Annotated in this window: 50 protein-coding genes (1 of these 50 only partly in view); 34 read left to right on the top strand and 16 right to left on the bottom strand. The window is 72.7% G+C overall.

Features of this window, described 5'->3' with window-relative positions; all coding sequences use genetic code 11:
- Positions 1-518 precede the first annotated feature (518 nt).
- The 3 genes from KBX06_RS01030 to prfA all read left to right on the top strand — a co-directional run bounded on the left by KBX06_RS01030 (position 519) and on the right by prfA (position 5870).
- Entirely contained in the window at positions 519-4016 is a 3498-nt protein-coding gene (locus tag KBX06_RS01030; protein WP_210832266.1) for a phosphodiester glycosidase family protein, read from the top strand.
- 443 nt (positions 4017-4459) lie between these two features.
- Positions 4460-4684: a 50S ribosomal protein L31 gene (gene rpmE, locus KBX06_RS01025; protein ID WP_088998650.1), complete on the top strand. Its 225-nt coding sequence runs from the start codon at positions 4460-4462 to the stop codon at positions 4682-4684.
- A gap of 97 nt (positions 4685-4781) precedes the next feature.
- The gene (prfA, locus tag KBX06_RS01020; RefSeq protein ID WP_210832265.1) at positions 4782-5870 is read left to right on the top strand and encodes a peptide chain release factor 1; all 1089 of its coding nucleotides are present in this window, start codon (positions 4782-4784) and stop codon (positions 5868-5870) included.
- 169 nt (positions 5871-6039) lie between these two features.
- On the opposite strand, the gene KBX06_RS01015 is transcribed toward prfA, so the two are convergent.
- Entirely contained in the window at positions 6040-7590 is a 1551-nt protein-coding gene (locus KBX06_RS01015; RefSeq protein WP_210832264.1) for a GGDEF domain-containing protein, read from the bottom strand.
- An 81-nt stretch (positions 7591-7671) separates the two neighbouring features.
- On the opposite strand from KBX06_RS01015, the gene prmC reads away from it, so the two are divergent.
- The 4 genes from prmC (at position 7672) to KBX06_RS00995 (ending at position 12097) form a co-directional block, all read left to right on the top strand.
- Positions 7672-8610: a peptide chain release factor N(5)-glutamine methyltransferase gene (gene prmC, locus KBX06_RS01010; RefSeq protein ID WP_374225566.1), complete on the top strand. Its 939-nt coding sequence runs from the start codon at positions 7672-7674 to the stop codon at positions 8608-8610.
- Positions 8610-9254, top strand: coding sequence for an L-threonylcarbamoyladenylate synthase (locus KBX06_RS01005; protein ID WP_210832917.1), 645 nt, complete (start codon positions 8610-8612; stop codon positions 9252-9254). The genes prmC and KBX06_RS01005 overlap by 1 nt, the downstream gene beginning before the upstream one ends.
- Positions 9255-9866 (top strand): phosphotyrosine protein phosphatase, encoded by a 612-nt coding sequence (locus KBX06_RS01000; RefSeq protein WP_210832262.1) that lies wholly within the window; start codon positions 9255-9257, stop codon positions 9864-9866.
- A gap of 116 nt (positions 9867-9982) precedes the next feature.
- The gene (locus tag KBX06_RS00995) at positions 9983-12097 is read left to right on the top strand and encodes a transglycosylase domain-containing protein (RefSeq protein ID WP_210832261.1); all 2115 of its coding nucleotides are present in this window, start codon (positions 9983-9985) and stop codon (positions 12095-12097) included.
- 80 nt (positions 12098-12177) lie between these two features.
- Here the strand turns inward: KBX06_RS00995 and KBX06_RS00990 are convergent, their stop codons facing one another.
- A complete protein-coding gene (locus KBX06_RS00990) occupies positions 12178-13671 on the bottom strand; it encodes an SDR family oxidoreductase (protein WP_210832260.1) in 1494 nt (497 codons plus the stop codon).
- 35 nt (positions 13672-13706) lie between these two features.
- On the opposite strand from KBX06_RS00990, the gene glyA reads away from it, so the two are divergent.
- The 13 genes from glyA (at position 13707) to KBX06_RS00925 (ending at position 24653) form a co-directional block, all read left to right on the top strand.
- Positions 13707-14993, top strand: a complete 1287-nt coding sequence (gene glyA, locus KBX06_RS00985) for a serine hydroxymethyltransferase (protein WP_307854370.1) — start codon at positions 13707-13709, stop codon at positions 14991-14993.
- Positions 14990-15421: a hypothetical protein gene (locus KBX06_RS00980; protein ID WP_210832259.1), complete on the top strand. Its 432-nt coding sequence runs from the start codon at positions 14990-14992 to the stop codon at positions 15419-15421. The genes glyA and KBX06_RS00980 overlap by 4 nt, the downstream gene beginning before the upstream one ends.
- A 164-nt stretch (positions 15422-15585) precedes the next feature.
- Positions 15586-15807 (top strand): hypothetical protein, encoded by a 222-nt coding sequence (locus tag KBX06_RS00975; protein WP_210832915.1) that lies wholly within the window; start codon positions 15586-15588, stop codon positions 15805-15807.
- A complete protein-coding gene (atpB, locus tag KBX06_RS00970; protein WP_210832258.1) occupies positions 15808-16629 on the top strand; it encodes a F0F1 ATP synthase subunit A in 822 nt (273 codons plus the stop codon).
- Between the two features lie 91 nt (positions 16630-16720).
- Positions 16721-16948, top strand: a complete 228-nt coding sequence (atpE, locus tag KBX06_RS00965) for an ATP synthase F0 subunit C (RefSeq protein ID WP_210832257.1) — start codon at positions 16721-16723, stop codon at positions 16946-16948.
- A 31-nt stretch (positions 16949-16979) separates the two neighbouring features.
- Entirely contained in the window at positions 16980-17510 is a 531-nt protein-coding gene (locus tag KBX06_RS00960) for a F0F1 ATP synthase subunit B (RefSeq protein ID WP_210832256.1), read from the top strand.
- The gene (locus tag KBX06_RS00955; RefSeq protein WP_210832255.1) at positions 17510-18331 is read left to right on the top strand and encodes a F0F1 ATP synthase subunit delta; all 822 of its coding nucleotides are present in this window, start codon (positions 17510-17512) and stop codon (positions 18329-18331) included. The genes KBX06_RS00960 and KBX06_RS00955 overlap by 1 nt, the downstream gene beginning before the upstream one ends.
- 93 nt (positions 18332-18424) lie before the next feature.
- Entirely contained in the window at positions 18425-20080 is a 1656-nt protein-coding gene (gene atpA / locus KBX06_RS00950; RefSeq protein WP_210832254.1) for a F0F1 ATP synthase subunit alpha, read from the top strand.
- Positions 20081-20090: 10 nt separating this feature from the next.
- Entirely contained in the window at positions 20091-21020 is a 930-nt protein-coding gene (locus KBX06_RS00945; RefSeq protein WP_210832253.1) for a F0F1 ATP synthase subunit gamma, read from the top strand.
- Positions 21020-22456 (top strand): F0F1 ATP synthase subunit beta, encoded by a 1437-nt coding sequence (gene atpD / locus KBX06_RS00940; RefSeq protein WP_088998665.1) that lies wholly within the window; start codon positions 21020-21022, stop codon positions 22454-22456. Before KBX06_RS00945 ends, atpD begins: the two co-directional genes overlap by 1 nt.
- Positions 22457-22668: 212 nt before the next feature.
- Complete coding sequence (locus KBX06_RS00935) at positions 22669-23811, top strand: LCP family protein (protein ID WP_210832252.1); 1143 nt, start codon at positions 22669-22671, stop codon at positions 23809-23811.
- Between the two features lie 89 nt (positions 23812-23900).
- A complete protein-coding gene (locus tag KBX06_RS00930; RefSeq protein WP_121399587.1) occupies positions 23901-24185 on the top strand; it encodes a F0F1 ATP synthase subunit epsilon in 285 nt (94 codons plus the stop codon).
- Positions 24186-24197: 12 nt separating this feature from the next.
- Entirely contained in the window at positions 24198-24653 is a 456-nt protein-coding gene (locus KBX06_RS00925; RefSeq protein ID WP_210832251.1) for a DUF2550 domain-containing protein, read from the top strand.
- A 109-nt stretch (positions 24654-24762) separates the two neighbouring features.
- Here the strand turns inward: KBX06_RS00925 and KBX06_RS00920 are convergent, their stop codons facing one another.
- The gene (locus KBX06_RS00920) at positions 24763-25335 is read right to left on the bottom strand and encodes a cob(I)yrinic acid a,c-diamide adenosyltransferase (protein WP_210832250.1); all 573 of its coding nucleotides are present in this window, start codon (positions 25333-25335) and stop codon (positions 24763-24765) included.
- On the opposite strand from KBX06_RS00920, the gene murA reads away from it, so the two are divergent.
- Together murA and KBX06_RS00910 are read left to right on the top strand one after the other, a co-directional pair.
- Positions 25334-26776 (top strand): UDP-N-acetylglucosamine 1-carboxyvinyltransferase, encoded by a 1443-nt coding sequence (gene murA, locus KBX06_RS00915; RefSeq protein WP_210832249.1) that lies wholly within the window; start codon positions 25334-25336, stop codon positions 26774-26776. The genes KBX06_RS00920 and murA overlap by 2 nt on opposite strands.
- Before the next feature lie 141 nt (positions 26777-26917).
- Entirely contained in the window at positions 26918-27766 is an 849-nt protein-coding gene (locus KBX06_RS00910; protein ID WP_210832248.1) for a 3-hydroxyacyl-CoA dehydrogenase family protein, read from the top strand.
- A gap of 42 nt (positions 27767-27808) precedes the next feature.
- Here KBX06_RS00910 and KBX06_RS00905 read toward each other — a convergent pair whose 3' ends face one another.
- Both KBX06_RS00905 and KBX06_RS00900 read right to left on the bottom strand, forming a co-directional pair.
- Complete coding sequence (locus KBX06_RS00905) at positions 27809-28654, bottom strand: ABC transporter permease (protein WP_210832247.1); 846 nt, start codon at positions 28652-28654, stop codon at positions 27809-27811.
- Positions 28651-29499, bottom strand: coding sequence for an ABC transporter ATP-binding protein (locus KBX06_RS00900; RefSeq protein ID WP_210832246.1), 849 nt, complete (start codon positions 29497-29499; stop codon positions 28651-28653). Before KBX06_RS00900 ends, KBX06_RS00905 begins: the two co-directional genes overlap by 4 nt.
- 150 nt (positions 29500-29649) lie before the next feature.
- On the opposite strand from KBX06_RS00900, the gene KBX06_RS00895 reads away from it, so the two are divergent.
- Entirely contained in the window at positions 29650-31656 is a 2007-nt protein-coding gene (locus tag KBX06_RS00895) for a protein meaA (RefSeq protein WP_210832245.1), read from the top strand.
- A gap of 125 nt (positions 31657-31781) precedes the next feature.
- On the opposite strand, the gene KBX06_RS00890 is transcribed toward KBX06_RS00895, so the two are convergent.
- The 3 genes from KBX06_RS00890 to KBX06_RS00880 form a co-directional block, all read right to left on the bottom strand.
- Entirely contained in the window at positions 31782-32084 is a 303-nt protein-coding gene (locus KBX06_RS00890) for a DUF1540 domain-containing protein (RefSeq protein ID WP_210832244.1), read from the bottom strand.
- A gap of 61 nt (positions 32085-32145) precedes the next feature.
- Positions 32146-33105, bottom strand: coding sequence for a polysaccharide deacetylase family protein (locus KBX06_RS00885; RefSeq protein ID WP_307854368.1), 960 nt, complete (start codon positions 33103-33105; stop codon positions 32146-32148).
- A 215-nt stretch (positions 33106-33320) separates the two neighbouring features.
- Complete coding sequence (locus KBX06_RS00880; RefSeq protein WP_210832913.1) at positions 33321-33938, bottom strand: DUF4126 domain-containing protein; 618 nt, start codon at positions 33936-33938, stop codon at positions 33321-33323.
- Positions 33939-34009: 71 nt separating this feature from the next.
- Between KBX06_RS00880 and nucS the strand changes: the two genes are divergently transcribed.
- Positions 34010-34669, top strand: a complete 660-nt coding sequence (nucS, locus tag KBX06_RS00875; RefSeq protein ID WP_121399575.1) for an endonuclease NucS — start codon at positions 34010-34012, stop codon at positions 34667-34669.
- Positions 34670-34709: 40 nt separating this feature from the next.
- On the opposite strand, the gene KBX06_RS00870 is transcribed toward nucS, so the two are convergent.
- Entirely contained in the window at positions 34710-35387 is a 678-nt protein-coding gene (locus KBX06_RS00870; RefSeq protein ID WP_210832243.1) for a methyltransferase domain-containing protein, read from the bottom strand.
- A 68-nt stretch (positions 35388-35455) separates the two neighbouring features.
- Positions 35456-36952 (bottom strand): aldehyde dehydrogenase family protein, encoded by a 1497-nt coding sequence (locus KBX06_RS00865; protein WP_210832242.1) that lies wholly within the window; start codon positions 36950-36952, stop codon positions 35456-35458.
- A 261-nt stretch (positions 36953-37213) separates the two neighbouring features.
- On the opposite strand from KBX06_RS00865, the gene KBX06_RS00860 reads away from it, so the two are divergent.
- The 5 genes from KBX06_RS00860 (at position 37214) to KBX06_RS00840 (ending at position 42241) form a co-directional block, all read left to right on the top strand.
- Positions 37214-37699 (top strand): FHA domain-containing protein, encoded by a 486-nt coding sequence (locus tag KBX06_RS00860; RefSeq protein WP_210832241.1) that lies wholly within the window; start codon positions 37214-37216, stop codon positions 37697-37699.
- 89 nt (positions 37700-37788) lie between these two features.
- Entirely contained in the window at positions 37789-38847 is a 1059-nt protein-coding gene (locus tag KBX06_RS00855; protein WP_210832240.1) for an alpha/beta fold hydrolase, read from the top strand.
- A gap of 275 nt (positions 38848-39122) precedes the next feature.
- Positions 39123-40913: a 3-hydroxyacyl-CoA dehydrogenase family protein gene (locus tag KBX06_RS00850; protein WP_210832239.1), complete on the top strand. Its 1791-nt coding sequence runs from the start codon at positions 39123-39125 to the stop codon at positions 40911-40913.
- Positions 40914-41038: 125 nt separating this feature from the next.
- Complete coding sequence (locus tag KBX06_RS00845; RefSeq protein ID WP_210832238.1) at positions 41039-41365, top strand: hypothetical protein; 327 nt, start codon at positions 41039-41041, stop codon at positions 41363-41365.
- A gap of 66 nt (positions 41366-41431) precedes the next feature.
- A complete protein-coding gene (locus KBX06_RS00840) occupies positions 41432-42241 on the top strand; it encodes an alpha/beta hydrolase (protein ID WP_210832237.1) in 810 nt (269 codons plus the stop codon).
- A gap of 62 nt (positions 42242-42303) precedes the next feature.
- Here KBX06_RS00840 and KBX06_RS00835 read toward each other — a convergent pair whose 3' ends face one another.
- The 5 genes from KBX06_RS00835 to mce all read right to left on the bottom strand — a co-directional run bounded on the left by KBX06_RS00835 (position 42304) and on the right by mce (position 49947).
- On the bottom strand, positions 42304-43623 hold the full coding sequence (locus KBX06_RS00835; RefSeq protein ID WP_247684965.1) for an AI-2E family transporter: 1320 nt from the start codon (positions 43621-43623) through the stop codon (positions 42304-42306).
- A 227-nt stretch (positions 43624-43850) separates the two neighbouring features.
- Positions 43851-46115 carry a hypothetical protein gene (locus tag KBX06_RS00830; protein WP_210832236.1) on the bottom strand — a complete coding sequence of 755 codons (2265 nt, stop codon included), beginning with the start codon at positions 46113-46115 and terminating at the stop codon, positions 43851-43853.
- A 175-nt stretch (positions 46116-46290) separates the two neighbouring features.
- Positions 46291-47541: a cell division protein DivIVA gene (locus KBX06_RS00825; RefSeq protein WP_210832235.1), complete on the bottom strand. Its 1251-nt coding sequence runs from the start codon at positions 47539-47541 to the stop codon at positions 46291-46293.
- 290 nt (positions 47542-47831) lie between these two features.
- Positions 47832-49187, bottom strand: a complete 1356-nt coding sequence (gene ccrA / locus KBX06_RS00820; RefSeq protein WP_210832234.1) for a crotonyl-CoA carboxylase/reductase — start codon at positions 49185-49187, stop codon at positions 47832-47834.
- Between the two features lie 286 nt (positions 49188-49473).
- Positions 49474-49947 carry a methylmalonyl-CoA epimerase gene (mce, locus tag KBX06_RS00815; RefSeq protein WP_210832233.1) on the bottom strand — a complete coding sequence of 158 codons (474 nt, stop codon included), beginning with the start codon at positions 49945-49947 and terminating at the stop codon, positions 49474-49476.
- 60 nt (positions 49948-50007) lie between these two features.
- Here mce and KBX06_RS00810 point away from each other — a divergent pair, with 60 nt between their 5' ends.
- The 5 genes from KBX06_RS00810 to KBX06_RS27550 all read left to right on the top strand — a co-directional run bounded on the left by KBX06_RS00810 (position 50008) and on the right by KBX06_RS27550 (position 56751).
- Positions 50008-51207, top strand: coding sequence for an acetyl-CoA C-acetyltransferase (locus tag KBX06_RS00810; protein WP_210832232.1), 1200 nt, complete (start codon positions 50008-50010; stop codon positions 51205-51207).
- A 101-nt stretch (positions 51208-51308) separates the two neighbouring features.
- Positions 51309-52244 carry a methylmalonyl Co-A mutase-associated GTPase MeaB gene (gene meaB / locus KBX06_RS00805; protein ID WP_247685045.1) on the top strand — a complete coding sequence of 312 codons (936 nt, stop codon included), beginning with the start codon at positions 51309-51311 and terminating at the stop codon, positions 52242-52244.
- Between the two features lie 155 nt (positions 52245-52399).
- On the top strand, positions 52400-54088 hold the full coding sequence (locus KBX06_RS00800) for a methylmalonyl-CoA mutase (RefSeq protein ID WP_210832230.1): 1689 nt from the start codon (positions 52400-52402) through the stop codon (positions 54086-54088).
- 234 nt (positions 54089-54322) lie between these two features.
- Positions 54323-55243 (top strand): tetratricopeptide repeat protein, encoded by a 921-nt coding sequence (locus KBX06_RS00795; protein WP_210832229.1) that lies wholly within the window; start codon positions 54323-54325, stop codon positions 55241-55243.
- A gap of 86 nt (positions 55244-55329) precedes the next feature.
- Positions 55330-56751: an arginase family protein gene (locus KBX06_RS27550; RefSeq protein WP_247684964.1), complete on the top strand. Its 1422-nt coding sequence runs from the start codon at positions 55330-55332 to the stop codon at positions 56749-56751.
- A gap of 654 nt (positions 56752-57405) precedes the next feature.
- On the opposite strand, the gene KBX06_RS00785 is transcribed toward KBX06_RS27550, so the two are convergent.
- Positions 57406-57671, bottom strand: the 3' end of a protein-coding gene (locus tag KBX06_RS00785; RefSeq protein WP_210832228.1) for a penicillin-binding transpeptidase domain-containing protein. The gene runs 1696 nt beyond the window's last position; the window shows 266 of its 1962 coding nt (coding positions 1697-1962); its start codon lies beyond the right edge, outside the window; the stop codon is at positions 57406-57408.

Below are 57671 nucleotides of genomic sequence, written 5' to 3'. Positions count from 1 at the left end.
AGCCCCGTCGCGCCTACGATCTCACTCAGAGTGAGGGGTTCCGCGCCCCTGTTGAGGCTTCTGCCTGAGCTGCCCTTGCCGATGCTCGCTGACCAGGCCTTTCGTCGGGCGGTGCGATCCCGCCACACCATCCTCCACGTCCCCTTTGCTCTGCAGCCATATGCGCACCGCTTACGGTGCGTGCGTGGTGCCGATATGGCTGCAGAGCAAAGGGGACGGAGCAGGGATGGGGAAGAGTCAGGACCGCCCACTCTCCGTGACTGGATGAGGGTGCGGGGGCCGCGCGCGGCGGCGGGCCCGCGCAGGACAGCGCGCCCGGCGCAACGTGCGCGGGGCGGACCCGCTCCCGGCGGCGTCGCGGCTGGCGGCGTTGCCGGGTGGCGGCGAAGGGGCGGTGGCGTTGAAGGGGCGGTGGCGTTGGAGGGGTGGCGGCGGAGGCAACCGGACGGGCGGAGTTTTCCTTCGGTTTGGCCGGGAGGTATTGAAACTTCTATTCACCGTCCGGTTGACTGTCGCCCATGCGTACCCGCAGACGATCCGCCCGGCTCGCAGGCGTCCTGCTGCTGACGCCGCTGCTCACCCTGGCCGGCACCGTGCCGGCGACCGCCGGTGCGCCCGCCCCGGCCACCGATCCCTCCGGCACCGCGGCCGAGGACGCGCCGCGTGCCTCCTCGTACTCCACCGGCTCCGTGACGCTCGCCGGCGATCCCGCCGCGAGCACGTCGGCCGCCGCCGCCCCGACCGGCGTGGAGCCGGCCGGCGGGCTGGAGACCGCGAAGACCACCCGCCCGGTCGCCCCGGGTCTGGCCCTGACCTCCTTCGACCGGTACGACGCCGACGGCTGGCTGCGCGCGGACGCGCTCACCGCCGACCTGACCGGCGGCCTCACCGTGAACTACGTCAACTCCGGCGCGGTCAGCCGAACCGAGCCACTGCGGGGCGCCGTCGACGCGGCCCGGGCGGTTGCCGCCGTCAACGGTGACTTCTTCGACATCAACAACTCTGGCGCCGCGCAGGGCGTCGGCGTCCGCGACGGCCAACTGGTCCAGTCCGCGGTCAACGGGCACCGCAACGCCGTCGCGATCACCACCGAGGGGCTCGGCCGGGTCATCGAGGTGAACTTCGACGGCAGCGCGACGCTGCCCACCGGAGCGGTGGCGTTGACCCAGTTCAACAACATGGTCCAGGCGAACGGGATCGGCGCGTTCACCTCCCTCTGGGGGTCGTACACCCGGCAACGTGCGGTCGCCGGCGCCGCCCGCGTGACGGAGGTCACGGTGGTCGACGGCCGCGTCGCCACCGTCGGCACCACGGCCGGCAGCGGGGCGATCCCGGCCGGCACCACGGTGCTGCTCGGCCGCGACGCCGGCGCGGACGCCCTCGCCGGGCTGCGCCCCGGCGATCCGGTGACGGTCGCCTACCAGCCCAAGCCCGCCGACGGCAGCAACCTGCACGCGGCGGTCGGCGGCGGCAACGTGCTGGTCCGCGACGGGGTGGTGCAGAGCATCGCCGACACGTCGCTGGCCCCGCGTACGTCCGTCGGCTTCTCCGCCGACGGCCGACGCATGATCATGCTGACGGTGGACGGCCGGCAGGTCGACAGCCGCGGCGTCACCCAGACCGAGATGGGTCGCATGATGGCCGAGCTCGGCGCGCACCACGCGCTGAACCTCGACGGCGGCGGCTCCTCGACCCTGCTCGCCCGGGAGCCGGGTGCCGCGGCCGTGCAGGTGGAGAACAGCCCCTCCGACGGCACCGAGCGTGCCGTGCCCAACGGCCTGGCCATCTACGCGCCCGAGGGCAGCGGCCGGCTCACCGGGTACTGGCTGGAGACCGCCAGCGACCCGACCACCGCCCCCGGCGTCGCGCCGGTGCGCGGCGGCCGGCCCGACCGCGTCTTCCCCGGCCTGACCCGGCGGCTCACCGCCGCCGGCCACGACGAGACGTACGGCCCGGCGGCCGGCGCGCCGACGTGGCGGGCCAACCCGGCGATGCACGGCGTCGTCGACGACAAGGGCCGCTTCCGGGCCGGCCTGCCGGGGCGTACCACGGTCACCGCCTCGCGGGGCTCGGCCCGTGGCACCCTCGACCTGACCGTGCTCGGGCCGCTGGCCCGGATCGACTCCACGGTGGACCGCGTCGGGCTGACCGGCGCGCAGGGCAGCGCGCTGTTCGGCGTCGTCGGCTACGACGCCGAGGGCAACACCGCCCCGATCGAGCCGGCCGACCTGCGACTCGACTACGACAAGGATCTGCTGAGGATCGCCCCCACCGCCGACGGCAACCTCGCCGTCACCGCCCTGCGGGACACCGGCTCGGCACTGGTCACCGTCCACGTCGGCCGGAGCAGCACCGTCCTGCCGGTAACCGTCGGGCTCACCGACGTGCCGGTGGCCGGCTTCGACGACGCGGCGGCCTGGAAGTTCAGCCAGGCCCGGGCCAGCGGCGCCGTCGCGCCCGCGCCGGGCCGCACCGGCACGGGCCTGAAGATGACGTACGACTTCAGCCAGTCCACCGGCACCCGGGCCGCGTACGCGGACCCGCCGGCCTGGATCGAGGTGGCCGGCCAGCCGCAGGCGTTCGGCATGTGGATCCACGGCAACGGCACGGGGGAGTGGCCCAGCCTGCACCTGCACGACGCGCAGGACACCCAGCACGTGCTGCGCGGCCCGCTGATCACCTGGACGGGCTGGAAGTACGTCGAGTTCGCCGTGCCCACCGGCGTGCAGTACCCGGTGCGGGTGCGCCGGTTCTACGTGGCGGAGACCAACGCCGCCGCGCAGTACCGCAGCGAGGTCGTCATCGACGACCTGGTGGCGAAGGTGCCGCCGACGGTCGACGCGCCGGCGGAGAAGCCGCGTACCGACCGGGTGGTGCTGCGCGACGGCACGGTGGACGGGGCGCCCTGGCGCTTCGCCGTCCTGTCCGACGCGCAGTTCGTCGCGGCGAACCCGGACAGCGACCTGGTCGCCCAGGCCCGCCGTACGCTGCGCGAGGTCAAGGCCGCGAAGCCGGACTTCCTGGTGATCAACGGCGACTTCGTGGACACCGCCTACCCGGCGGACTTCGCGCTGGCCAAGCGGCTGCTGGACGAGGAGCTCGGCGGCGAGGTGCCTTACCACTACGTGCCCGGCAACCACGAGATCATGGGCGCCCCGATCGCCAACTTCCGGGCCGCCTTCGGCGACACCGAGCGGACCTTCGAGCACAAGGGCACCCGGTTCGTCACGCTGAACTCGGCTACCGGCTCCCTGCGCGGCGGCGGCTTCGACCAGGTGCGGATGCTGCGCGAGGCGCTCGACTCGGCGGCCGGTGACGCGGGCGTCGGCTCGGTCGTCGTGCTGCACCACCACCCGCCGCGCGATCCCAGCCCGGCCAAGGCCAGCCAGCTCGGCGACCGGAAGGAGGCGGCGCTGCTGGAGCAGTGGCTCGCCGACTTCCAGCACCGCACCGGCAAGGGGGCCGCGTTCGTCGGCGGGCACGTCGGCACCTTCCACGCCGATCGGGTCGACGGGGTGCCGTACCTGATCAACGGCAACGCGGGCAAGGGCCCCTCCGCCCCGGCCGACCAGGGCGGCTTCACCGGGTGGACGGAGTTCGGGGTGGACCCGGTGAGCCCGGCCGAGGCCGAGCGGGCCCGGCGCAACCCCCTCGTCGAGGGCCCGCGCTGGGTTGCCGCCGAGTTCCACGCGCACGTCGACGCGCTCGCGCTGGCCGCCCCGGCCAGCGTCACGGTCGGCGCCCCGGCGCCGGTCACCGCCACGGTGACCCAGCCCGGCGGGCGTACGGTGCCGGTGGCGGCGCCGGTGAGCGCGGACTGGTCCGCCTCGCCGAACGTGCACGTCGGCTCGGTCCTCGGGTTGCGGCCCTGGCACGTGGCCCGCTTCGACCCGACCACCGGCAAGCTCACCGCCCTGCGCTCCGGCGCCCAGGTCAAGCTGGCCGTCGCGGTCAACGGCGCGCACGCCGAAACCACGATCACCCTGACGGCCGCAGCCCAGGCCCCGGCCGCCTGAGGTGTAAGGAAGGGCACCTTCCTAACGCCTGGTGCCTAGGAAGGGCCCCTTCCTAACACCGCCCCGAGGCCCGCACCGATTCCGGGTGTGGGCCTCGGGGCGGTGACGGGCGTTAACAGGGGACCCCTGCTCTACCGGACACGTTAGGAAGGGGCCCTTCCTTTCGCTCAGGCTGCCGGGTCGTATCCCGCGCCGTGCCGCGGGCGGGGCACGGCGGACGGCGGCCGTGCCGGGGTGAATGCCCGGCGACCCGGCGGGAATGCGCAGGGTACGGCGGGCGTTGTCGATGCCGGACCAGCCGTGCGGCCCGATTACCGGGCCGGCGCACGACCATGGCAGACTGGTCAGTCGGCCACCGGTTCCGGTTCACGCCCGAGCCCGTCGCGTGCCGCGACGGACACCGACGGCGACCCGGCGACCACCCACGAGAGGACCGAGGCGAGATGAAGTCCAACATCCACCCGGAGTACGTGACCACCGAGGTCAGCTGCTCCTGTGGCAACACGTTCACCACCCGCAGCACCGCCAAGGGCGGCTCGATCCACGTCGAGACCTGCAGCGCCTGCCACCCGTTCTACACCGGCAAGCAGCGCGTCCTGGATACCGCGGGCCGGGTGGCGAAGTTCCAGCAGAAGTACGCCAAGGTTCAGGCCAAGAAGGCCAAGTAGCTCCTCGTTCGGCGCCCGCGTCCGGTCTCGTGCCGGGCGCGGGCGCCGTCCGTATTCCCCCTGGTCACACCCTCGTCGTCGAAGGAGCCTCCCCCGCATGAGCAGCGAGCGTCTGGCCGCCCTACTCGACGAGTACGCCGAGCTGGAGAAGCGGCTGGCGGACCCGGCGATCCACGCCGACCAGGGCGCCGCCCGCCGGATCGGCCGCCGGTACGCCGAGCTGGTGCCGCTGCACAAGGCGGCCGGGGAGCTGGAGCAGGCCCGCGCCGACCTCGCCGCCGCCCGCGAGCTGGTCGCCGAGGACGCGTCCTTCGCCGCCGAGGCGGAGTCGATCGCGGCGAGCCTGCCGGTGCTGGAGCAGCGGCTGGCGGAGCTGCTGATCCCACGTGACCCGCACGACGCCAAGGACGTGATCGTCGAGATCAAGGCGGGTGAGGGCGGCGAGGAGTCCGCCCTGTTCGCCGGCGACCTGCTGCGGATGTACACCCGCTACGCCGAGCGGCGTGGCTGGCTCACCGAGGTGCTCGACGCCCAGGACTCGGACCTGGGCGGGGTGAAGGACGTCTCGCTGGCGATCAAGACCAAGGGCGTGCCCGAGGGCGGCAACGGCGTCTGGTCGCGGCTCAAGTGGGAGGGCGGCGTGCACCGGGTGCAGCGCGTACCGGTCACCGAGTCGCAGGGCCGCATCCACACGAGCGCTGCCGGCGTGCTGGTGCTGCCGGAGGCCGAGGACGTCGACGTCACCATCGACCCGAACGAGCTGCGGATCGACGTGTTCCGCTCGTCGGGGCCCGGTGGGCAGTCGGTGAACACCACCGACTCGGCGGTCCGGATCACGCACGTCCCGACCGGCATCGTGGTCTCCTGCCAGAACGAGAAGTCCCAGTTGCAGAACCGGGAGCAGGCGATGCGGATCCTGCGCGCCCGGCTGCTGGCGGCGGCCCAGGAGCAGGCCGACGCGGCCGCCTCGGACGCCCGCAGGGCGCAGGTGCGCACCGTGGACCGCTCCGAGCGCATCCGCACCTACAACTTCCCGCAGAACCGGATCACCGACCACCGGATCGGCTACACCGCGTACAACCTGGACCTGGCGCTCGCGGGTGACCTGGACGGGGTGCTCGACGCCCTCGCCGAGGCCGACCGCGCCGCCCGCCTGGCCGGCGACACCGAGCTGACCCGCCGCTGACCCCGCCGTTCCACGCCGCCGTTCCACCGCGCCGCTGACCCCGCCGTTCCACGCCGCCGTTCCACCGCGCCGCTGACCCCGGCGGCCAACGCCGCCGTTCCACCGCGCCGCTGACGCCGCTGGTCCACGCCGCCGGTCCATGCCGCCGGCGGAGTGCCGGCGGGCGAGGTCAGGAGGCGCGGGGGCGGGTCTTCGCGCGGAGCATCTCGCGGTCGGCGGCCTCGAACGCGGTGCCGAGGGCGTCGCGCAGGCCCGGGCCGGTGGCGCCCACCTCGGCGAAGCCGACGCTGACCCCGACCGGAGTGCCGGGCACCAGCGACTCCCAGTCCTCCGTGCGCACCGCGGCGTCGATCCGACGGCCGACCTCGGCCGCCTCGGTCATCCCGGCGCCGGGCAGCACCACCACGAACTCGTCCCCGCCGTAGCGGGCCACGAAGTCGCCCCGGCGCATCACCCGGTTGATCACCCCGGCGACGCGCTGGAGCACCAGGTCGCCGGAGTGGTGCCCGTGCCGGGTGTTGACGGCCTTGAAGCCGTCCAGGTCGCAGACGCCGATCACCACCCGGTCGCCCTGGGAGACCACGGTGGCGATGTAGCGCTCCAGCCGTCGCCGGTTGGGCAGCCCGGTCAGCGGGTCGGTCAGCGCCTCGCCCTCGAAGCGGGCCGCCTCGCGGCGCATCTCCTCGTGGTCGATGCGGGCGGCGATGCCGTCGATGTAGACGTCCCGCAGCCGGTCGTTGCGCTGGGCGGCCAGCCGGAACGCCAGCCGGTCGGCCCGGTGGGCCCCGGCGTGGTCGCCGGCGCGGGCCAGGGCGATGCTGCGCAGCCGGGCCGGTTCGGCCGCGCCCAGCGTCTCGATGGAGACCCGGACGGTGTCGAGCCGGGCGACGGCCTCGATCGGCCGCCCCTCGGCGACGGCCAGGCAGACCTGGCCGAGCTGGCGCATGTCGCGGGCCCGGGCGCTGTCGCCGCCGTGGCCGAGCAGCCGGACGGGGGCGGCGTCCGTGTCGGCGTCCAGCCGGTCGCCCAGGGCCGCCCCTCGGGCGGCGGCGTAGCCGTACGCGGCCAGGCTGCTCGGGCGCAGGTTCCCGCCCCGCCCGCCGCTCAGGAACCGGTCGAGGTCGGCGGCGACGTCCCGCAGCACCCGCAGGCAGCCGTCACTGTCGCCGTTGTGGTCCAGCGCCACGGCGTTGCGCAGCCGGATGCCGGGGGCGGCGAAGGTCTCCTCGGGGATCTCGGCGGCGCCGCCGAGCTGCCGGGCGCGTTCGATCGCACCGAGGGCGTAGCCGTGGAAGCTGAGGTAGGAGTAGGCCATCGCCAGGTCGTGCCAGCCCCACGCGGTGTCCCGGTCGGGGTCCGCCACCGCGCCCAGCGCCCGGGCGGCCTTGACGAGGTGGGTGACGCAGCGGTCCGGGGCGCCCTGGTGGTGTGCGGCGAGGGCGGCCAGCGCGTTGAGGTGCCCGAGCAGGTAGGGCTCGGCGAGGTCGCGGACGGCGGTGGAGGCCTCCTCGACGGCCCGTGTGTACTCCGCCGTCCGCCCCAGGTTGATCACCGCGGACAGGCGTTGCACCAGGGCGTCGGCCCGCGCGTACGGGTCGGTGGTGGTGGTGATGACCCGGTCGAGGATCGCGTACGCCTCGGCGGAGCGGCTGGACTCCTGGAGGGCCCGCGCCCGCGTCAGGGCGTCAACCTGGTCGGTGACCCGGTCGAGCCAACCCACCGCGACCTCCTGTCGGTGTGCGTCCGGACGCACCCGCTCGTGATGTCCAGCGCGACGCCCCATGATTATCTCGTGACCACCGTGCCGCAACACCCGTCCGAAGGGACGAGACGGCAGCGTCCTTCCGTGGCGTTGGCCCGCGCGTCCCGGGCCCTCGCCGACGCCGGGATCGCCTCCGCCCGGGCCGAGGCGGAGCAGTTGGCCGCGTACGTGCTCGGGGTGCCTCGGGGTCGGCTGGCGCTGGCCGACGACTTCACGGCCGAACAGCTCGACCGGTTCGACGGGCTGGTCGCGCGGCGGGCCGGTCGGGAACCGTTGCAGCACCTCACGGGCAGCGCCGGCTTCCGGCACCTGGAACTGGCCGTCGGGCCGGGCGTCTTCGTGCCCCGGCCCGAGACCGAGCTGCTCGCCGGCTGGGGGATCGCGCAGGGCCGGCGCCTGGATGCCGGGCTGGTCGTGGACCTGTGCAGCGGCTCGGGGGCGATCGCCCTCTCGGTCGCCCAGGAGCTGCCGGCGGCCCGGGTGGTGGCGGTCGAACGGTCGGCGGCGGCGCTGCCCTGGTTGCGGCGCAACGCGGCGGCCCGGGTCGCCGCCGGGGACCGGCCGATCGAGGTGGTGGCGGCGGACGCCACCGCCGCCGACCTGCTCGCCGACCTGGTGGGCCGGGTCGACGTGCTGCTGTGCAACCCGCCGTACGTGCCGTCGGACGTCGCCGTACCCGTGGAGGTGGGCCGGCACGACCCGGCGAACGCGGTCTTCGGCGGCGCGGACGGTCTGGCGGTGATCCGCCCGGTGATCGCCCGGGCGGCGGCGCTGCTGCGCCCGGGCGGGGTGCTCGGCGTGGAGCACGACGACACGCACGGCACGGCGGTGCCCGACCTGCTCGTCGCGGACGGCCGGTTCGAGGCGGTCACCGACCATCCGGACCTGACCGGGCGGCCCCGTTTCGCCACCGCGTCCCGCCGGGCGGACGGCCGGCACGCCGCCGCCGGGGCGACGTGGCAGACTGACTCCTCGTGATGCTCTACGACTGCCGGTCGCCCGCCGACCGGGACCGCGGCATCGCCGCTGCCGTCGAGGCGGTCAAGAACGGCGAGCTGGTCGTCCTGCCGACCGACACGGTCTACGGGATCGGCGCGGACGCGTTCACCCCGTACGCGGTCAAGGCCCTGCTGGACGCCAAGGGCGGCCGTCAGGTGCCGCCGCCGGTGCTGATCGGTTCCCGGCACACCCTCGACGGTCTGGTCTACTCGCTGCCCCAGGCGGCGCGGGACCTCGTCGAGGCGTTCTGGCCCGGGGCGCTGACGATCATCGTGGCGCACTCGCCCAGCCTGCGCTGGGACCTCGGCGACTCCTCCGGGACGGTGGCGGTGCGCATGCCGCTGCATCCGGTGGCGCTGGAGGTGCTGCGCGAGACCGGCCCGATGGCGGTCGCCTCGGCCAACAGGACGGGCCAGCCGGCGGCCCTCACCGCGGAGGAGGCCCGCGACCAGCTCGCCTACTCGGTGCGGGCCTACCTGGAGGCCGGGCCCTGTCCGGACCCGGTGCCGAGCACGATCGTGGACCTCACCGGCGAGGTGCCGCAGGTGTTGCGCCAGGGCGCCGTCGGGCTGGAGAAGCTCCGCGACGTGGTGCCCGAGATCCTCGTGAACCAGGGGGTCTGAGTGCCTCCGTTCACCGTGCTGCACGTTTGCATGGGCAACATCTGCCGGTCCCCGATGGCCGAGCGGCTGCTGGCCCTCGCCGTGCGGGAACGGCTGGCCCGCCGCGAGGCCGATCCGGAGCGCGCCGACGAGCTGCTGCACAGCCACAGCGCCGGCACGGGTGGCTGGCACGCCGGCGAGGAGATGAATCCGCCGGCGTCGCGCCTGGTGACCGCCCGGGGTGGCAGCGTCGCCGGCTTCGCCGCGCGCAAGCTGCGGTCCGACCACATCGACGCCGCCGATCTCGTCCTCACGGCCACCGCCGACCAGCAGGACTACGTGGTGGCGCTGCGGCCCGACGCCGCGTCGCGCACGTTCGTGCTGGGCGAGTTCGGCCGGCTGCTCGCCGGGGTGGACGCCGCCGGGCTGCCGGCGGCCGAGGCGACCCCCGAGGGGGTGTACGCGCGCGGTGTGGCCCTGGTGGAGGCCGCCAACGCCGCCCGCCTGGGCAACACGTCGCTGCCGACCGACGATCTCGACGATCCGTGGGGGCGGGGCGACCAGTGCTTCAGCCGGGTGGCCGACGAGATCGAGGAGACCGTCCACCCCCTCGCCGCCGCGCTCCTGCCGTAACCCTCCAGAGGTACCCCCGCGTGTGAGTTTCCTGCGGGTTTGGTGGAAAGGGGTGGTCAAGAGGGTCATTCGGGTCATTCTGGGTGGGTCCTGACCGGCTCCTGCGGGGAGAGCTGATGACCCGGGCACGCCTCGAAAAAGTCTTCACCGTGCTGATCGCCGGCGTGCTGGCGGGGTTGGTGCTCGCGGTGGCGGCCCTCCCGGCCGCGCTGGTCTTCGGGATCGGGTTCTCGGCGATCGCCGGGCCGTACTCGGAGCTGCCGAACACGCTGCGCACGCCGCCCACGGCCCAACGTTCCAACCTCTACGCCAACGACGGCACGACCCTGATCACCTCCTTCTACCAGGAGGATCGGGTGGACGTGCCGCTGACCGAGGTGGCGCCGGTGATGCGGCAGGCGATCATCGCCGCCGAGGACACCCGGTTCCACGAGCACAGCGGGGTGGACCTGCGCGGCGTGGCGCGGGCCTTCGCGGTCAACCAGCGCGACGGGACGACGAGGCAGGGCGCGTCCACGCTGACCATGCAGTACGTCCGTAACGTGCTCAGCAGCGACCCCCGGCTGAGCGAGCGGCAGCGCGCCGCCGCCAGCGAGCTGACCACCGCGCGCAAGATCCAGGAGATGCGGTACGCGCTGGCCCTGGAGCGGGAGCTGACCAAGGACGAGATCCTCACCCGGTACCTCAACATCGCCTACTTCGGCGCGGGCGCGTACGGGGTGGCCGCCGCGAGCAGACGCTACTTCTCCAAGCCGCCGGCGGAGCTCACCCTGGCCGAGGCGGCGCTGCTGGCCGGCCTGGTCCGCTCCCCGCACACCGACGACCCGATCAACGGCGACGCGGACGCCGCGCTCGCCCGCCGGGCGTACGTGCTCGACCGGCTGGTGGAGTCCGGGCAGGTCGGAGCCGAGGCGGCGAACCGGGCCGGGGCCCAGCAGTTGCGGCTGCGGCCCAGCCAGACGCCGAACGACTGCACGGCGGTGCCGGCGGAGCACAACGACTGGGGCTTCTTCTGCGACTGGTTCACCCGCTGGTGGAACGCCCAGCCGGCGTTCGGCGCGACGGTCGACGAGCGGCAGCTCACGCTGCGCCGGGGCGGGTTCTCCATCGTCTCCTCGCTCGACCCGGCCGTGCAGCGCGCCACCACCGAGCAGGTCCGCCGGGTCTACCCGGTGGACGACCGCCGGGCGGCGCCGACGGCGGTGGTCCAGCCCGGCACGGGCCGGGTGCTCGCGATGGCGGTGAACCGCAACTACGGTGTGGCGGCCAACCCGGCCGGGCAGAAGAACCACCCGAACACGGTCAACCAGCTCATCGCCGGGGGTGGGGCGATCGAGGGCTACCAGGCCGGCTCCACGTTCAAGCTCTTCACGATGCTGGCCGCACTGGAGTCCGGGCTGCCGCTCAGCACGGAGTTCGACGCGCCGGAGCGGATCATCACCGACTACTCGGTGACCGAGGCGGCGGCGAGCTGCGACGGGTACTGGTGCCCGCGCAACGCCAACGCCTCCATGGACGGCCGGCACACCATGTGGACCGCCTTCGGGGAGTCGGTCAACACGTACTTCGCCTGGCTGACCGGGCGGGTCGGCGCGGACCGGGTGGTGGAGATGGCCGAGCGGCTCGGCATCGCCTTCCGCTCCGAGGCCGACGCGCGGCTGGCCCGGCACGGGGCGCGCGAGTGGGGGCCGTTCACCCTCGGCGTCTCCGCCACCACCCCGCTCGACCTGGCCGGCGCGTACGCGGCGGTGGCGGCCGAGGGGTCGTGGTGCGCGCCGTTGCCGGTCGTCTCGATCGCCGACGCCGCCGGCCGACCGGTGGCCGCCGGGCGGCCGAACTGTCGCCAGGCGGTCGACGCGGACGTGGCCCGGGCCGCGGCCGACGCGGCCCGCTGCCCCGTCGGCGACCAGTCGATGTACCGGGAGTGCGCCGGCGGCACCGCCGAAGGGCTGCGCCAACAGCTCGGCCGGCCGGTGGCGGGCAAGACGGGCAGCTCGGACGGGTACGCGACGGAGACCGTGGTCGCCTTCACCCCGCAGCTCGCGGTCGCCTCGATCGCCGCGAACCCCGACGACCCGGGTGACCCGGTCGGCCAGCGGGTGCAGCGGCAACTGGTCGAGGCGGTGGGGGAGGTGCTCGCCTTCGCGCTGCGCGACGAGCCGGTGCGCGACTTCGTGCCGCCCAGCGAGACGACCGCCTTCCAACTCACCGGCACCCGCGCCGGCGACTGAGTCCGCGCCGGACGGGTGTGCCCCGCGCCGGCACCGGGCCCGCGCGGCCCGACTGAGCCGGCAACCGGGCCCCGCGCTGCTCAGCGGCGCAGGAACGGGGCGGTGGGCCGCTGGACGGCCTGCTCCGCCTGACGGGCGATGTTGCGGGCCATCCCGCCGAAGACCACGGCGTGGAACGGCGCCACCGAGCCCCAGTACAGGTGCCCGGGCAGCCCGCGCGGCAGGAACACCGCTCGCTGCTGGTAGCGGCTGCCGCCGCCGTCAGCCCCGGTCACCCGCATCTCCAGCCAGGCCCGGCCCGGCAGCCGCATCTCGGCGCGCAGCCGCAGCAGCTCACCGGGCACGATCTCCTCCACCCGCCAGAAGTCCAGCGCCTCGCCGACCTGGAGGTGGTGCGGGTCGCGCCGGCCGCGGCGCAGCCCCACGCCGCCGATCAGCCGGTCCAACCACCCGCGGACGGACCAGGCCAGCGGGAACGAGTACCAGCCGTGCTCACCGCCGACGCCCTCGACGACCCGCCACAGCTCCTCCGGCGGGGCCTGCACCGCCCGCTCGCGAAGGTCGGTGTAGGCGGTCCCGCCGGACCAGTGCGGGTCGCTGGGCAGCGGCTCGGCGGGCGCGTCGGGACCGCTCGCGGTCGACCAGCGGGTCTCCACCTCGCCGTCGCGCACCTTCGCCAGGGCCGCCGCGACCGCCTGGTCGAAGCTGGTCAGCCCCTCCGGTGGGTCGGGGACGTACGCCGCGATGTCGTGCTCGTGGGCGACGGCCTCGTGCACCAGGCTCTCCACCAGCGGCCGGGCGATCGCGTTCGGCACCGGTGTGACGAGCCCGACCCAGTGCGAGGAGAGGGAGGGCGTCAGCGGTCGCACCGGCACGATGGCCCGCTGGCGCAGCCCGGCCACCCGCGCGTAGCGCTGCATCATGTCCGCGAAGGTCAGGATGTCCGGCCCGCCGATGTCGAAGGCGCGGTTGACCTCGGGTGGCAGGCTGGCGCAGCCGGCGAGGTAGCGCAGCACGTCCCGGACGGCGATCGGCTGGATCCGGTTGTGCACCCAGCGCGGGGTGACCATGGCCGGCAGCCGCTCGGTCAGGTAGCGCAGCATCTCGAACGAGGCCGACCCGGAGCCGATGATCACCGCGGCCCGCAGCACCGCCGTGGGTACCCCGCTGTCGAGCAGGATCCGTCCCACCTCGGCCCGCGAGCGCAGGTGTGCCGACGGAACTCCCTGGTCCGCCGCCGGCTCCGGCCCGCCCAGGTAGACGATCCGGCGTACGCCCGCGGCCCGCGCGGCCCCGGCGAACCGGATGGCGGCCTCCCGGTCGGCGGCCTCGAAGCCGGCCTGGCCGAGCGAGTGCACCAGGTAGTAGGCGACGTCCACGCCCTCGAACGCGGCGGGCAGCGTCTCCGGCTTGCGCAGGTCGCCCTCCGCGATCTCGGTCCGCGCCGCCCATGGCACGTCCCGCAGCCGTCCCGCCTTGCGAACCAGACAGCGCACCGCGTGCCCCTCGGCCAGCAGCCGGGGTGCCAGCCGCCCGCCGATGTATCCCGTCGCTCCCGTGACCAGGCATCTCACGGTCTCCAGTGTGCGGCCCAATAGACTCTGGCGCTGTGGCTATTGAGACGCGCACCTTCTGGGGGCCGGACTTCGACCAGCTCAGCGGCACCGATCCGGAGATCGCCGGGGTGGTGCTCGGCGAGCTGGACCGGCTCCGGGGCGGACTGCAACTGATCGCCAGCGAGAACCTCACCTCGCCGGCGGTGCTGGCCGCGCTCGGCTCCACCCTGACCAACAAGTACGCCGAGGGCTATCCGGGCCGGCGCTACTACGGCGGCTGCGCCGAGGTCGACCGGGCGGAGGAGATCGGCATCGCGCGGGCGAAGGAACTCTTCGGCGCCGAGCACGCCAACCTCCAGCCGCACTCGGGGGCGAGCGCCAACCTGGCCGCGTACGCCGCGCTGGTCCAGCCCGGGGACACGGTGCTCGCCATGGACCTGCCGCACGGCGGCCACCTCACCCACGGCAGCCGGGTCAACTTCTCCGGCAAGTGGTTCCACACCGTCGGCTACACGGTCCGCCGCGACACCGAGCTGATCGACTACGACGAGGTACGCGACCTGGCCCTCGCGCACCGGCCCAAGATGATCATCTGCGGTGCGACGGCGTACCCGCGGCTGATCGACTTCGCGCGGTTCCGCGAGATCGCCGACGAGGTCGGGGCCTACCTGATGGTCGACGCCGCGCACTTCATCGGGCTGGTCGCCGGGCAGGCCGTCCCGTCGCCGGTGCCGCACGCCGACGTCGTCTGCCTCACCACGCACAAGGTGCTGCGCGGGCCGCGCGGCGGCATGATCCTGTGCCGGGAGTCGCTGGCCCAGCGCATCGACAAGGCGGTCTTCCCGTTCACCCAGGGCGGCCCGCTGATGCACGTCGTCGCCGCCAAGGCGGTCGCGTTGCGCGAGGCCGCCCAGCCCGAGTTCCGGGCGTACGCCGACCGGGTGGTGACCAACGCGCGGGCGCTCGCCGCCGGGCTGGCCGACGAGGGGATGCGCCCGGTCTCCGGGGGCACCGACACCCACCTCGCCCTGCTCGACCTGCGCGAGGTCGGGGTGACCGGCGCCGACGCCGAGGCGCGCTGCGACGCCGCCACCATCACCCTGAACAAGAACGCCATCCCGTACGACCCGCAGAAGCCGATGGTGGCCTCGGGCATCCGGGTGGGCACCCCGAGCGTCACCACCCAGGGCATGCGCGAGCCGGAGATGCGTCAGGTCGCCTCGCTGATCGCCCGCGCCGTGCGCACCGATCCGGCCGCACCCGGGGGCGCCGACACCCTCGCCGGGATCGCCGGCGAGGTCGCCGAGTTGGCCGCCGCCTTCCCGGCGTACCCCCGATGAGCGAGCCGCGCGCGGGCGAGCGGGGCGCCATCCGGGCCCGGCTGCCGTATCTTCGCCTGCCGCTGCTGGCCTGCGCGGCGCTCGCGCTGGTCGCGGTGCCGACCGCGGCGGTGCTGCGGGGCGGCACCGGCGCGGCCGGCGTGGCCGCCGGGATCGCGCTGGTCGTCGCCAGCTACCTGGTCTCCGGTGTCTCGGTGGCCTGGGCCGACGCCGTCAATCCGCGGATGATCATGTCGGTGGGGCTGGTCACCTACGCCACGAAGATCGTGGTGCTCGGGGTGGCGATGGCCGCCGTGGCGGCCACCGGCTGGCCCGGCCTGCCGGACATGGGGGTGGCGATCATCGCGGCCGTGGTGGTCTGGACGGGCGCCCATCTCGCGTGGGCCCTGCGCTCGCCGCTGCCCACCTTCCAGCGGCACGGTGAGTGAGCGTTCTGTCGGATCTGCGTCCGGCATTTCGGGCTGCCGCGGCGGGCCGCACGGGAGTAACCTGACCAACGACTTCCGCGCCCGCACCAAGGCCCGCACGCTGTCCGCAGTGTGGGGGGTGCCGCACACTCCCGCGCGTGCCTGCTGATATTGTTCGCCACGTCATGGCCGAAGACCCACACCCCCGCAGGTCCGGCGAGCCCTCGTCGGAAGGCGTGGCAGGGGCCGTTCTGGGCTACCTACTCGCCGGCATCGTGGTGTGGGGCTTCCTCGGGTGGTTGGCGGAGCGACTTCTCGATCTGCCCACCGGCGTCGGGGCCGCCGTCGGCATGATCTTCGGCGCGGCCGGAGCGATTTACCTGATCATGAAGAGGCTCAGTGCTTGAGTGCCAGCACGCGCGGGTCTGTCGAGTGCGGAGGATGACACGGTGAGTGGACAGCTCGTCGCCGCCGAGGGGCTTCCCTGGCCCCCCAGCGTCGGAGATTTCTACCCGCCGGACGTGGCTGGCCCCTGGGTCACCAAGTTCGGGATCATGGTCTGGCTCGCGGTCGCGTTGCTGATCATCTTCTTCATGCTCGCCTACCGGAAGCCCAAGCTCGTTCCCGGCAGGGCCCAGTGGGCAGCGGAGTCGGTCTACGGCCTGGTCCGGGACAACATCGCCCGCGAGCAGATCGGCAACGAGGGCATCCGCTTCGCGCCCTACTTCACGGTGCTGTTCAGCTTCATCGTGCTGACCAACCTCTTCGCCATCGTGCCCGGTCTGCAGATCTCGCCCAACTCGCACATCGCCTTCCCGATCGTGCTCGCGTTGATCTCCTACGTGATGTACCTCTACGTCGGCGTCCGCAAGCACGGCCTCGGCAAGTACCTCAAGATGAGCCTGATCATCCCGAACGTGCCGTGGCCGATGCACTTTCTGCTGATCCCGATCGAGCTCATGCAGAACTTCATCGTCCGGCCGGTCACCCTGGCCCTGCGGCTCTTCGCCAACCTCTTCGCCGGCCACCTGCTGCTGCTGGTCTTCACCGTCGGCGGCTTCGTGATGCTCAACTCGAGCAGCCTGTTCATCCAGGTGACCTCGGTCTTCTCCTTCCTGATGGCGATCGTGATGGCCTTCTTCGAGGTGCTGGTCGCGATCCTGCAGGCCTACGTCTTCGTCACGCTGAGCGCGAACTACATCGGGACTTCGCTCGCCGACGAGCACTGATCGGCTCGGCGGGTCGCCCGGCCCGACCAAGCTTCTGGTACCGACCGCGTACGCGTGAGACCTCACGCGTCGAACAGGAGGAATACCCGCAATGACTGTTCTTGCCGAAATCGGCGGCAGCGTCAACACCATCGGCTACGGCCTCGCCGCCATCGGCCCCGGCATCGGTGTCGCCCTGGTCTTCGCGGCCTACATCCAGTCGAGCGCCCGTCAGCCCGAGTCCGCCGGCTACAACCGGACCTGGCTGATCCTGGGCTTCGCCCTCGTCGAGGCGCTCGCGCTGTTCGGCCTGGTGCTCGCCTTCGCCGTCCAGGGCTGACGAGAGCTCTCTCCCGACCCGGAGGTCTGACATGTTCATCGCCGCAGAAGGTGTGGAGCACAACCCGATCCTGCCGATCTGGCAGGAGATGGTCATCGGGACCATTTCCTTCATCCTGCTCGTCATCGTCCTGCTGAAGTTCGTCATGCCGCGCATGGAGGCGATGTACCAGGCGCGGGTGGACGCCATCGAGGGCGGGCTCAAGCGGGCCGAGGCCGCGCAGGCCGAGGCGAACCAGGTGCTGGAGCAGTACCGGGCCCAGCTCGCCGAGGTGCGTACCGAGGCGGCCCGGATCCGGGACGACGCCCGGGCCGACGCCGAGGGCATCCGCCAGGACATCCTCGCCAAGGCGCGGGAGGAGTCCGACCGGATCGTCGCGGCCGGCAAGGAGCAGCTCGCCGCCGAGCGCGCCACCATCGTGCGCGAGCTGCGCACGGAGGTCGGCACGATCGCGGTCGACCTGGCCAGCAAGATCGTCGGGGAGTCCCTCGCCGACGAGGCGCGCCGCAAGGGCACCGTCGACCGGTTCCTGAGCAACCTCGAGAGCGCGGGGGCCCGCTGATGCAGGCCGCCAGCCGGGAGTCGTACAAGGTCGCGGCCGAGCGCCTCGACGCGTACGTCCGCGGTGCGGAGCCGTCGGCGGTGGCCACCACCGCCGCCGACATCCTCCTCGTCGCCGACCTGCTGCGGCGCGAGCCGCGGCTGCGCCGGGCGCTCTCCGACCCGGCCCGCTCCGGTGCCGACCGTTCCGGGCTGCTCGGCGAGCTGCTGCGCGGCAAGGTCGGCGCCGAGGCGCTGGACCTGATCGCCTCGCTGGTCGCCGGCCGTTGGTCGGCACCGTCGGAGCTGCTCGGCGCCGCCGAGCGGCTGGGTATCGAGGGGCTCCTGGCGAGCGCCGACTCCGCAGGCGAGCTGGGCGAGGTCGAGGACGAGCTGTTCCGCTTCGGGCAGGTCGTCGCCGGTTCGTCGGAGCTGTCCAGCGCGCTCTCCGACTCGGCGGTCCCCGCCGACCGGCGGGCCACGCTGGTCGACCAGTTGCTCGTCGGCAAGGCCCGGCCGATCACCGGCTACCTCGTCGGGGTCGCGCTCGCCGGCTTCGGTGGACGCAACCTCTCCGGTGCGCTCAGCCGGCTGGTCGAACTGGCCGCCGAGCGGCGGGACCGGCAGGTGGCGTACGTGACCGCCGCGGCCCCGTTGAGTGAAGAGGACGAGCGCCGGCTGGGCGCGAGTCTCTCCGCGATATACGGTCGAGAGGTTTCCGTCAAGCAGACGGTGGACCCCTCGGTTCTCGGCGGCGTGAGCGTACGGGTCGGCTCCGACCTGTACGACGGCACCGTCCTGCGCCGCCTCAACGAGAGCCGCAACGCGCTCGCGAAGCGCTGAGGCGGCACCGCCGCCCAGCGCCTGTGACATAGACGCCATTCGGACCGGTCGGTACTAGGTATCCCGGGCCCCTGATACTTAAGGAAGCAGAGGATGGCCGAGCTGACCATCTCGACGGAGGAGATCCGCGGCGCCCTGGAGCGCTACGTCTCCTCCTACTCGTCCGAACTCTCCCGCGAGGAGGTCGGCACCGTCGCCGACACCGGCGACGGCATCGCCCACGTCGAGGGTCTTCCCTCGACCATGACCAACGAGCTCCTGGAGTTCGAGGACGGCACCCTGGGTGTGGCGCTGAACCTCGACGTCCGGGAGATCGGTGTCGTCGTTCTCGGTGACTCCGCCAAGCTCGAAGAGGGGCAGCGCGTCAAGCGCACCGGCCGGGTGCTCTCCGTGCCGGTCGGCGACGCCTTCCTCGGCCGCGTGGTCAACGCGCTCGGCCAGCCGATCGACGGGCTCGGCGACATCGCCAACGAGGGCTTCCGCGAGCTGGAGCTCCAGGCCCCGAACGTGATGGCCCGGCAGTCCGTCGACGAGCCGCTGCAGACCGGTCTGAAGGCCGTCGACGCCATGACCCCGATCGGCCGCGGCCAGCGTCAGCTGATCATCGGCGACCGGAAGACCGGCAAGACCACCGTCGCGCTGGACACCATCCTCAACCAGCGGGACAACTGGCGCTCCGGCGACCCGAAGAAGCAGGTCCGCTGCATCTACGTCGCCATCGGCCAGAAGGCCTCCACGATCGCCTCGATCAAGGGCGTCCTGGAGGAGGCGGGCGCGATGGAGTACACAGCCATCGTCGCCTCCCCGGCCTCCGACCCGGCCGGCTTCAAGTACCTCGCCCCCTACACCGGCTCGTCCATCGGGCAGCACTGGATGTACGGCGGCAAGCACGTCCTGATCGTCTTCGACGACCTGAGCAAGCAGGCCGAGGCGTACCGCGCCGTGTCCCTGCTGCTGCGTCGCCCGCCGGGCCGCGAGGCGTACCCGGGTGACGTCTTCTACCTGCACTCGCGTCTGCTGGAGCGCTGCGCGAAGCTCTCCGACGAGCTGGGCGGCGGCTCGATGACCGGCCTGCCGATCATCGAGACGAAGGCCAACGACATCTCGGCCTTCATCCCGACCAACGTCATCTCCATCACCGACGGCCAGATCTTCCTGGAGACCGACCTGTTCAACCAGGGCGTCCGGCCGGCCATCAACGTCGGCACCTCGGTCTCCCGGGTCGGTGGCGCCGCGCAGGTGAAGCCGATGAAGAAGGTCGCCGGTTCGCTGCGGCTCAACCTGGCCCAGTTCCGCGAGCTGGAGGCGTTCGCCGCCTTCGCCTCCGACCTGGACAAGACGTCCCGCGCGCAGCTGGACCGTGGCGCCCGCCTGGTCGAGCTGCTCAAGCAGGCGAACTACTCGCCGTTCCCCGTGCAGGAACAGGTCGTCTCCGTCTGGGCCGGCACCGAGGGCAAGCTGGACGACATCCCGGTCGGGGAGATCCGCCGCTTCGAGTCGGAGTTCCTCCAGTACCTGCGGCACAAGCACGAGGGCGTGCTGGCGGCCATCGCCGACCACCAGTGGAACGACGACATCATCGGCTCGCTCGACGCCGCCATCGCCGACTTCAAGCAGGTCTTCCTCGGCAAGGAGGACGAGCGGCGGATCAACGACGCCCCGGCCGCGCCGCTCGAGGGCGAGGAGAACCGCGAGACGGTGACCCGCTACCGTGACGGCGCGAGCGACCGCCCGGTCGAGAACCGGTAAGGGCTGATTCATGGCGGCCCAGGTACGCGTTCTTCGTCAACGGATCCGCTCGGCGAAGGGGATGAAGAAGATCACCAAGGCGATGGAGCTCGTGGCGACGAGCCGGATCGCCAAGGCCCAGGCCCGCGTCGCGGCGTCCCTGCCGTACGCCCAGGCCGTCACCGGTGTGCTCACGGCGCTGGCGTCCAACGCCCAGATCGACCACCCGCTGCTCACCCCGCGCCCGCAGGTGCGGCGGGCGGGCATCCTGCTGGTCACCTCCGACCGCGGCCTCGCCGGTGGTTACAGCTCCAACGCCATCAAGATGGCCGAGTCGCTGATCGCCCGGCTCCGGGCCGACGGCAAGGAGCCGGTGCTCTACGTCATCGGGCGCAAGGGCGTCGGGTTCTTCCGGTTCCGTGACCGGCCCATCGAGGCGAACTGGACCGGGTTCTCGGAGCAGCCGACCTTCGCCGACGCCCGCGCGGTGGGCGAGACGCTGATCAAGGCGTTCACCGCCGGCGCGGACGACGTCGACGGCAGCGCCGGGGCGGACGGGGTGCTCGGCATCGACGAGCTGCACATCGTCTACACCGAGTTCCACTCCCTGATGACCCAGACCCCGGTCGCCAAGGTCATCGGCCCCATGCAGGTGGAGGACCGGCCGCGCGCCGAGGGCGCACTGCCGGCCTACGAGTTCGAGCCGGACGCGGAGGCGCTGCTCGACGCGCTGCTGCCGAAGTACATCAACACGCGGATCTACGCGGCGTTGCTGGAGTCGGCGGCGAGCGAGTCGGCGGCGCGTCGGCGGGCGATGAAGAGCGCCACCGACAACGCCGAAGAGATGATCGAGAAGTACACGCGTGAGATGAACTCGGCCCGCCAGGCCGGGATCACCCAGGAGATCAGTGAGATCGTCGGCGGCGCGAACGCGCTGGCCGCGTCGGGAAGTGAAGTGTGATGACTGCCCCAGTAGAGACCAAGACGGCCACGGGTCGCGTGGTCCGGGTCATCGGCCCGGTCGTCGACGCCGAGTTCCCGCGCGACGCGATGCCGGCCCTGTTCAACGCCCTGCACGTGGACGTGACGCTCTCCGGCGGCGAGAAGACGCTGACCCTGGAGGTCGCCCAGCACCTGGGTGACAACATGGTCCGCGCCATCTCGATGCAGCCGACCGACGGCCTGGTTCGCGGCACCGAGGTGCGCGACACCGGTTCGCCGATCACCGTTCCGGTGGGCGACACGGTGAAGGGCCACGTGTTCAACGCGATCGGCGAGTGCCTCAACCTGACCGAGGGCGAGACGCTGCAGCCCGACGACCACTGGGGCATCCACCGCAAGGCTCCGGCCTTCGCGGACCTGGAGCCGAAGACCGAGATGCTGGAGACCGGCATCAAGGTCATCGACCTGCTCGCCCCGTACGTGAAGGGCGGCAAGATCGGCCTGTTCGGCGGTGCCGGCGTGGGTAAGACGGTGCTCATCCAGGAGATGATCACCCGTGTCGCCCGGAACTTCGGTGGTACCTCGGTCTTCGCCGGCGTGGGTGAGCGCACCCGCGAGGGCAACGACCTCATCGCCGAGATGACCGAGTCCGGCGTCATCGACAAGACCGCACTGGTCTACGGCCAGATGGACGAGCCGCCGGGCACCCGGCTGCGGGTCGCCCTCTCCGCGCTGACCATGGCGGAGTACTTCCGCGACGTCAAGAAGCAGGAGGTGCTGCTCTTCATCGACAACATCTTCCGCTTCACCCAGGCCGGTTCGGAGGTCTCCACCCTGCTCGGCCGGATGCCGAGCGCGGTGGGTTACCAGCCGACCCTGGCCGACGAGATGGGCGAGCTCCAGGAGCGGATCACCTCCGTCCGGGGCCAGGCCATCACCTCGATGCAGGCGATCTACGTGCCGGCGGACGACTACACCGACCCCGCTCCGGCCACCACGTTCGCCCACCTCGACGCGACCACCAACCTGGAGCGGTCGATCTCCGACAAGGGCATCTACCCGGCCGTGGACCCGCTGGCGTCCTCGTCCCGGATCCTCGCCCCGGAGTTCGTCGGCGCCGAGCACTTCGCGGTGGCCACCGAGGTGAAGCGGATCCTGCAGAAGTACAAGGACCTGCAGGACATCATCGCCATCCTCGGTATCGAGGAGCTCTCCGAGGAAGACAAGATCACCGTGCAGCGCGCGCGGCGGATCGAGCGCTTCCTGTCGCAGAACACCTACGCGGCGGAGCAGTTCACCGGCGTGCCGGGCTCGACGGTTCCGATCCAGGAGACCATCGAGGCCTTCAAGAAGATCAGCGAGGGTGAGTACGACCACTTCCCCGAGCAGGCCTTCTTCATGTGCGGTGGCCTGGAGGACCTGGAGCGCAAGGCTGCGGAGCTGATGAAGGGCTGACCTGTCGGTCCCGACGAAAGGCCGCCCCGGCAATGCCGGGGCGGCCTTTCGTTCATCTTCGGGCCCTATCATCACCGCTGCCCGGTTCCGCGCAGTCGGCGATCATGCCGTACCCGAGGTACCGTCGATCCGCCCACGCACCGCGTGGGCGTCGATCCGCAACGAATCGGCTGCATGCGCCCGTCTCCTGATCGTGGGCGTGACGAACGGAGATGATCGTGGGTAAGGCCGACAAGGGCGGCGGCAAGGCGTCCAGGTGGTCGGGGGTGCCGCGCTGGGCCCGGGTCTGCACCGTCTTCGGTGCCGTCCTGATGCTGCTCAGCGGCGCGGTGCTGGTCGGCGCCGAGGCGCTGATGGCCCGCTACGAGGGCGCCGTCGGCAAGGCCGACCTCTTCGGCGACCAGGCGGCCGGGGCGAAGGAGCGCAAGAGCGACATCAAGGGCCCGCTCAACATCCTGCTGGTGGGCATCGACCCGCGCAACCCCGAGATGCCGCCGCTGGCCGACTCCGTCATGGTGCTGCACGTGCCGGCGGAGATGGACCGCGCCTACCTCTTCTCGATGCCGCGTGACCTCATCGTGAAGATCCCCGAGTTCAGCCGGGCGGAGTTCGACGGCGGCACCGACAGGCTCAACGCGGCGATGTCGTACGGCAGCCGGGTGCCCGGCGGCAACCCGGACGCGGCCGGCGGCTTCGAGTTGCTGGCCACGACCGTGCAGAACGTCACCGGGATCACGCGCTTCGACGCCGGCGCGATCATCAACTTCAACGGCTTCAAGAAGATCGTCGACGCGATGGGCGGCGTCGACATGTACATCGAGCGTGAGGTGCGCTCCGAGCACCGCGAGCCGGACGGCAAGCACCGCAAGGGCAACCCCAACGGCGAGGGCTACGTCGGTCCGCAGGCGGTCTACAAGAAGGGCAACCAGCACCTCAACGGGTGGCAGGCGCTCGACTACGTCCGCCAGCGCTACCCGAAGAACGGTGTGCCCGACGGCGACTACGGCCGACAGCGCCACCAGCAGCAGTTCGTCAAGGCCATGGCCGCCCAGGCGTTCAGCGCCGACGTGGTCACCAATCCGGTGAAGCTGGACCGGGTGCTGCGGGCGGCCGGGCAGTCGCTGATCTTCAGCGGCCGGGGCAACAGCGTGGTCGACTTCGGCCTGGCGCTCAAGGACATCCGCCCGGAGACCATCCAGATGATCAAGCTGCCGGGCGGCTCGGTCACCGAGAACGGCAAGTACCAGGGCGAACGGTTCGAGCCCGCCGTCGACGACTTCTTCGCCGCCCTGAAGAAGGGGCAGCTGGACGCCTTCCTGCTGGAGCACCCGGACTTCCAGAACAAGGCCAAGTAGCCGTGGCGCAGGTCTCGCCACCCGCGTTGGGGGCGGGTCGGCGGCACGACTAGACTTTCGACAATCCGCCGCCGCAGCAAGGAGACAGCGTGGCAAAGCAGCTTCACGTCGAGCTCGTAGCCGTCGAGGAGAAGGTCTGGTCCGGCGAGGCCGAGATGGTCGTCGCCCGCACGACCGAGGGCGAGCTGGGTGTGCTGGCGGGGCACGCGCCCCTGCTCGGCCAGCTTGCCGAGCCCGGCCAGGTGCGCATCAAGCTTCCCGGTGGCGAGCAGGTCTCCTACGAGGTGGCCGGCGGCTTCCTGTCGGTGACCGGTGAGGGCGTCACCGTCCTGGCCGAGAGCGCCACCCCCGTCTCCGCCGCGCAGAGCCGCTGAGCCGAAGCGCCGATGGAGATCGTCGAAGGGGTCGGAATCGGCGTCGCCGTCATCCTCGGCGCACTCCTGATCCTCTTCGCCCGGCGGGCCGTCGTCACCCGTAGCGGGGGCATCATCCGGCTCGGCGTACGGACCTCCACCATGCTCGACGGGCGCGGCTGGTCGCCCGGCTTCGGCCGTTTCGTCGGCGACGAACTGCGCTGGTACCGGCTGTTCAGCTTCGCGATCCGGCCCACCCGGGTGCTCTCCCGCAAGGAGTTGGCCGTCGAGCGGCGGCGGCTTCCCGAGGGGCAGGAGCGCCTCTCGATGCCCGCCGACTGGGTCATCCTCCGCTGTACGAGCGACCACGCCCCGGTGGAGATCGCCATGGCCCGGTCCACGGTCACCGGATTCCTCTCCTGGCTCGAGGCCGCCCCTCCGGGGGCGGTCTCGCCGCGTATGGCCTCCCAGGACTGGCCCGCCGCCTGACGGCCCCTCGTCCTTGGGGGTTTCCGGGGAGCCCACCCGCTCCGGGCGGTGAGGCTTGATCCCGCAAGCGTGCCCGCCGGGGTCTCCGGCGGGCACGAGGGGCACCTGCTCAGCGGTTACCGCCCGGCACCCATAGCACATCTCCGTCCGGATTTGCCGTCCTTGACAGGATAAAGAGCAGATCAGAGAGCCGGTTGAGATACTTTGCCGGGAGCGGGCTGGTCCGATCGGGGTCGTGCGCGACCAGGGCCCACGCCGCCCGCTCCGCGCGCCGGGCGACCGTCCGCGCCACGTGCAGCAGCGCCGCACCCGCGGTGCCGCCGGGGAGGATGAAGGAGTCGAGCTTGCTCAGGCGTGCGTTGTACTCGTCGCACCAGCCCTCCAGGCGCTCGACGTACGCCTCGGTGACCCGCAGCGGCGGGTACTTCGGGTCGGGCTCGACGGGGGTGGCCAGGTCGGCGCCCACGTCGAACATGTCGTTCTGGATCGACGCCAGGACGACCCGCAGCTCGTCGTCGAGCTGCCCCAGGGCGAGCGCCACGCCGATCGCGGCGTTGCACTCGTCGACGTCCGCGTACGCGGAGATGCGCGGATCGGTCTTCGGCACCTGCTCGTTGTTGCTCAGCCTGGTCATGCCGGCATCGCCGGCCTTGGTGTAGATGCGCGTGAGGTGGACGGCCATGACGCACAGCCTACGGATACCGGACCTGACGATCCCGGAGCGCCCGGGCGGCACCGCCGTCCGGACGGCCGGGGTGGGTCCCCGCGACGCCGGTGACCCGGCGGTCAACGACCTCGACGTCATCCGGGTGCGCGGCGACGCACGCCTGGCCGGCACGGTGCACGTCGTCGGCGCCAAGAACTCGGCGCTGAAGCTGATGGCCGCCGCGTTGCTCGCCCCGGGCCGCAGCGTGATCACCAACGTGCCCCGGATCACCGACATAGCGATCATGGGCGAGGTGCTCCGCCGGCTCGGTTGCGGCGTCCACTTCGACGCCGACGACCCGGTCGACCCGATGGTCGCGTACGACGGGGTGGCCCGGTCCCGTTCGGTCGTCATCGACGTGCCCGAGCAGCCGGGTGCCGAGGCGGACTACGACCTCGTACGCCGGCTGCGCGCCTCGATCTGTGTGCTGGGCCCGCTGCTGGCCCGCCGGGGGTACGTGCGGGTGGCCCATCCGGGCGGGGACGCCATCGGCTCGCGGGGCCTGGACATGCACGTCTCCGGGTTGACCCGGATGGGCGCGGAGATCTCCGGCGAGCACGGCTTCGTGATCGCGTCGGCGCCGCACGGGCTGCACGGCGCGGAGATCCTGCTGGACTTTCCCAGCGTCGGGGCGACGGAGAACCTGGTCATGGCGGCGGTGCTGGCCCGGGGGCCGAGCCTCATCGAGAACGCCGCCCGGGAGCCGGAGATCGTCGACATCTGCACCATGCTCAACCAGATGGGTGCCCGGATCTCCGGTGCCGGCACCTCCACCCTGCACATCGAGGGGGTGCCAGGGCTGTGGCCGGTGCGGCACGCCACGGTGGGGGACCGGATCGTGGCCGGCACCTGGGCGTTCGGTGCGGCGATGACCCGGGGGGACGTCACCGTGACCGGGGTGGAGCCGGGGTTCCTGGAGGTCGCGCTCGACAAGCTGGTCTCCGCCGGGGGCCTGGTGGAGACCCGGGGCGACGCCTTCCGGATCCGGATGGACGACCGCCCGCAGGCGGTGGACGTCGTCACGCTGCCGTACCCGGGCTTCGCCACCGACCTGCTGCCGATGGCGATCGGGCTGGCCGCGGTCAGCGACGGGGCCTCCCTGATCACCGAGAACATCTTCGACGGGCGGTTCATGTTCGCCAACGAGATGATGCGGCTGGGCGCGGACATCAAGACCGACGGTCACCACGCCGTGGTCCGGGGCCGGGAGGTGCTCTCCGGCGCGCCCGTGCGCGCGACCGACATCCGGGCCGGCGCCGGCCTGATCATCGCCGGGCTCTGCGCCGAGGGGGTCACCGAGGTCTCCGACGTGCACCACGTGGACCGGGGCTACCCGGACTTCGCGGCCGACCTGCGCGCGCTCGGCGTCGAGGTGGAGCGGGGCACCGCCCCGGAGGAACCGGACCTGACCATCTAGGCCTGCCCGTCCCCGATCGCAACCTCGACCCCGAGGCGCGGGGAACCCGCCAGGATCGTCACCCCGGTCACCGCCTGAACATGCGTTCAGGCTCGCCGACTAGGGTGCTGGCAGACACTCGAACAGGCGAGGGAGAAGGAAATGGCGGGTCGACTCGCGGTCGTCGGTGCCGGGCTCATGGGCTCGGGCATCGCCCAGGTGGCGGCGCAGGCGGGCTGGCAGGTGACCCTGCGGGACCTGGACGACGCGGCCACCGGGCGGGGCATGGACGGCATCCGGAAGTCGTTGGGGAAGTTCGCCGAGAAGGGGAAGATCGAGGCGTCCGACGTCGAGGCCACCCTCGCTCGGATCACCCCGACCACCGAGCTGGAGGCGGCGGCCGACGCGGACATCGTGGTCGAGGCGGTCTTCGAGCGGCTGGAGATCAAGCACGAGGTGTTCCGCGCGCTGGACAAGATCTGCAAGGCCGACGCGGTGCTCGCGACCAACACCTCGGCCATCCCGGTGACGCAGATCGCGGCGGTGACCGAGCGCCCGGAGGCGGTCGTCGGCACCCACTTCTTCTCGCCGGTGCCGATGATGAAGCTCTGTGAGCTGGTACGCGGCTACAAGACCAGCGACGGGACCCTGGCGACGGTGAAGACGTTCGCCGAGGAGATCGGCAAGACCGTCGTGGTGGTCAACCGCGACATCGCGGGCTTCGTCACCACCCGGCTGATCGCGGCCCTGGTCGTCGAGGCGGTCAAGCTCGTCGAGTCGGGTGTGGTGTCGGCCGAGGACCTGGACACCGCCTGCCGGCTCGGCTTCGGCCACGCCATGGGACCGCTGGCCACCACGGACCTGACCGGCGTGGACGTGCTGATGCACGCCTCGAAGAACATCCACACCGACACGGCGGACGAGAAGTTCTTCCCGCCGGAGCTGCTCCAGCGCATGGTCACCGCGGGCGACCTGGGCCGCAAGAGCGGCAAGGGCTTCTACACGTACTGAGACCGGCCGACGGACGGGGGCGGTGACCCGCCCCCGTCCGGGTCAGCCGTCGCGCTTGGTGGTCCAGCGGAACGTGGTCAGGCAGAGCACCAGGCCGATCACGCACCAGGCGACGAGGACCAGGGCGACCCGGTCCAGCTCGAACGAGCCGCCCGGCTCGCGGGCGCCGAAGGCCTCCGGCAGGAAGACCGACCGCAGGCCCTGGCACATCCACTTGAGCGGGAAGATCGCCGCCACCTGCTGCATCCACGTCGGCAGCTCGGTGAAGACGAAGAAGACCCCGGAGATGAACTGGAGCACCAGCGCGACCGGGGTGACCACCGCCGAGCCGCTGCGGGCGGTGCGGGCCAGCGAGGAGATGGCGATGCCGCACAGCGTGCAGGCGGTGACGCCGAGGATCGACACCCAGCCGAAGGTCAGCCACTTCGCGGCGGTGGCGGGCAGTTCCAGGTCGAACAGCGCCACCGAGACCGCGAGCAGTAGCACCGTCTCGGCGATGCCGATCGCCACCACCATGATCACCTTGCCGGCGAACCAGACCCACTTCGGCATCGGCGTGCCCCGGTAGCGCTTGAGCACCCCCCGGTCCCGCTCGATCGGGATCCAGATGCCCAGGTTCTGGAAGCTGACCGTCATCAGGCCGGTGGCGATCATGCCGGTGATGAAGTACTGGGTGTAGCTGACCGCGGGGGCGATCTCGTCGTCGAAGATCGCCGCGAAGATCAGGATCATGATGACCGGGAAGCCCATCGTGAACACGACGGACTCCCGGCTGCGCAGGAACTGGGTGATCTCCAGCCGGCTCTGCCGCAGGGTGAGGGCCACCGGCCCGGGCCGCCGGGCCGGTGCCGTGATGGCCGGCGCGGCCGGCTTCGTCGTGGTGGTCATCGGTGTCCGATCATCCGCAGGTAGATGTCCTCCAGGGTCGGCCGGCTCACCGTCAGGCCCGGGACCTCGCCGCCGAAGCGCGCGGCCAGCTCCGCCACGAGCGCCGTCGGCGTCGCGCTCTCCGCCGTCTCCCACGCCCCCTCCGGCGTACGCCAGGAGACCGTCGCCAGGGCCTCCCGCCGGTTGCCCAACTGGTCGGGCGTGGCCACCTCGACCATCCGGCCGCCCGCGATCACGCCGACCCGGTCGGCGAGGGACTCGGCCTCGTCGAGGTAGTGGGTGGTGAGCACGATGGTGGTGCCGGCGGCGGCCAGGTCGCGGATCAGCTCCCAGAACTCCCGGCGTGCCTCCGGGTCGAAGCCGGTGGTCGGTTCGTCCAGGAAGAGCAGCTCGGGGCGGCCGACGATGCCGAGCGCCACGTCGAGCCGGCGCTTCTGCCCGCCCGAGAGGGTGTGCGTGCGGGCCTTCGCCTTGCCGGCCAGCCCGACCCGCTCGACGACCTTGTCGGGGTCGTCCGCGTCGGCGTAGAAGCCGGCGAAGTGGCGCACCACCTCGGCGACCGTCAGCTCGTCGAACTCGCCGGTGCCCTGGAGGACGATGCCCACCCGGGAGCGCCAGTCCGCGGCCGGGCGGGCCGGGTCGCTGCCGAGGACGTCGACGTCGCCGGCGTCGCGCCGCCGGTAGCCCTCCAGGATCTCGACGGTGGTGGTCTTGCCGGCGCCGTTGGGACCGAGGAGGGCGAAGACCTCGCCGCGGTGGACGTCGAGGTCCACGCCCGCGACGGCGACGTTGTCCCCGTACGCCTTGCGCAGCCCCCGCACCGAGATCGCCAGCTCGTCATGCATGCCTCAAGTGTGCGACCTGGCTGCGGCGGCGGGCCGGCCGGGGTGTGGCGGTAGCGCCCATGCCGGGCGCTTCGCACCCGGGTTTCCGCTCCATGGAGCTGTGTGGTTTTCCACAGCCCTGGTGACTGAACGGTAACTTAGACTCCCGCCATGGACGAGAAGGCTCTCCCCGGCCGGCTGCCCGAGCGCGACCGCCCCTGGGTGATGCGCACGTACGCCGGGCACAGTTCGGCCGCCGCGACCAATGCGCTCTTCCGCCGCAACCTGGCCAAGGGCCAGACGGGGCTGTCGGTCGCCTTCGACCTGCCCACGCAGACCGGCTACGACCCCGACCACGAGCTCGCCGCCGGCGAGGTGGGCCGGGTGGGCGTCCCGGTGGCGCACCTCGGCGACATGCGGGCCCTCTTCGACGGCATCCCGCTGGCCGAGATGAACACCTCCATGACCATCAACGCGCCGGCGATGTGGCTGCTCGCCCTCTACGGCACGGTCGGCGCCGAGCAGGGCGCCGAGCTGTCCCGCTGCTCCGGCACCACCCAGAACGACATCATCAAGGAGTATCTCTCCCGGGGCACCCACATCTTCCCGCCGGCGGCGTCGCTGCGGCTGACCGCCGACGTCGTCGCGTACACGCTGCGCGAGATGCCGCGCTGGAACCCGGTGAACATCTGCTCGTACCACCTCCAGGAGGCCGGCGCGACGCCGGTGCAGGAGGTCGGCTTCGCGCTCTCCACCGCCGTCGCGGTGCTCGACGCGGTCCGCGACTCGGGGCAGGTGCCCGCCGAGCGCATGGGCGACGTCGTGCAGCGGATCTCCTTCTTCGTCAACGCCGGGGTGCGCTTCGTCGAGGAGATCGCCAAGATGCGGGCCTTCGGCGCGCTCTGGGACGAGATCACCCGCGAGCGCTACGGGGTGCGGGATGCGAAGCAGCGGCGGTTCCGCTACGGCGTGCAGGTCAACTCGCTGGGCCTGACCGAGGCGCAGCCGGAGAACAACATCCAGCGCATCGTGCTGGAGATGCTCGGCGTGACCCTCTCCCGGGACGCCCGGGCCCGTGCCGTCCAACTGCCAGCCTGGAACGAGGCGCTCGGCCTGCCCCGGCCGTGGGACCAGCAGTGGTCGCTGCGGATGCAGCAGGTGCTCGCGTACGAGTCGGACCTGCTGGAGTACCCGGACCTCTTCGCCGGCTCGCACGTGATGACCGCGCTGGTCGACGAGATCGTCACCGGGGCCCGGGCCGAACTGGAACAGGTGCTGGAGATGGGCGGCGTGGTCGCCGCCGTCGAGACCGGCTACCTCAAGAGCGCGTTGGTCGCCTCGCTGGCCGAGCGGCGTCGCCGGATGGAGTCCGGCGCCGACGTGGTGGTCGGCGTCAACCGGTTCACCGAGACCGAGGCGTCGCCGCTGACGGCCGCCGGCGCCGAGTCCGTGGAACAGGTCGACCCGGCCGTCGAGGCGGCGGCCACGGCCTCCGTACGGCGCTGGCGGGCCGGTCGGGACGACGCGGCCGTCGACGCGGCGCTGGCCCGGCTGCGCGCGGACGCCGCGACCACGACGAACCTGGTGCCGGCGACGCTGGAGTGCGTGCGGGCCGGGGTGACCACCGGCGAGTGGGCCGGCGCGCTGCGCCAGGTCTTCGGTGAGTACCGGGCGCCCACCGGCCTGACCGGCGCCGCCGGGACGGGCGGGGACGCCGGCCTGGCCGCCGTCCGGGAGCGGGTGTCCGCCACCGCCCGCGAGCTGGGCAGCGGCCGGCTGCGGCTGCTCGTCGGCAAGCCCGGCCTCGACGGGCACTCCAACGGCGCGGAGCAGATCGCGGTACGCGCCCGCGACGCCGGCTTCGAGGTGGTCTACCAGGGCATCCGGCTGACCGCCGGGCAGATCGTCGCCGCCGCCGTGGAGGAGGACGTGGACCTGGTCGGCCTCTCGGTGCTCTCCGGCTCGCACCTGGCGGCGGTGCCGGCGGTGCTGGACGGCCTGCGCGCCGCCGGCCGCCCGGACCTGCCGGTGGTGGTCGGCGGGATCATTCCCGGCGGCGACGCGGAGCAGCTCCGTGCCGCCGGGGTGGCTCGCGTCTTCACGCCGAAGGACTTCGCCCTGACCGGGATCATCGACGAGCTGGTGACCGTCGTCCGGGAGGCCAACGGCCTGCGCTGACGGGAGAGCCAGGGTGGCGTTGGTCGTCGTGCCCGGCGTACCCGGCACGCGTCGCCGGGGCCCTGCCCGTCTGGTGGTGCGGGCCCGCCAGCGGGGCATGCCGGTCCGGCGCGCCCCGGGCGAGGTCAGCGGCTGGCGTACGTCATGCAGTCGGCCATGTCGTTGTCGGGGCCGACCTTGATCGACGGTGCGTGGCACTCCAGCTGCTCGTTGTGTCGGCAGTCCGCGCGCTGGCAGGCGCCGACCTGCGCGGTCGTGCCGCCGTCCACCCCGCCGCGGACCGCCGGCATCTCGACGAAGGTGTGGCAGTGCGCGTGGTCCGGACTGCCGATGGTGATGGCGAAGGCGTGGCAGTCGTTGGTGTGGTTGTACGAGCACGCCGCGACCACACACTCCTCGACGCGGGGCATCTCCATTGCTGCGGTCATGGTGACCTCCTCTAGAGTCTTGCCCCGATTTTATGCTTTTGCGGGTTTCGCCGAGCCAGGTTCAGCCCAGCCCGAGCACCTCCGAGAGCGGGGCCGGCTCAAGGCCGCGCTCGGCCAGCCCCGCCAGGATGTGCGGTAGCGCCTCGTCCGTCATCGGCGCGTTCGCCTCCGTCACGTGCAGGACGATCACCGAGCCGGGACGCACCCCGGCCAGCGACGCGCGGACCACCGGCCGCCAGGACTTCGCGAACGGGTCGCCGCTGACCACGTCGCCGTCCACCACCGTCACCCCCAGCGGGGCCAGCGCCGTCAGGGCCCTGCGGTCGTGGCACAGGCCCGGGAAGCGGAAGTACCGGGTCTGCCGCCCCCCGTACGCGGCCACCACGTCGAACGTCCGGGCCACGTCGGCGGTCATCTCGTGTTCCGCGATGCGGGGCAGGCCGTAGCAGTCCGCAGTGAAGGCCAGGTGTCCGTACGTGTGGTTGGCCAACTCGAAACGCGGGTTGCCGGCGAGCCGGCGGGTCACCTCCGGGTACTGCTCGACCCACTTGCCAGTGAGGAAGAACGTGGCCGGCACCCGTTCCCGCTCCAGCAGGTCGATGATCTTCAGATTCGCGTACGACCGCACCGCGCCGCTGCGCAACTGGTACCGCATCGCGTCCGTCATGTCGGCGTCGAAGGTGAGCGCCACCTTGTTGCCCGTACGCGGCCCGTGGTCGACGACGGGCGGCCTGGTCCCGGGCCGGGTGGCGCCGGGGACCGGCCCGCTGGGTGTGGCCGTCGACTCCTGACCGGTTGACGCCGTGGGTGTCGGCGGTGGGGCGGTCGGGGGCGTGGTCTGTCCCGGGGTGGTCGGGGTCTGCGGGGCTCGGCCCGTCTCCGTCTGGCCCGTCCCCGTGGCCCGGACGATGCCGGCGGCGGCCGGGGCGCGCTCCGGCGCCGGGGCGGCGAGGAGGGCTGCGGCGGCGACCACGGCGACCAGGGTCGCGACGAGCGGAACGCGGGGGATCTTCACGTGCACCGGGAGATGATGTCAGCGCGCCGGGGTTTTCGGGTGCCCTGGCACCGTGGCGTGACGTTCGGATCGCTGCGTCGCATCAGCTCGGGTGGGCGGGGCCGCGACCACTACGCCCAGTGGGAGCAGCAGGCCGCCGACCTGGTCGCCGAGCACTGGAACAACTGACCACCACAAGTCACAGGCAGGTGCGTCTGGCCGGTACCCGATTCGGGTGCCGGTCAGACGCGGAAGCCGGCGGCCCGCGCCGCCTGACGCTCCCGGCGGCGGTCGGAGCGGCGGCGCAGGAACCAGAAGAGGAAGACGACCAGTCCTAGCAGGAACGCCAGCACCAGCACCGGCAGGATGATCGCCACCACCGACATGACCACGCTGGTGGCGTCCTCGGCGGTGCTGGCCACCGGCGCACCGACGCCTGCCGTCGTCGCGTTGATGACCGGTCGGGCGGCGGACTTCAGCAGGTGCACGCCGAGGGCGATCAGCACCCCGGTCACCACCGGCACCCACTCGTTCGACGAGAAGAAGCTGCCCGGGTCGCTCACCGTCACCGTCTCCGACGCCGAACCGGCGCCGAACGCCAGGCCGCCCGCGGTCGGCCGGACCACGGTCTGGACGACGTCGTTGACGTGGTCCACCACCGGGACCTTGTCGGCGACGACCTCGACGACCAGCAGCACCGCCAGGATCGCGATCACCCACCCGTTGCCCAGCCACTGCCACCCGCCGGGCAGGTCGATCAGGCTGGTGTAGCGGGCCAGCAACCCCATGGTGAGCAGGGGGATGTATGCGTTCAGTCCCGCCGAGGCGGCGAGACCCGAACCGGTGAGAACCTCGAGCACCATCCCAGCATGGCACCGGCACGCCAGTGCCGCTCGCTGGCGCGGGCCGGGGTCTCGGCTACCCTCGTCGGGTGCGGTTGGTCATTGCGAAGTGCTCGGTGGACTATGTCGGACGGCTCTCGGCCCACCTGCCGCCGGCCACCCGGTTGCTCATGGTGAAGGCGGACGGGTCGGTGTCGATCCACGCCGACGACCGGGCGTACAAGCCGTTGAACTGGATGAGCCCGCCCTGCCGGTTGGAGGAGGCCCCCGGTGTCTGGCGGGTCGTCAACAAGGCGGGCGAGGAACTGCGGATCACCCTGGAGGAGATCTTCCAGGACACCTCGTACGAGCTGGGCGTCGACCCGGGCCTGCGCAAGGACGGTGTGGAGGCGCACCTGCAGGAGCTGCTGGCCGCGAACCCGGAGACCCTCGGCGAGGGGTTCACGCTGATCCGCCGGGAGTACATGACGGCGATCGGCCCGGTCGACCTGCTCTGTCGGGACGCCGCGTCCGGCACCGTCGCCGTCGAGGTGAAGCGCCGGGGCGAGATCGACGGGGTGGAGCAGCTCACCCGCTACCTCGAGCTGCTCAACCGTGACCCGCTGCTCGCGCCGGTCGCCGGGGTCTTCGCGGCGCAGGAGATCAAGCCGCAGGCCCGCGTGCTCGCCACGGACCGGGGCATCCGCTGCGTGGTCGTGAACTACGACAAGCTGCGCGGCATCGAGCGCGACGAGCTGACCCTCTTCTGACGACGGCTCGCCGCCGGGGGCACCTGCCGGCGGGGCGGCGTCAGCGGGGCGGGGCCGGTGGGCCGTCCGCGCGGACGGCGATCAGCGACTTGGGCAGGCCGGCCACCCGTTCGACGAGGATCCGCGAGTCGGGGAAGTAGTGCCGCATCTGTGAGCGGTCGAGCAGTTCCGTCCAGAGCACCTGGTGGATGGCGGCCTCGTGGGTGCGGGTCGGCTTGTGCCCGAGCGGCCAGCGGCGGGCGAACGCGGTACGCAGTCGCACGGGGAGGAACTGCATCCCGGGCGCGATCCAGTGCGGCTCGATGGGGAAGTAGCGGTAGGGCGTCTGCACCCAGTGCCGGTCGCCGAGCCCGCGTACGGCGTCGGCGAAGCGCAGCCGCCGCTCGTGTCCGCCGACGTGCTCCACCACGGAGTTCGAGAAGACCAGGTCGTAGCGGCGCGAGGTGATCCGGGCCGGCAGGTCGCAGGCGTCGGCCCGGTCGACCTCCGCCCACTCCGGGACGTCGGTGGGCGGTCGCTCCAGGTTGACCACGTGTACGCGTGCCGGCCGCACGTCGGCACGGGCCCAGGTGCCGAGCCGGCCACCCAGGTCGATGACGTGCATCTTCTCCAGGTCGGGAAAGGTCCGGGCCAGCCAGTCGGCGCGGCGGCGTCGCTGCCGGGCACTCCACGACCGGTCACTGTCGACAAGGTGGAAGCGCAATCGATGGGGCCGCATTTAACGCAATGTACCGCTCCCACCACGTTGGACACACGCGAGGGCCTTCATGATCGGTTATCCGACACTCACCTGCCGTACATGACCTTGATGGCCTTCACGAGCCGGGCGACGTCGGCCGGCGTCCGCTCGAAGGTCGTCGAGGCCAGCATCGACCGGGCCCGCCGCCGGGTGATGGCCTTGGCGCGGCTGAACTCCCGCAGCCCGTCCTCGCCGTGGATGCGCCCGAAGCCGGACTCGCCGACGCCCCCGAACGGCAGCGTGGACATCCCGGCGAAGGTCAGCGCCGAGTTCACCGACGCCATGCCCGAGCGCAGCCGCCGGGCGATCGCCACCGCGCGCCGCCGGCCGAAGACCGAACCCCCCAGGCCGTACGGCAGGGCGTTGGCGCGGTCGACGGCCTCGTCGGCGTCGCGGACCCGGTTGATGGTCAGGGTCGGACCGAACGTCTCCTCGCGTACGGCGGCGGAGTCCTCCGGGACGTCCACCAGCACGGTCGGGCGCACGTACGGCGGCTGCACCGCGTCCGCGCCGCCCAGCACGGCCCGGCCGCCCCGGGACAGCGCGTCGTCGATGTGCCGGCGGATCACGTCGAGCTGGCTCGGCATGGTGATCGGGCCGATGTCCGCGTCGTCCGGGCCGACGGTCAACCGGCCGGCCCGCTCGACCACCTTGCCGACGAAGGCGTCGAAGACCGGCTCCACCGCGTAGACCCGTTCGATGCCGATGCAGGTCTGGCCGGCGTTGGTCAGTGCGCCCCAGACGCACGCCTCGGCGGCGGCGTCCAGGTCGGCGTCGGCGTCGACGATCATCGCGTCCTTGCCGCCGGCCTCCAGCAGCACCGGCGTCAGCGACTCGGCGCAGGCCGTCATCACCTTCCTGGCGGTGGCCGACGAGCCGGTGAAGGCCACCTTGTCCGCCCCGGAGCGGCAGAGCGCGGCCCCGACGTCGCCGAGCCCGTGCACCGCGGTGAAGACCGGCTGCTCCGGCACCACCTCGGCGAAGGTGTCGACCAGCCACTGGCCGACGGCGGGGGTGTACTCGCTGGGCTTCAGCACCACCGTGTTCCCCGCCGCCAGCGCGTACGCGGCGGAGCCGATCGGGGTGAAGACGGGATAGTTCCACGGGCCGATCACGCCGACGACGCCGTACGGCTGGTATTCGAGGTGGGCGGAGAACTCGGCCAGGACGAGCCGGGAGCGGACCCGGCGGGGGCCCAGCACCCGGCGGGCGTTGCGGGCCGCCCAGTCGACGTGCTCGACGGCGGAGGCGACCTCGACCACGGCGTCGGCGACCGGCTTGCCACCCTCGGCGTGCATCAGCTCGGCGATTTCCTCGATCCGTCGGGCGAGCAGGCCGCGCCAGCGCAGCAGCCGCTCCCTGCGCCCGCCGAAGCCGAGCGCCGCCCACCACTCGCCGGCCGCGCGGGCCCGGTCGACGGCCCGCCGGACGTCCTCGGCGGTGGCGACCGGCAGGCGTCCGGCCTCGGCGCCGGTCGCGGGGCTCGTCGAGATCAGTCGATCGTCCTCGATGACCGGGGTGCCCGGGGCATGTACAGCCGTCATGACGGAAGTCTAGACCCGAGAATTACTCACCGGTAGGGCCGCGCGCCGGAGTCCGGTCCGTCTCGGGTCGCGCGGTGCCGGGACGGGGTGGACGACCGTCGGCCGGACTTGTGATGATTCCTGGGCCGATGCGCGCCGAACCGCCGAACGCGAGGTGTCCGGCCGGGGGTGCGGAGGTGACCACGCGGCGGTGGAGGGCGACTACCGTGTGCTGGCAGGCTGACGCACGGGGTGACCGTGCGGGGTGGAGGCTGACTGTCCATGGAGGAACATCCGGAACTGAGACCGTCGTTGACGGTGGCCGGCGGGGCGATGCGGGGGCTGAGCTTTCGGGTGGGCCCTGAACGGCAGGTCATCGGCCGGGCGCCGACCGCCGACGTCGTGGTGCACGACGCCCATCTGAGCCGCCGGCACGCCGAGGTGTGGCTGACGGGCGAGGGGGCGACCCTGGCGGACCTGGGCTCCACCAACGGCACCTGGCTGAACGACCGGCGGATCACCGGCGTGGAGCGGCTGGCCGACGGGGACGTGATCCGGCTCGGCCGCACCGAGCTGCGCGTCTACGATCCGGGTGTGGCGCGCACCGACCCGGTGGGCTTCAGCTTCAACACGCCGCGCCGGGACCGTCGCCCGACCCTGCCGTTGCCGGTCGCGACCCCGGCCGTCGGCCCCGCGTCGCCGGTGGCCGTGCCGGCCGTCGACCCGGTGCCGCCGACGGTTCCGGCGGTACTGTCCGCCCCGTCCTGACCGGGGCCGCCGGCGCACACCTTCCGTCACGCGAAGGTGGCGGGTCGGCACATGGACGCGTCCGGCGGCGTCGTGGCAGCATCCGGCGGATGGAGACCGGACAGCGGCTGGTGTCGGCGAACGGGATCACCCAGGCGGTACGGGTGGCCGGACCGCCGGACGGCGCTCCCGTACTGCTGGTCCACGGCAACTGCTCGTCAGCGGCCTTCTGGGAGCCGCTGGTGCGGCGACTGCCGGCCGCCCTCCGGGTGGTCGCGCCCGACCTGCGCGGCTACGGGCTGACCGACACCGCTCCGGTGGACGCGACCCGGGGGCTGGGCGACTTCGCCGACGACGTCGCGGCGCTGTTCGACGACCCGTCCCTCTTCCCGGCCGGCGCCCGGCCGGTGGCGGTCGGCCACTCGCTCGGCGGCGGGGTGGCCATGCGGCTGCTCGTCGACCACCCCGACCGGGTGGGCGCGCTGCTGCTCGCCGCGCCGGTCTCGCCGTACGGCTACGGCGGCACCCGGGACCTGGCGGGGACGCCGACCACCCCCGACTTCGCCGGCACCGGCGGCGGCACGGCCAACCAGGACTTCGTCAGGCGGCTGGCTGCCGGCGACCGGAGCGCGGACGCCCCGAGCAGTCCGCGTGCCGTGCTGCGGGCGACCTACGTGGCGGACCCGGCCTCGCTCGGCGACGACGAGGATCTGCTGCTGGACAGCCTCCTCTCCACCGCCACCGGCGACGACAACTACCCCGGTACGGCGGTCACCTCGGCGAACTGGCCCGGCACCGCCCCGGGCCGACGCGGCGTGCTCAACGCCCTCTCCCCGGCGCACTTCCGGCTCGCCGAGGAACTGGTCGCGGTGGCCGGCAAGCCGCCGGTCACCTGGATCCACGGGGACGCCGACGTCATCGTCTCGGACACCGCGATGATGGACCTGGCCCACCTGGGCTCGCTGGGTGTGCTGCCCGGCTGGCCGGGGGAGGCGGCCTGCCCGGCGCAGCCGATGGTGGGGCAGACCCGGGCGGTGCTGGAGCGTTACGCGGCGGCCGGTGGGGCGTACCGCGAGGTGCTGCTGCCCGGCTGCGGGCACAGCCCGCACCTGGAACGGCCGACCGAGTTCGTCGCCGAGCTGCTCAGGCTGACCGGTACGGCGGGCTGACCGCCGGGTCGGGCCGCTCGCCGGGACGGGTTGCCCGCCGGTGCGGGGCCGCCGCCGGGACGGGGCGTGCCGCCGGCCCGGGCGCCCCCTCGCCGGGGCCTGCCCGCGAGCCCGGGCCGGTCCGCTCGGCACCCGCTCTGACCGGCGCGTGGCCGCGCTGGAGGTCGTGAAATTTGCCACGGCGCGCCTCGACAACTCAGCGTCACGTGGCAGACTCGCGCGCATAACCTTAATGGTCGTTCAAGCGGCCCTGCGGAGCATCGAGGAGGTCGGTCGTGGCGCGCGATCTAACCAGCGTGGGCGTTGTGGGTCTGGGCACCATGGGCGCCGGCATCGTCGAGGTGTTCGCGCGCAACGGGGTCGACGTCGTCGCGGTGGAGGTCTCCGAGGGCGCGCTCGAACGCGGCCGGGCCATCCTCACCGGGTCGACGGACCGGGCCGTGGCCAAGGGCAAGCTCGCCGAGGCCGACCGCGACGCGCTGCTGGACCGCGTACGGTTCGCCGTCGGGCTGGACGCGCTGCACTCCGTGGACCTGGTCATCGAGGCGGTGCCCGAGCACCTGGACCTGAAGCAGCGGATCTTCGCGGAGCTGGACCGGGTCTGCAAGCCCGAGGCGATCCTGGCCACCAACACCTCGTCGCTGAGCGTCACCGAGATCTCCGTCGCCACCAGCCGGCCCAACCAGGTCATCGGCATCCACTTCTTCAACCCGGCACCGGTGATGAAGCTGGTGGAGGTGGTCCGGACGGTGGTCACCTCCGCCGACGTCGTCGCCGACGTGGAAGGGCTCTGCAAGCGGCTCGGCAAGGTCGACGTCACCATCAGCGACCGGGCCGGCTTCATCGCCAACGCGCTGCTCTTCGGCTACCTCAACCACGCCGTCGGGATGTTCGAGTCGCACTACGCCACCCGCGAGGACATCGACGCGGCCATGAAGCTCGGCTGCGGCCTGCCGATGGGCCCGCTGGCGCTGATGGACCTGATCGGCCTGGACACCGCGTACGAGATCCTCGACACCATGTACCGGCGCGGCGGGCGGGACCGCCGGCACGCCCCGGTGCCGCTGATCAAGCAGATGGTCACCGCCGGGCTCCTCGGTCGCAAGTCCGGCCGGGGCTTCTACACCTACGAGCGGCCGGGCTCCCCGGTCGTCGTACCCGACGAGCAGACGCCGGTGGCGACGGAGGCCGCGCTCGGCGACGGCGCCCGCGCCATCGCGAAGGTCGGGGTGGTCGGCTCCGGGACGATGGCCACCGGCATCATCGAGGTCTTCGCCAAGGCCGGCTACGAGGTCGTCTCGGTGACCCGGGGTGCGGAGAAGTCCGCGAAGGTCTTCGAGACGGTCCGGACCTCGCTCAACAAGGGCGTGGTGCGCGGCAAGCTCAGCGAGGCCGACCGGGAGGCCGCGCTGGGCCGGATCAACTGGTCGGCCACCCTGGAGCACCTCGCCGACGTCGACCTCGTCGTCGAGGCCGTGGTCGAGGAGTTGAGCGTCAAGAAGGCCCTCTTCGCCAGCCTCGACGAGATCTGCAAGCCGGGCGTCGTGCTCGCCACCACCACCTCCTCGCTGCCGGTGATCGACGTCGCGATGGCCACGCAGCGGCCCGCCGACGTGGTCGGGCTGCACTTCTTCAATCCGGCGCCGCTCATGCCGCTGGTGGAGGTCGTGCAGACCATCCGCACGTCGGCGGAGACCACCGCCACCGCCCGCGCGGTCTGCGCCGCGATGGGCAAGACGGGCGTGGTCTGCGGCGACCGTTCCGGCTTCATCGTCAACGCGCTGCTCTTCCCCTACCTCAACGACGCGGTGAAGATGCTGGAGGCGAGCTACTCCACCGCCGACGACATCGACCACGCGATGAAGCTGGGCTGCGGCTACCCGATGGGCCCGTTCGAACTGCTCGACGTGGTCGGCCTGGACGTCTCGCTGGCCATCCAGCGCGAGCTCTACCTGGAACTGCGCGAGCCGGGCTTCGCGCCAGCCCCGCTGCTGGAGCACCTGGTCACGGCCGGCTACCTGGGCCGCAAGAGCGGCCGCGGCTTCCGCGACCACACCCGTCGCTGAGTCCGGTCGACGCCGCGCGCCGGTGACGGCGTCCGCCTGGTGTGACCCTTCGAGGAGTACGCCGGCAGCCGGGGCTCTCGCCCGCCCCGCGCCGGGCCCGCCGTCGGCCCGTACGCTTGGCAAGCGTGAGCCCCCGTCGCAACCGACCCCGCCGCGACGACACCGCGCACCTCGACTCCGACCGGGTCCGTCAGGGCGTCGCCTCGGTGCAGCAGTGGCGCGACGGCGACTGGCAGGTACGCGGGATCAGCGGCGGCGCCGCCACCAAGACGTACCGCTGTCCGGGCTGTGACCAGGAGATTCGGCCTGGCGTGGCGCACCTGGTGGCGTGGCCGGCGGACGGGCGGGGCGACCTGACGGACCGGCGGCACTGGCACAGCGGGTGCTGGCGTGCCCGGGACCGGCGCGGGCCGGTCGTGCAGCGTGGCCGCGGCACCCCTAGGTACGGCTAAGCGATCTGGATCACGCTGTTTCCGCCCCGCCCGGCGGTTCCCGGCCGCACCGGCGAGACTGGTGGGGTGAGCACACCGATCCGCGCGTCCTCGATCCTGCCCGGTCACCGCGAGGACATCGAGCTGCACACCGCCGACGGTCTACGGCTGGTCGGCGAGCTGGCCCGGCCGCTGGACCGTGAGCCGGCGGGCACCCTGGTCTGCCTGCACCCCCTGCCGACGCACGGCGGGATGATGGACAGCCACGTGTTCCGCAAGGCGGCGTGGCGGCTGCCGGCCCTGGCCGACCTGGCCGTGCTCCGCTTCAACACCCGGGGCACCAGCAGCCTGCGTGGCACCAGCGAGGGGGCCTTCGACAACGCCGTCGGCGAGCGCTTCGACGTCGCCGCCGCCATCGAGTACGCCGAGTTCGCCGAGCTGCCGAACATCTGGCTGCTCGGCTGGTCGTTCGGCACCGACCTGACCCTGATGTACGGCTGCGATCCGGCCGTCGTCGGAGCGGTCCTGCTCTCCCCGCCGCTGCGCTTCTCCGCCCCGGCGGACCTGGAACACTGGGCGGAGTCCGGCAAGTCGCTGACCGCGCTGGTGCCCGAGTTCGACGACTACCTGCGCCCCGACGAGGCCCGGGAGCGCTTCGCGGCGGTGCCGCAGGCCGAGGTGGTCGGGGTGCCCGGTGCGAAGCACCTCTGGGTCGGCGACGCCGAGACCGTGCTGGACGAGGTGGTCCGCCGGGTCAACCCGGCCGCCGCCGTGCCGCTGCCGACGACCTGGGACGGCCCGATGGAGACCGGCGACGTCAGCGCGTACGCCGACCGCACGGTGGCCTCCTTCGCGGACCGTCCGGTGCCCGGCCCGGCCGCCGGCCAGGCCGGCTGACCCAGCCTGCGCCTCGCGGACCCGGCGGCCCGGTCCACCGCCACCGGGCCGTCCGGCCGGGGTCAGCGGGACTCCTGCCGGGGCAGGACCACCTCGCGCAGGATGAGCTGGAACGCGGCCACCGCCGGGATCGCGATGAGCGCGCCCACCACCCCCAGCAGGGAGACCCCGAGCAGGGCGGCCACCAGGGCGGCCACCTCGTTGACCGACACCGACCGTCGCATGATCTTGGGATAGATCAGGTAGTTCTCGATCTGCTGGTAGATCAGGAAGAACACCGCGCAGGCGATGCCGATCGGCAGGTCGGTGGCGAATCCCACCAGGCTGACGATCACCGCGCCCAGGGTCGCGCCGATCTGCGGGATCAGGTCCGTCACCGCGACCACCACGGCCAGCGCGAACGGGTACGGCAGCCCGACGACCAGCGCGAAGACGTACGTGGAGATCCCGGCCAGCACCGCGATGCTGAGCGCGCCCACCATGTACGCGCCCACCTTGGTCAGGATCTCGTCCCCGATGAGCTGCACGCGCTCCCGGCGCGAGCGGGGCACCAGCGAGTAGCCCAGGGCGCGTAGCCGGTCGAAGTAGGCCAGGAAGTAGATGGTCAGCACCAGCACGGTCAGCCCCCGGAAGACCGTGCCGAACACCAGTTGGGCGCCGCCGAGCACCCCGCCGAGGGCCTGCCCGAACGTGTCGGCGTTGGCCGCGTTCTGCAGCCGCTCCGTGAGGTCGTAGCGCACCACCAGGTCGTTGACCGTCTCGTTGCGGCGCAACGCCTCCAGGTAGCTCGGTAGCTGGTCGATGAATTGCCCGGTCTGCGTCACGACGGGCGGCACCAGGGCGAACGCCCCGCCGCAGAGGAGCAGCACGACCGTCAGCGCGACCACCGCCACGGCGGCCCCGTGCGGCAGCCCCCAGGAACGCAGCCGGACCACCGCGGGGTGCAGGCCGACCGCGAGGAAGAGCGCGATGACCACCAGGACCAGGATGCCGGCGGCGTTGCGCAGGCCCAGGTAGAGGGTGTACGCGAGCAGCACCCCGGCCGCGCCGGTGAACCCGACCAGGAAGCTGCTGCGCTTCAGCGGCCGTCCCGGCGTGCCGAACCGGCTCGATCCGTTCTTCGCCGGCGTGCCGCCGCCCGTCGTGTCCGCGGCGTCCGTCGTGCCCGTGGTGTCCGCGGCGTCCGTCGTGCCCGTGGTGTCCGTGGTGTCCGTCGCCCCGGTGCCGTGCTCGGGCGCGGTGGCGTGCTCCGGCTTCCGCTCCCCGCCGCCCGTTCCCCGGGCGCTGCCGCGCTCCGGGCCTGTGGCGCTGTCGGGCTGTCGGCCTGCGGCGCTGCCGGGCTCCGGGCCGCCGCTCGACGTCGTCGGTCCGTCTTCCGCCATCGGACCTCCCTGGTCGACTCCCGCCCCGACGGCCCGCTCGCGGCTCACATCGGCGAATCCGTACGGGAGCCTACGCCGCAGGCCCGACCCGCCCAGCCGGCCCGCACCCGCTGGCACCCGAATCCTGGGATCTTGGCACGAGACGGCCCCTGGAGGGGCCCGATTCTTCCAAGATCCGCTGCACCGCCCGACGAGCTCGGTCGTCGGGCGGTGGAGCGGATCAGAGGTCAGTCCTTCTCGACGACGACCTTGCTCGGCTTGGCGCTGCGCTCGTCGGTGGTCGGCTTCGTGGGGCGTTTGCCGTTCTCGCCGGTGCTGGTGATCTTCGTCGGGGTCGCGCCCCGACCCCCCTCGCCGGGCACCGCCGCCACGGTCGGCTCCCCCTCCACGCCGGCACTGGCCGTACCCCCGTCGACGGTGGTCACGGTGGCGACCTTGCCGTTGGCCGGTTGCCCCGCGTCCGCCGGCTCGATCCGGCCCTTGGCCGGCTGCCCGGCGTCCTCGGGTTCCACCTTGCCGGCGGTGGACTTCTCGCCCGAGGGGGACGCGACCTCGGCGGAGCCCGTCGTCCCGTCTCCCGCACCGACCGGGGCCTTGTCCTTGCCGGCCGTGCCCGCGCCCACCGGGGCCTTGTCCGCCGTCTCCGCGCCGCCCGCGCCCGCGCTGACCGGGGCCGTGTCCGCGCCGGCCTTGTCCTTGCCGGCCGTGCCCGCGCCGCCTGCGCTCACCGGTGCCCTGTCCGCGTCGGGACGGGGCTTGCCGCCGTTCGCCGTGGCCGGCCCCGGCTTGCCGCCCGCCGCCACCGGGGCGACGGCACCGTCTGCTCCGCCCGGCCGGTCGGCCGCGCCGAGCAGGCCCAACCGCAGCTCCGTCACCTGCCGCTGGAGGTCGTCGGACTCCTGCCGGGACTTCCAGGTCTCCTGCCGAAGATCGGCCAGCTCCTGCTGGGCCTGGGCGATCTCCAACATCACCTGGGCGAGCTGCTGGCGGCTGGCGGCGGCCTCCTGCTGCGTGGCGGCGAGGTGCTGCTGGGTGGTGGCCAGGTGCTGCTGCGTCGTGGCCGCGTACTCCTCGAACTGCCGACGCGACGTCGCCACGTGCTCGTCGGCCCTGCGGCGCTTCTCGGCCGCCTCCGACTCGGCCCGGCCGAGCAGCGCCGCGGCCTCCTCCTCGGCCCGCTGACGCATCGTCAGGGCGTCCTGCTCGGCGGCCTCACGGACGGCGGTGGCGCCCTGCTCGATCTCGTTCCTGCGGGCGGTGTACTCCGTCTCCAGGGCGGTGCGGCGCGCCTCGAACTCCGACTCCAACTCGTCGTGCCGGCTCGTGTGCTGCTTCTCCAACTCGGCGAGGCGGGTCTTGTACTGCTTCTCCAACTCGTCGCGGCGCGCGGTGAACTCCTGCTCGGCCGCCGCGCGGTGCTGGGCCAGCTCGCGGTCCGCGGCCTCGCGCCGGCTGTTGACCTCCTGCTCCACCCCGGCCCGCCAGGCGCCCAGCTCCTGCTGCGTCTGGGCGCGGGCGTGCTGCACGTACGCCTCGGTCTCGGTGCGCATCCGCTGCACGTACGCCTCGGTCTCGGCGCGGTTGCGCTTCGCCGTCTCGGCCGCCTGGGTGCTGAGCCGCTCCGCCTCCTGGCGGGCCTTCTCCCGGGTGGCCTGCCCGGCGGCGGCGGCGTCGTCGACGATCTGCTTGGCGTCCCGCTGCGCCTTGGCGTGTGTTTCCCGGCCCGCCTCGGTGGCCTGGTCGACCAGGCGCCTGGCCTCCTGCTGGGCCTTGGCGTGCACCTCCTTGGCGGCCTCGCGCAGCTGGGTGGCCTCCTGCTGGGCCTTGGCGTGCACCTCCCTGGCCGCCTCGCGCAGCTTGGTCGCCTCCTGCTGGGCGCGGTGGTGGATCTCCTTCGCCGCGTCCCGTAGCTGGGTGGCCTCCTGCTGGGCCTTCGCCAGGGACTCCTGGGCGGCCTTGCGGAGCCGGGCGGCCTCCTCCTGCGCCGTACGGACGGAGGCGTCCGCCTCGGCCTTGCGGGCCGCGGTGTGCCGCTCCTCCTCCGTGCGGCGGGCGGCCAGCGCGATCTCGAAGTCCTTGAGGGCGGTGGCGGCCTGCTCGCGGGCCTCCTCGACGATGTGCTCGGCGGCTGCCCGGCGAGCCCCGATCTCCTCGTTGGCGGAGGCCAGGATCGAGTCGGCCTGCTCCTCGGCGAGGGTGAGGATCTGCTCCACCCGCGGGCCGAGATGCCGGTAGGAGACGTTCTCCAGTGTCCCGCCGGACGACCTGCGCGCCTGGGCGAGATCCCGCTGGAGCACCTCGACCTGGCCGGCCAGCTTGTGGATCTGTGTGTAGGCCTGTTCCCGCTCGGCCGCCAGGGCCGCGATCTCGTGCTCCGCGCGAGCGACGTACCGGTCGACCTGTCGTTTCTCGTACCCCCGCAGAGCGGACTCGAAGCTGGGCTCCGTGGTCACGTCCCCGCCGAGAGCGAACAGTTCCTCGCCGTGCGACATGCCCCCATCCTCACACGGCTCCAGTCCGACTGGGGCGATACGGACGCCCCGGATAGGACCTACTTCACTGCCGACACGCCCGGGCGATTCGTCCGGCGCGAAGACCCCTACGGCGCGGGGCGCACCGGTCACCCGGTGTCACCCCGCGCCGCGGATCATGCCCCGGTCGGTTGGGTCAGTTGGCCGTCTCCGCAGTCACCCGAGCGTCGGCGCCGTCGGCCTTCTTCGCCTCCGGCTTGGCCTGCGCCGCGGGCACCCCCGGCACGATGCCGGCGAGACCGGAGAGCATCTGGCCGAGCTGCGAGGTGACGGCGTCCTTCTGCCGGGTGAGGTCCTCGACCTCGCGGCGGGCCGCCTGGGTGGTCAGCTCTGCCTCGGTGCGCGCCTCGGTGAGCAGGCGCTTCGCCTCGGCCTTCGCCTCGGTGAGCGTCTTGTCGGACAGGGCCTTGGCCTTGTCGACCGTCTCGTTGGCGGTGCGCTCGGACTCGACGCGGCGGGCCTCGGCGCGCTGCTCGATCTCCTTGGCCCGCTCCTGCGCGGCGTGGGCGCGCTGCTCGGCCTCGCTGACCAGCTTCTGGGTCTGGGCGACCTGCGCGGCGTGCCGCTCGGACTCCTCGCGCTCGGCCTTCTCCCGGCGCTCGGCGAGCTGGAGCTCCAGGGCCTGGAGGTCCTTGTCGCGCTTGTCGCGGGCGTCGGTGAGCAGCTTGGTCGCCTCGGCGCGCTTCTCCTCGGCCTCGCGGGCGGCCTTCGCCCGCTGCTGGGTGATCTCCCGCTCGGCGGTGGCCCGCAGGGTGGCGACCTCGCGCTCGACGGTGGACTTCAGCTCGGCGACCTCGTGCGCGGTCACCGTGCGCAGCTGCTTGGTCTCCCGATCGGCGTCGGCGCGCAGCGTGTCGGCCTCGCGACGGGCCTGGACGCGGACCTCGGCGGCCTCGCGCTCGGCGGCGGTGCGGACGCTGCCCGCCTCCCGCTCGGCGTTGGCCTTCATGGCCGCCGCCTCGGCGCGCGCCTTGTCGGTGATCTCGCGGGCCTCGAGGCGCGCGGCGGACAGGATGCCCTCCGACTCCCGCTTGGCCTCGTTGCGGTGGTCGTTGGCCTGCTCCTCGGCCAGCCGGAGGATCTGCTCGACGCGGGTGCCGAGGCCCGAGAGGGTGGGCCGGCTGTTCTCCTCGAGCTGCTTGTTGGTGTCGGCGAGCTTCTGCTCCAGCGCGCTCATGCGCTGCTCGGCCTGGCGGAGCCGTCGCTGGGCGTCGTTCATCCGCTGCTCGGCCTCGGCGCGGGCCTGCTCGGACTGGGTCAGCGCGGCCGTCATCCGGCCGATGAAGTCATCGACCTGGTGGGTGTTGTAGCCGCGCAGGCCAACGGTGAAATCGGGCTGCGAGTTCGCGTTATCGAAGAACGCAAGAGGGGATGACTGCTGGGGCATTGGGACATACTCGCAGACCCCCCAGGGTGCTTCGCAAGAGCGGTCCCGAGCTTTCGTGTCCTGTTTACATGGTCAACTGCGCCGCCGCCGACGGTCGGACAGATCGCCGATCTTGGCAGGTCCCGGGCGGGTCGGGCGGCACGGAGAGTGACATCGGAAAAGGGCCGCGGGAGCACCCCGCGGCCCTTTGTCGCGCCATGGTCCGGATCACTCGAATGAGCGTCCGACACTTGGCGACGGAAAGGCAATCGTCGTTCATCGCAATGGCCGACGTCGCCTCGTCCGCCGGGTCAGTGGCCGCGGAAGCGGTTGATCGCGTCCTCGTGCCGGGAGCGTAGCTCGCGGTCGCGTACGCCGAGGCCGTCCGACGGGGCGAGGCAGCGGACACCGACCTTGCCCTGGTGCGCGTTGCGGTGCACCTCGTATGCGGCCTGCCCGGTCTGCTCCAGCGCGTAGGTCTTCGACACGGTGGGGTGGACCTTGCCCAACGCCACCAGCCGGTTGGCCTCCCACGCCTCGCGGTAGTTGGCGAAGTGGCTGCCGATGATCCGCTTCAGGTGCATCCAGAGGTAGCGGTTGTCGTACTGGTGCAGGAAACCGCTGGTGGAGGCGCAGGTGACGACGGTGCCGCCCTTCTTGGCCACGTAGACGCTGGCGCCGAAGGTCTCCCGGCCGGGGTGCTCGAAGACGATGTCCGGGTCCTCGCCGCCGGTCAACTCGCGGATGCGCTCGCCGAAGCGCCGCCACTCGTCCTGGTCCTGCGTCTGCTCGTCCTTCCAGAACCGGAAGCCCTCGGCGGTGCGGTCGATGACCAGCTCGGCGCCCATCTTCCGGCACAGCTCGGCCTTCTCGGGCGAGGAGACCACGCAGACCGGGATCGCGCCGCCGTTGAGCGCCATCTGGGTGGCGTAGCCGCCCAGGCCGCCGGAGGCGCCCCAGATCAGCACCACGTCGCCCTGCTTCATGTTCGCCCCGTGGTGCGACACCAGCTGCCGGTACGCCGTCGAGTTGACCAGCCCGGGGCTGGCCGCCTCCTCCCAGCTCAGGTGGCGCGGCTTGGGCATCAGCTGGTTGGCCTTGACCACGCACAGCTCGGCCAGGCCGCCGAAGTTGGTCTCGAAGCCCCAGATCCGCTGCTGCGGATCCAGCATGGTGTCGTCGTGTCCGGCCGCGTCCTCCAGCTCCACGGAGAGACAGTGCGCGACGACCTCGTCGCCGGCCTTCCACTTCGTCACCCCGGGTCCGGTGCGCAGCACCACGCCGGCGGCGTCGGAGCCCACCACGTGGTACGGCAGGTCGTGCCGGCGGGTCAGCTCCGAGAGCCGGCCGTAGCGCTGGAGGAACTTGAAGGTCGGCAGCGGCTCGAAGATGCTGGTCCAGACCGTGTTGTAGTTGATCGCACTGGCCATCACCGCGACCAGCGCCTCGCCCGGCCCCAGCTCCGGCGTCGGCACCTCCTGCACGTGCAGCGCCTTGCGCGGGTCCTTGTCCCGGGTGGCCAGGCCGTCGAACATCCGGGTCTCGTCGGCGCGCACCACCACGCCGCGGTACGACTCGGGTACCGGCAGGCCGGCGATCCCGGCGAGGTCCCGTTCCGGTTGGTCGGATCCCTCCGCCGCCATGATCGCTTCGAGGATGTCCTGCACGTCGACCTCCCGTTCGTCCGCACCCCGCCCACGCGGGCCCGGGTGCTGCCATCGTCGGCGTCGGTGCGGCCGACCGCCATGTCGGTGTCCGACACATCCGGCGCCGGCCGCGCTCCTGTGGGGCGGGACGTTACTGAACAGTAGCTAGGGCCGGAAGGTCTCTGTGAAAAACTGCATTGGCCGATGCGTGGAGGTGCCCGGGCGGTGCTGGAAACACGCAACGTCGCGCTCGGCCCAGCGGCGCACCGCCGGCCCCGCCCAGGTAAAGGCGGGGTCGGCGGTGGGGTCAGTGCCCGGCGGCGGGCTCGACGAGTTCGACCAGCACCCCGCCGGCGTCCTTCGGGTGGACGAAGTTGACCCGCGAGTTGGCGGTGCCGCGCCTCGGGGTGTCGTAGAGCAGCTTCACGCCCCGCTCGCGCAGCTTCGCGCAGGCGGCGTCGATGTCCGCCACGGTGTACGCCACCTGCTGCACGCCGGGGCCCTTCTTGTCGAGGAACTTGGCGATGGTCGACTCCGGGCTCAGCGGGGCGAGCAGTTGCACGCAGCCGCCCTCGGCGTCCGGGCCGACGGCCAGCATCGCCTCGCGTACGCCCTGCTCGGCGTTCACCTCGGTGTGCACACAGCGCATCCCGAAGGTGCGCTGGTAGAAGTCGATCGCGGCGTCCAGGTCGGCGACGGCGACCCCGACGTGGTCGATGCGGCGCAGGCCGATGTCTGTGACATAGTCGGCAGCGGTCTCGACGGGGGAGTTCTCAGCCATGGCGCTAGTCTGACCGAACAATCGTTAAGGCGTACAGGTCGGCACCCCTCGGAGGCAGGCATGGCTTCGGTGATCGTCAGCGGCGCGCGGACCCCGATGGGCCGCCTGCTGGGCAACCTCAAGGACCTCCCGGCGACCAGGCTCGGCGGCGTCGCGATCAAGGCGGCGCTCGAGCGGGCCGGTGTCGCCCCCGAGCAGGTCCAGTACGTCGTCATGGGGCAGGTGCTCCAGGCCGGCGCCGGGCAGATCCCGGCCCGCCAGGCGGCGGTCGAGGCCGGCATCCCGATGTCCGTGCCGGCGCTGACCGTCAACAAGGTCTGCCTCTCCGGCCTGGACGCGATCGCCCTGGCCGACCAGCTCATCCGCGCCGGCGAGTTCGACGTCGTCGTCGCCGGCGGCATGGAGTCCATGACCAACGCCCCGCACCTGCTGCTCGGCCAGCGCGGCGGCTACAAGTACGGCGACGTGGTGGTCAAGGACCACATGGCGCTCGACGGGCTCACCGACGCCTGGGACAGCTGCGCGATGGGGGAGTCCACCGAGCGGCACAACGGCCGGCACGGCATCACCCGCGAGGAGCAGGACGCGTTCGCCGCGACCAGCCACCAGCGGGCCGCCGCCGCGCAGAAGAACGGCCACTTCGCCGACGAGATCGCCCCGGTGGTCATCCCGCAGCGCAAGGGCGACCCGCTGGTGATCAGCGAGGACGAGGGGATCCGGCCGGACACCACCGTCGAGTCGCTGGCGAAGCTGCGCCCGGCGTTCGCCAAGGACGGCACGATCACCGCGGGCAGCTCCTCGCCGATCTCCGACGGCGCCGCCGCGGTGGTCGTCATGAGCAAGGCCAAGGCCAAGGAGCTGGGGCTGACCTGGCTGGCCGAGATCGGCGCGCACGGCAACGTCGCGGGCCCGGACAACTCGCTGCACTCGCAGCCGTCCAACGCGATCCAGCACGCGCTCAAGAAGGGCGGGCTCGGCATCGAGGACCTGGACCTCATCGAGATCAACGAGGCGTTCGCCCAGGTCGGCATCCAGTCCACCCGTGACCTCGGAATCAGTCCCGACAAGGTCAACGTCAACGGCGGGGCGATCGCGCTGGGCCACCCGATCGGCATGTCCGGCGCCCGGCTGGTGCTCACCCTCGCCCTGGAGCTCAAGCGTCGGGGCGGTGGCACGGGCGCGGCGGCGCTCTGTGGCGGCGGCGGCCAGGGCGACGCCCTCATCATCCACGTCCCGGCCCCCGGCGAGAGCGGTCACTGACCGCGGTCCGGCCGACCCGTAGAGGCAGCACAGTGAGCGAGATCGTCGACGACGTCCCGGCGGCCGGCGCACCCCCGGTGCGCCGCAGCCGGGACGTGCCGATGCTGGTCGAGCGGGCCCGTGCGGGCGATCCGCGCGCGGTGGCCCGGCTGATCACCCTGGTCGAGTCGGGCGACGAGACGCTGCCGCGCATCGCGGCGGCGCTCGCCCCGTACGCCGGTCAGGCCCAGGTCGTCGGGCTGACCGGCTCGCCCGGGGTGGGCAAGTCGACCACCACCAACGAGCTGGTCCGGGCGCTGCGCGCCCGTGGTCACCGGGTGGGTGTGCTGGCCATCGACCCGTCCAGCCCGTTCACGGGCGGGGCGATCCTCGGCGACCGGGTCCGCATGCAGGACCACGCCACCGACCCGGGCGTCTACATCCGGTCGATGTCCAGCCGGGGCCACCTCGGCGGGCTGTCGGCGGCCACGCCGCAGGCCGTCCGGGTGCTGGAGGGCGCCGGCTGCGACGTGGTGCTGGTGGAGACCGTGGGCGTCGGGCAGGCGGAGGTGGAGGTCGCCTCGCTGGCCGACACCACGCTGGTGCTGCTCGCCCCGGGAATGGGCGACGCGATCCAGGCGGTCAAGGCCGGCATCCTGGAGATCGCCGACGTCTTCGTGGTCAACAAGGCCGACCGGGACGGCGTCGATGCCACCTACCGCGACATCCAGGGCATGATCGCCCTGGGCGAGCGCGGCCCGGGCGACTGGCGGCCGCAGGTGGTCCGCGCGATCGCCTCCCGGGGCGAGGGGATCGACGACATCGCCGCCGCCATCGACAAGCACCGCGGCTGGCTGGTCGAGCACGGCGAGCTGCGCCGTCGGCAGGAGGCGCGGGCCGCCGCCGAGGTCGAGGCGATCGCGCTGGGCGTGCTGCGCGCCCGGATCGGTTCCCTGCGCGACGGTACGGAGTTGCCGGCGCTCGCCGCGAAGGTGGCCGAGGGCTCCCTCGACCCGTATGCGGCGGCCGACGAGCTGCTCGCCCAGATCGCCTCCTGAGAGGGATCCCGCGAACCGGGCGGCCCCGGGGCGCCCGTGGCGTGAGGGCGCCCGGCCGGCTCAGGTTACCTGCCGGTACGAACATACTTAGCGATCGTTCAGGTCTGGGCTCTACACTCGCAGTGCAGTCGAGGACCCGAGGAGGAGCCCCGCGGATGAACGCCGACGAGATCGCTGCCGGACGCGCACGCTGGCAGGCCCGCTACGACGCCGCGCGCAAGCGGGACGCCGACTTCACCACGCTCTCCGGGATGCCCGTCGACCCGGTCTACGGGCCACCGGAGGGTGTCGCCCACCCGGGCTTCGAGCGGATCGGCTGGCCGGGCGAGTACCCGTACACCCGGGGCCTCTACCCGACCGGCTACCGCGGGCGGACCTGGACGATCCGGCAGTTCGCCGGCTTCGGCAACGCCCAGCAGACCAACGAGCGCTACAAGATGATCCTGGGCGCCGGCGGCGGCGGCCTCTCCGTCGCCTTCGACATGCCCACGCTGATGGGCCGGGACTCCGACGACCCGCAGGCGCTGGGCGAGGTGGGCCACTGCGGCGTCGCCATCGACACCGCCGCCGACATGGAGGCGCTCTTCGACGGCATCGACCTGGCCGGGGTCACCACGTCGATGACCATCTCCGGGCCGGCGGTGCCGGTGTTCTGCATGTACCTGGTGGCCGCCGAGCGGCAGGGCGCCGACCTGTCCAAGCTGGACGGCACGTTGCAGACGGACATCTTCAAGGAGTACATCGCGCAGAAGGAGTGGCTCTTCGACCCGGAGCCGCACCTGCGCCTGATCGGCGACCTGATGGAGTACTGCGCCCGGGAGATCCCGCGCTACAAGCCGCTCTCGGTCTCCGGCTACCACATCCGCGAGGCCGGCTCGACCGCCGCGCAGGAACTGGCGTACACCCTCGCCGACGGCTTCGGCTACGTCGAGCTGGGGCTCTCCCGGGGGCTGGACGTCAACGTCTTCGCACCCGGCCTGAGCTTCTTCTTCGACTCGCACGTCGACTTCTTCGAGGAGATCGCGAAGTTCCGGGCCGCCCGCCGGATCTGGGCCCGATGGCTGCGCGACGTCTACGGCGCGACCAGCGAGAAGGCGCTCTGGCTGCGGTTCCACACGCAGACCGCCGGGGTGTCGCTGACCGCCCAGCAGCCGGTCAACAACGTGGTGCGTACCGCCGTGGAGGCGCTCGCGGCGGTGCTCGGCGGCACCAACTCGCTGCACACCAACGCGCTGGACGAGACCCTGGCGCTACCCACCGACGAGTCCGCCGAGATCGCCCTGCGTACCCAGCAGGTGCTGATGGAGGAGACCGGGGTGACCAACGTGGCGGATCCGCTGGGCGGTTCCTGGTACGTCGAGGCGCTGACCGACAAGATCGAGGCCGAGGCGGAGGAGATCTTCGCCCGGATCCGGCAGCTCGGTGGTGAGGGCCCGCACCACATCGGCCCGATGACCTCCGGCATCCTGCGCGGCATCGAGGACGGTTGGTTCACCGGCCACATCGCCGAGTCCGCCTTCGTCTACCAGCAGGCGCTGGAGAAGGGCGACAAGCGGATCGTCGGCGTGAACTGCCACACCGGCACGGTCGCCAAGGACCTGGAGATCCTGCGTATCTCGCACGAGGTGGAGCTGGAGCAGCGCCGGGTGCTGGCCGAGCGGAAGGCCGGCCGCGACGAGGCCGCCGTCAAGGCCGCGATCGAGCGGATGGTCGCCGTCGGCCGGACCGACGGCAACATGATCCCGGCCATGCTGGACGCCGTCCGCGCCGAGGCCACTCTCGGCGAGATCTGCGACGCCCTGCGCGCCGAGTGGGGCGTCTACCGCGAACCCGCCCGCTTCTGACCGACGCCGTTCCCCCACCCCGTCCACCTCCGACCCGCGCTCCACGATGTGCACCCCGCGTCCCCGCGCGTACCGGGCAGCCCGCGTACCGGGGCGCGCGGGTGTGCGGTCGCGGGAGTGCCGGGCGGAGGGGCGGGGAGGGGTGCGGGAAGCACGGGAGCAGCCGTGACAGTCGCAACTGTCGCCGCCGCGGTTGATCTGAGTTCGGCGGGTCGCGTGCGAGACTAGGTAACCATGAGCGACCCACGGATCACCTCGTCGATCTTCACCCGCGGCGCGGTCGACCTCAGCGCGCTGCGCACCCCCGCACCGACCCCCGCCCGCCCCGCCACCCCGGCTGAGTCCGCCCCCGCCGCCGAGTTTCCCGGCGGCGCCGCCGGTGGCGGCGTCGCCGTCATCGACGTGAGCGAGGCGACATTCCAGTCCGAGGTTCTCGAGCGCTCGCTCACCACACCGGTGGTCGTGGACTTCTGGGCCGAGTGGTGCGAGCCGTGCAAGCAGTTGAGTCCCGTGCTGGAGCGGCTGGCCGCGGAGGGCGGCGGCGCCTGGGTGCTCGCCAAGGTCGACGTGGACGCCAACCCCCGGATCGCCCAGATGTTCCGGGTGCAGGGCATCCCGATGGTCTACGCGGTGGTCGGCGGCCAGCCGATCGACGCCTTCTCCGGGGTGGTGCCCGAGGCGCAGCTGCGGCAGTGGATCCAGGCGGTGCTCAAGGCCGGCGGCGTGAGCGTCGCAGAGCCGGAGGACCCGCGCCTCGACGAGGCCGACGACGCCCTCATGAGCGGCGACCTCGACGCTGCCGAGCGGGCGTACCGCAAGATCCTCGCCGAGTCGCCGGCGGACGCCGCGGCGGAGGCGGGTCTCGCCCAGGTCGGGCTCGCCCGCCGGGTGGCCGGGGCCGACCCGGGCGCGGCGATCGCCGCCGCCCAGGCGAACCCCGACGACGTCGAGGCCCAGCTCCTGGCCGCCGACATCGAGGTGCTCAGCGGTCAGGCCGAGGCGGCGTACGCCCGACTCGTGGGTCTGGTCCGGCGTACCGCCGGTGACGAGCGGGAGAAGGTACGCCAGCACCTGGTCAGCCTCTTCACGGTCGCCGGGCCGGAGGATCCGGCGGTCGCCTCGGCACGCCGGGCCCTGGCCAGCGCCCTGTTCTGAGCACCACGCCCTGCTTCTGACCACATAGCACTCCAGCGCGGGCCGGCTTCCGGCCGGCCCGCCCGACATTTCGAGGACGGGAGCCCATGATGCGCCGGATCGCCGTCCTCGACGCGCCCAGCAACCTCGGCCTGCGCCCACCCACGTCCACCTCGGTCCCCGGCTGCGGGAAGGCCCCGGGCGCACTGCGCGACCAGGGGCTGCTCGCCCGGCTGCGGGCCCGCGACGCCGGCTGCCTCACCGCACCCCGCTACGACCCCGGCGACTGGCGACCGGGTGACGGGGTCTGCCACGCCCGGGAGATCGCCGACTACTCGGTGGCGCTCGCGGAGCGGATCGGCGCCATCATCGACCGCAGCGAGTTCCCGCTGGTGCTCGGCGGCGACTGTTCCATCCTGCTCGGCTCGGCGCTGGCCATGCACCGGCTCGGCGAGGCGGTCGGCGGGCGCATCGGGCTGGTCTTCGTCGACGGCCACTCCGACTTCCGGCACCCCGGCAACGCCTCCTACGTGGGTGCGGCGGCCGGCGAGGACCTCGCGCTCGTCACCGGCCGGGGGCAGGCCGACCTGGCCGCCATCGAGGGGCGCCGGCCGTACTTCCGGGACATCGACGTGGTGGTGCTCGGCATCCGGGCCCAGGACGAGTACCGTCTGGACCTCCAGGCCGCCGGGATCACCAACCGGCCCGTGCCGGCGCTGCGCGCCGAGGGCGCCGCGCGTACGGCACAGTGGGCACACGAGCAGCTCGCCGACTGCGCCGGCTACTGGGTGCACATCGACGTGGACGTGCTGGACCCGGCCGTGATGCCGGCCGTCGACGCCCCCGACCCGGGCGGGATCGCCTTCGCCGAACTGGAGATCCTGCTCGCCGGCCTGGTCGACACCCCGCACTGCCTCGGCGTCGAGCTGACCGTCTTCGACCCCGACTACGACCCCGACGGCGCGTACGCGGCCGAGATCGTCAACACCGTGGTGGCCGGGCTGCGCCCGGTCTCCGCGCCGGCGGCGTCGCCGCCCCGGCTGCTGCCGGGCCCGTCGGCGTCCGTCCGTTCGGCTGGCCCGTCGGCGCCCCTCCGTTCGGCTGGTCCTTCGTCGACCGCCACCGTCAGGCCCTCGTCGGTCCCCTCGGCGCGGCGGAGCAGCGGTCATCCAGAGGACCCGACCATCTCCCAGCCCGCCACCGACCCGGGCTTGATCCCCGCTTCGGAGCGGGGCGGCGCCGACCGCGGCCCGGGCGACGACGATGAGGTTCCGCCGGCTCCGCTCGGTGCGGCCGGGTCCCTCGGTGCGGTCGGGCCGACGGAGTCGCTAGGGCCGGTCGGTGCAGCCGAGCCCGGCACTCCGGTGGCTGCCGCCCATGACGACCCGCCCGCGCCGGAACCCGTCGGCCCGCCCGCCTCCGCCGGCCCGGGACTGCTGCGCCGGGCGCCGCTCGTGGGTCTCGACCCGGACGACCCACAGCCCGCGTCCGAGGACGGCACCTCGCCGTCCGCCGCCGGCATCGCCTGACCGCCGGGGTGTCCCCGGGGCCGGAGTAGTCCGCCCCCGGTCCCGTCTCAGCCGGGCGGGCCGTCCGTGGTCTGCCCAGGCGGCGGGCGTCGGGGGCCTTCGTCGAGGCGGTACCTCGTCCCGGCCGTCTCCCGGCCGTGGCCGTCTCCCGGCTGTCTCCCGGCCGCGTTCCCCTGGCGGGGGCTGTCTCGGCCGTCTCCGTGGGCATTCGGCCCGGCCAGCGGGGTCGGGGGTGAGTCGCCGGATGCCGTGTCGAGCTGCCCCGTCTGTGCGCCCGCCCCGCCCGCCCGCCCCGCCCGCCCCGCCCGGCCCGCCGGGCCCGCTCGGGCAGTACGGCTGATGGGACGTGCCGGGTCCGATCGAGGCAGCCGGGCGAGGCGGAGCCGCTGAGCTTGGCCGCGTCCGGCGGGATCGGGGCCGGCGGCCACCGTCCGCCCATGCCCGCGCGCGCCCCGTCCGTAGGGGCAGCTCGACAGCGTGGCGTGGGTTGGGCAGTCATGGCGCTCGTCTCGCCGACGATGCCAACGAGGGCGCGGCCGGACGACCGGTCAGGCAGACGCCGCCGACGGGATCGGCCGAAGCCGGCGCCGCCCGAAGCCGGCGCGCCGGGAAATCGGTGCTGACGGTACGGCGGTGCAGACCCCGGTGGTCTGGTCAGCGGCCGAGGGCGCGGAGGAAACGTTCGGCGGCCGGCACGGCGGTGGCGGAGCTGGCGCCGCCCTTCTCCACGAAGACCGCGAACGCGACGTCGCCCTGCCAGCCGACGAACCAGGCGTGCGTGTGCGCCGGGTTGTCGTCGTATTCGGCGGTGCCCGTCTTGCCGTGCACCGGCGCGCCAGGCACGTCGCGCAGCGCCGTGCCGGTACCGGCCGTGACCACCGCCCGCATCATCGTGCGGACCGCCTCCACCGACTCCGGTG

The organism is Micromonospora sp. C31, from assembly GCF_018070575.1.
In the GTDB taxonomy this organism is placed as follows: Bacteria; Actinomycetota; Actinomycetes; order Mycobacteriales; family Micromonosporaceae; genus Micromonospora.
Note: the sequence above shows the minus strand (reverse complement) of the source record. Positions and strands in the feature narration are given on the sequence as shown.

Bases quoted from the DNA above. Each gene is read 5' to 3' on its own strand.
- KBX06_RS01030 (WP_210832266.1), top strand. From the start codon at position 519: ATGCGTACCCGCAGACGATCCGCCCGGCTCGCAGGCGTCCTGCTGCTG.
- rpmE (WP_088998650.1), top strand. From the start codon at position 4,460: ATGAAGTCCAACATCCACCCGGAGTACGTGACCACCGAGGTCAGCTGC.
- prfA (WP_210832265.1), top strand. From the start codon at position 4,782: ATGAGCAGCGAGCGTCTGGCCGCCCTACTCGACGAGTACGCCGAGCTG.
- KBX06_RS01005 (WP_210832917.1), top strand. From the start codon at position 8,610: ATGCTCTACGACTGCCGGTCGCCCGCCGACCGGGACCGCGGCATCGCC.
- KBX06_RS00995 (WP_210832261.1), top strand. From the start codon at position 9,983: ATGACCCGGGCACGCCTCGAAAAAGTCTTCACCGTGCTGATCGCCGGC.
- KBX06_RS00980 (WP_210832259.1), top strand. From the start codon at position 14,990: ATGAGCGAGCCGCGCGCGGGCGAGCGGGGCGCCATCCGGGCCCGGCTG.
- KBX06_RS00975 (WP_210832915.1), top strand. From the start codon at position 15,586: ATGGCCGAAGACCCACACCCCCGCAGGTCCGGCGAGCCCTCGTCGGAA.
- atpE (WP_210832257.1), top strand. From the start codon at position 16,721: ATGACTGTTCTTGCCGAAATCGGCGGCAGCGTCAACACCATCGGCTAC.
- KBX06_RS00960 (WP_210832256.1), top strand. From the start codon at position 16,980: ATGTTCATCGCCGCAGAAGGTGTGGAGCACAACCCGATCCTGCCGATC.
- KBX06_RS00955 (WP_210832255.1), top strand. From the start codon at position 17,510: ATGCAGGCCGCCAGCCGGGAGTCGTACAAGGTCGCGGCCGAGCGCCTC.
- atpA (WP_210832254.1), top strand. From the start codon at position 18,425: ATGGCCGAGCTGACCATCTCGACGGAGGAGATCCGCGGCGCCCTGGAG.
- KBX06_RS00945 (WP_210832253.1), top strand. From the start codon at position 20,091: ATGGCGGCCCAGGTACGCGTTCTTCGTCAACGGATCCGCTCGGCGAAG.
- atpD (WP_088998665.1), top strand. From the start codon at position 21,020: ATGACTGCCCCAGTAGAGACCAAGACGGCCACGGGTCGCGTGGTCCGG.
- KBX06_RS00935 (WP_210832252.1), top strand. From the start codon at position 22,669: ATGATCGTGGGTAAGGCCGACAAGGGCGGCGGCAAGGCGTCCAGGTGG.
- KBX06_RS00925 (WP_210832251.1), top strand. From the start codon at position 24,198: ATGGAGATCGTCGAAGGGGTCGGAATCGGCGTCGCCGTCATCCTCGGC.
- murA (WP_210832249.1), top strand. From the start codon at position 25,334: ATGACGCACAGCCTACGGATACCGGACCTGACGATCCCGGAGCGCCCG.
- KBX06_RS00920 (WP_210832250.1), bottom strand. From the start codon at position 25,335: ATGGCCGTCCACCTCACGCGCATCTACACCAAGGCCGGCGATGCCGGC.
- KBX06_RS00910 (WP_210832248.1), top strand. From the start codon at position 26,918: ATGGCGGGTCGACTCGCGGTCGTCGGTGCCGGGCTCATGGGCTCGGGC.
- KBX06_RS00905 (WP_210832247.1), bottom strand. From the start codon at position 28,654: ATGACCACCACGACGAAGCCGGCCGCGCCGGCCATCACGGCACCGGCC.
- KBX06_RS00900 (WP_210832246.1), bottom strand. From the start codon at position 29,499: ATGCATGACGAGCTGGCGATCTCGGTGCGGGGGCTGCGCAAGGCGTAC.
- KBX06_RS00895 (WP_210832245.1), top strand. From the start codon at position 29,650: ATGGACGAGAAGGCTCTCCCCGGCCGGCTGCCCGAGCGCGACCGCCCC.
- KBX06_RS00890 (WP_210832244.1), bottom strand. From the start codon at position 32,084: ATGACCGCAGCAATGGAGATGCCCCGCGTCGAGGAGTGTGTGGTCGCG.
- KBX06_RS00870 (WP_210832243.1), bottom strand. From the start codon at position 35,387: ATGCGGCCCCATCGATTGCGCTTCCACCTTGTCGACAGTGACCGGTCG.
- KBX06_RS00865 (WP_210832242.1), bottom strand. From the start codon at position 36,952: ATGACGGCTGTACATGCCCCGGGCACCCCGGTCATCGAGGACGATCGA.
- KBX06_RS00860 (WP_210832241.1), top strand. From the start codon at position 37,214: ATGGAGGAACATCCGGAACTGAGACCGTCGTTGACGGTGGCCGGCGGG.
- KBX06_RS00855 (WP_210832240.1), top strand. From the start codon at position 37,789: ATGGAGACCGGACAGCGGCTGGTGTCGGCGAACGGGATCACCCAGGCG.
- KBX06_RS00835 (WP_247684965.1), bottom strand. From the start codon at position 43,623: ATGGCGGAAGACGGACCGACGACGTCGAGCGGCGGCCCGGAGCCCGGC.
- KBX06_RS00830 (WP_210832236.1), bottom strand. From the start codon at position 46,115: ATGTCGCACGGCGAGGAACTGTTCGCTCTCGGCGGGGACGTGACCACG.
- KBX06_RS00825 (WP_210832235.1), bottom strand. From the start codon at position 47,541: ATGCCCCAGCAGTCATCCCCTCTTGCGTTCTTCGATAACGCGAACTCG.
- mce (WP_210832233.1), bottom strand. From the start codon at position 49,947: ATGGCTGAGAACTCCCCCGTCGAGACCGCTGCCGACTATGTCACAGAC.
- KBX06_RS00810 (WP_210832232.1), top strand. From the start codon at position 50,008: ATGGCTTCGGTGATCGTCAGCGGCGCGCGGACCCCGATGGGCCGCCTG.
- meaB (WP_247685045.1), top strand. From the start codon at position 51,309: ATGCTGGTCGAGCGGGCCCGTGCGGGCGATCCGCGCGCGGTGGCCCGG.
- KBX06_RS00800 (WP_210832230.1), top strand. From the start codon at position 52,400: ATGAACGCCGACGAGATCGCTGCCGGACGCGCACGCTGGCAGGCCCGC.
- KBX06_RS00795 (WP_210832229.1), top strand. From the start codon at position 54,323: ATGAGCGACCCACGGATCACCTCGTCGATCTTCACCCGCGGCGCGGTC.
- KBX06_RS27550 (WP_247684964.1), top strand. From the start codon at position 55,330: ATGATGCGCCGGATCGCCGTCCTCGACGCGCCCAGCAACCTCGGCCTG.